Below are 57,671 nucleotides of genomic sequence, written 5' to 3'. Positions count from 1 at the left end.
ATCCGCTGCAGATCGTTAAACTGTCCGAAGCAATCAGCCGGGCCAAAAAGCCACTGATTTTGGCAGGTGCAGGCGTTGTAAGTGCGGAAGCTTCAGATGAACTGAAGTCCTTTGCGGAAAAACACAAACTCCCTGTTGTCAACACACTGCTTGGGCTGGGGGGCTTCCCGGGCACTCATGAATTGTCGCTGGGAATGGGCGGCATGCATGGTGGCTATGCAGCCAATCAAGGGATTTATGAATGTGATCTGCTTATCAACATTGGAGCACGATTTGACGATCGCCTGACAGGAAATCTGAAGCACTTCGCCCCAAATGCGAAAGTGGCGCACGTGGACATTGATCCGGCGGAAATTGGCAAAAACGTTGAAACGGAAATCCCGGTTGTTGCAGACGCGAAAGAAGCTTTAGAGGCACTGTTAAAAGCGGAATTAACCGCCAGTAAGCATGATGAGTGGCTTGATGTACTTCGTCAAAATCAGACAGATTATCCTTACTGGTACGATCGGTCGGAAGCTCATATTTCACCGCAATGGCTGACCGAGCAGATTTACGAGGTATCGGATGGTGAGGCGATTGTCACAACAGACGTCGGGCAGCACCAGATGTGGGCCGCACAGTATTATCCATTTACCAAGCCAAACAAGTGGGTCACATCAGGAGGTCTCGGAACCATGGGATTCGGATTCCCTGCAGCAGTTGGTGCCCAGCTTGGCGCACCCGATGAATTGGTTGTAGCAGTCGTTGGTGATGGCGGTTTTCAGATGACAGCGCAGGAACTGTCAGTCATCAAAGAAAGGCAACTGCCGGTCAAAGTTGTGGTCGTGAATAACCAGTCACTCGGTATGGTACGGCAGTGGCAGGAAAAGTTTTTCGATAAGCGTTATTCCGAATCCATTTTCCCGGAAAACCCGGACTTTGTTAAATTGGCGGAATGTTATGGCATCCGGGGCATGAAGGCTGAAAACGAATCGGAATTGCCGGGTGTTCTGACTGAAGCCTTTAACTATGATGGTCCTGTTGTTATTGATTGTCATGTTGTTCAGGAAGAATGTGTTTACCCTATGATCGCACCTGGAAAAGGAATAAATGAAATGATTGGGGTGACACGATGAGACGGATTATCACAGCGGATGTTCAGAATCAAAGCGGGGTTCTCAACCGAATTACCGGCATGCTGCAAAAACGGCAGTTCAATATTGAAAGCATTACAGTCGGCAAATCAGAGCGAGCAGGCGTTTCGAAAATGACATTTGTTGTCGAAATCAGCGATGACCAGAAACTTGAGCAGCTGACGAAACAACTGAACAAACAAATCGATATTTTGAAAGTGAAAGACATAACGGATAATGCGATTGTGGCACGTGAACTTGCGTTGATTAAAGTTGGCGGAAGCGGCCAGCAGCGAGCCGAAATCCAGGGAGTTATCAATCCGTTCCGGGCATCTGTCATTGATGTCAGCAGGGATAGCCTGACCATTCAAGTGACGGGCAAGCCGGATAAAATCGAAGCACTGATTGCCTTGTTACGGCCATACGGTATCAAGGAGATGGCACGAACGGGAATGACAGCATTTCTGAGAGGTTATCAGCCACAGGAAGTTACCGAGATCAATTCACACTTAGTTTAAAACAAACAATTAGGGAGGACGATGAAGATGTCAAAAGTACTTTACGAAAAGGATATTCAGAAAGAGGTATTGCAGGCGAAAAAAATAGCGGTAGTCGGTTATGGCTCACAAGGCCATGCCCACGCACTCAATTTGCGGGAAAGCGGCTATGATGTTGTCGTCGGTCTGAGACCAGGCAAATCCCAGCAAAAAGCGGAAGACGACGGATTTAATGTTTTGCCGGTTGATGAAGCCGTCAAGCAGTCAGAAGTTGTTATGGTATTACTTCCGGATGAGCATCAGCCAACGGTTTATGAAGAAAGCATTAAACCGAACCTGGAAGCAGGCAATGCGATTGCGTTCGCACACGGCTTTAACGTTCACTTTTCCCAGGTTGTCCCGCCGAGCGATGTCGATGTTTTCATGGTTGCGCCAAAAGGGCCTGGACATCTGGTGCGCCGCACATACGAAGAAGGCGGCGGTGTTCCGTCCTTATACGCGGTTTATCAGGATGTTACCGGTAATGCTAAAGAAGTGGCTCTTGCCTATTCCCAAGGCATCGGTTCAGCACGTGCCGGTGTTTTGGAAACGAGCTTCCAAGAAGAAACGGAAACCGACTTATTCGGTGAGCAGGCCGTATTATGCGGCGGACTGACCAGTCTTGTGAAAGCCGGATTCGAGACATTGACAAATGCCGGATATCAGCCGGAAGTTGCTTACTTTGAATGTTTGCATGAAATGAAACTGATCGTTGATTTGATGTATGAAGGCGGCATCGAAAATGTACGCTATTCGATTTCGGATACAGCCCAGTGGGGTGATTTCGTTTCCGGCAAACGCGTCATCAACGATGAAACAAAAGAGCGGATGCAGGAAATTTTGAATGATGTGCAATCAGGCGCATTCGCTAAAGAGTGGATTCTTGAAAATCAGGCAAACCGGCCGCAATTCAATGCGATTAATGCACGCGAAAATAATCACCAGATCGAACATGTCGGAAGGGAGCTCCGCGAGTTAATGCCTTTTGTCAAGCAGCCGCTGCAAGCTAAACAAAAAGAAAAACAAAAGGATGTGAAAGCTCATGCCACAAATTAAAATATTTGATACGACATTGCGGGATGGTGAGCAATCACCCGGTGTCAATCTGAATAAACCGGAAAAACTGGAAATCGCCAAGCAGTTGGAAAAAATGGGGGTTGACCGGATGGAGGCAGGCTTTCCTGCTTCCTCCAAAGGTGATTTTGAAGCCGTGAAAGAAATTGCCAAAATGATTAAAAACACATCGGTCACAGGGCTGGCCCGGACAGTCAAATCAGATATCGACACAGCATGGGAAGCTCTTAAGTATGCCGAGGAGCCGCGTCTTCACTTGTTTGTTGCAACCTCACCGATTCACATGACTTATAAACTGAAAAAGTCACCGGAGCAGGTGATGGAAAACGCCGTCAGCATGGTCAGCTATGCACGGGAGAAGTTTCCGCAAGTGGAATGGTCAGCAGAAGACGCATCCAGATCGGATTTGACCTTTTTGGCTCAAATAATCGAAAAAGTGATTGATGCCGGCGCAACTGTCATTAACCTTCCGGACACAGTCGGTTACACGACACCATCAGAATATGGTGCTATGTTCCGCTATATCAGGGAAAATGTTCCGAATATTGATAAAGTAGAACTGTCATGCCATTGCCATAACGATTTGGGCCTGGCTGTTGCCAACTCAATTGCAGCGGTTGAAAATGGCGTCACACAAGTGGAAGGAACCATTAACGGCATCGGGGAGCGGGCCGGAAACGCTTCTCTCGAAGAAGTGGCTGTTGCATTGCGCGTACGCGCTGACTATTATCCTTATGCCACCGGACTTAAACTTGATGAAACAAAGCGCACGAGTGATCTGATTGCCAAACTGTCCGGCATGTACGTACAGGCAAACAAGGCGATTGTTGGGCGCAATGCCTTTCAGCATGAAGCAGGCATTCACCAGGATGGTGTCTTAAAGAACAAAGAAACGTATGAAATCATGACGCCTGAAATGGTCGGGGTTAAAGCTGACACACTGTTTTTGGGAAAGCATTCCGGACGCCATGCATTCAAAGACAGAGTCAATGAGCTTGGGGTTCAACTGTCTGAAGAGAAACTGACAGAAGCATTCAACATGTTCAAGCAGCTGACCGATCGTAAACGAGAGGTCACCGACGATGATTTGTATACCATTCTGATGGAAATTCAAACTGATACCTCAGCAATCAATAAGTATCAGTTGGAAATGTTCCAGGTGCAGTATGGGACGTCTAATATCCCGACAGCGACCGTTTCCCTGACAGCACCGGATGGAAAGACTGTTCAAACAGCCCAGACGGGACAGGGGAGTGTCGAAGCGTTATACAACACAATCGATGCATTGATTAAGGAAGAACTGCAACTGACCGATTATCAGTTGAATTCTGTTGGCCGCGGCAAGGATGCACTTGCTGAGTCACATGTTCAATTGATTGTCAATGGCGATACGATGAACGGAAGAGGCACAGCGCAGGATGTTCTGCAAGCCTCAGCCAATGCATTTCTGAATGCCGTCAACCGCTATATCATCCATCAAAATTCGATGAAGGAAGAACCTGTCGTGAATAAATAGAGTCGGTTGTTTTTAATCAATTCCGGATAGAGTCATCAAAATAAAGGAGGGGAAGTGTAAGTGGATAAACACATTGTTTTGCTTCCGGGAGATGGGATTGGAAAAGAGATTACGGATTCAGCCAAACAAATTTTGGGAGCAGTCGCCAGCGAGTTCGGCCATAGTTTTACAATTCAGCAGCAGGAAATCGGTGGTGCGGCCATCGATCAATATGGCAGCCCGTTGCCGGATATAACTGTTCAAGCGTGCCAGAAGGCTGATGCCATTTTACTCGGAGCTGTCGGCGGTGAAAAATGGGACGCATTGCCTGCTGATATGCGACCGGAAAAAGGCTTGCTGGGGATCCGCAAAGAACTTGGGCTATTTGCTAACTTGCGCCCTATTAAAGGATTTCCATCATTGCTGCATGCTTCCCCACTGAAAGAGCATATCATTGATGGCAGTGATATTTTGATTATCCGGGAGCTGACCGGCGGGCTTTACTTTGGCAGGCCAAGTGAACGGCAGGATAACGGCGAGGCGGTTGTTGATACCCTTTATTATCGCCGGAGTGAAATGGAGCGGATTATTGATAAAGCATTCCAGAGTGCCCGCTTGCGGCATAATCATCTGACATCCGTCGACAAAGCCAATGTTTTGGAATCAAGTCGGATGTGGCGTGACATCGTCAATGAAAAGAGTGAGGAATATCCCGAAGTTGCAGTTGAACATGAACTGGTCGATGCGGCAGCCATGAAACTGATCACTCAGCCAAGTCAATTTGATGTCATGGTCACGGAGAATATGTTCGGTGATATTTTAAGCGACGAGGCGTCAGTTTTGACAGGATCACTGGGCATGTTGCCTTCTGCGAGTGTCCGTTCTGATGGGGTTGGCTTGTATGAACCGGTACATGGCTCAGCACCCGATATTGCCGGGCAGGGAATTGCCAACCCGTTAGGCACTATCCTATCAGTGGCATTGATGCTGCGTCACTCATTCCAGATGGAGGAAGAAGCTGCCGCTGTTGAACGAGCGGTACGCGAATGTCTGGAGCAAGGATTCCATACAGCCGATTTGAATATTACGAATGGCCAACTTGTCAGTACAGGACAAATGACTGAGGCTGTTTTGGATAATCTGACGGTTAAAGCTGTTTCTGACAGTATCTGTAGCATGTATGTCTGATAGAAGATATTCAAGTAAAATGGAGGTGACAGTATGGAAAAACCGGAAACGATTGTCGAAAAAATTTGGAAAAACCATATGGTTCATAAAGAGCCGGATAAACCGGATTTAATGTATATTGATTTGCATCTGGTGCATGAAGTGACGTCACCTCAGGCGTTTGAAGGACTTCGCTTGAATAATCGCAAGGTCAGGCGTCCGGATTTGACGTTTGCCACCATGGATCATAATGTGCCGACGAAAAATCGGGATGTCATTGAAGATCAAATTTCCAAAAAGCAAATGGAAACGTTGAGGAAGAACTGTCAAGACTTTGGTATTACACTGGCTGATATGTTTCACCCCGACCAGGGTATTGTTCACGTGATCGGCCCGCAGCTAGGGTTGACACAGCCGGGGAAAACGATCGTGTGCGGTGATAGTCATACGTCGACGCATGGGGCTTTTGGTGCGCTGGCATTTGGGATTGGAACGAGTGAAGTGGAACACGTTCTGGCCACACAGACACTATGGCAAAAACCGCCGAAAACATTGAATGTTCATGTGGAAGGCGAGCTTGGAACAGGTGTGACAGCCAAGGATTTGATTCTGGCTATCATCTCCAAATTCGGTGTACGCTTCGGATCGGGCTATGTGATGGAATATACGGGTGAAGCAATCCGGAATTTATCGATGGAAGGACGGATGACTGTCTGCAACATGTCAATCGAAGCCGGTGCACGTGCAGGATTGATCAGTCCGGATGAGACTACAATAGAATTTTTACGGGATAAACCGAATGTGCCACAAGGTGATGCGTTCGATGAAAAAGCCGATGAATGGTTGGCACTGGCAACGGACGAAGGTGCCCGGTATGATGAGACGGTTATTATTAAAGCAGAGGAAATTGAACCACAAGTATCATGGGGGACCAATCCCGGCATGTGCGTGCCGGTCAGCGGAAGCACTCCACAAGTGGACACATCCGAGAACCATGATGATATAGCGCGCGCTCTTGAATATATGGGACTTGAAGAAAATCAATCAATTGAGTCAATTAACATTGATCATGTGTTCATCGGCTCTTGCACGAACTCACGTATTACAGATTTGCGCAAAGCGGCTAAAATTGTCGAAGGGCATCAGGTTAATGGCAATGTCAGAGCTATTGTAGTTCCCGGATCGTTTGGAACAAAACTTCAAGCTGAAAAAGAAGGGCTTGATGACATTTTTAAAGCGGCCGGTTTCGAATGGCGGGAAGCCGGGTGTAGCATGTGTCTGGCAATGAATGATGATGTGGTGCCTCCTGGCGGTCGCTGTGCTTCGACGTCCAACCGGAATTTTGAAGGCAGGCAGGGTAATGGTGCCCGCACACACCTGGTCAGTCCGGAAATGGCGGCAGCGGCGGCTATTAAAGGTCATTTCGTTGATGTCCGCCAGTTTGCCGCAAATGTTTATCCGGCCTAAAAAGCGATTACCATTCCACTTCAATGACGTTTTCTTTATCCTCAGGAGGTGTTGAGTATGGAAGCGATTCGAGTCCATGAAGGTTTGGCTGTTCCGTTAGACCGGGCGAATGTCGATACGGATCAGATTATCCCAAAGCAGTTTTTGAAACGGATTGAACGGACCGGGTTTGGTCAGTTTCTTTTTTACAACTGGCGATTTGATGACGACGGGAATCAACGCAGCGATTTTGTACTGAATCAGCCGGAATATAAGGAGGGGTCGATTCTCCTGGCGGGTGAAAATTTCGGCTGCGGTTCTTCGAGAGAGCATGCTCCATGGTCGCTTCTGGACTATGGTTTTCGTGTCATTATTGCGCCGAGTTTTGCGGATATATTTTACAATAATGCATTAAAAAATGGTATTTTGCCAATTCAAATGGATGAAGAACAAGTCCATCAATGGATAAAACAGGCAGAAGCAAAGGAATTAGTATTAAATGTAAATTTGGAAGAGCAGGTCATTTACGACGAAAAGCAGCAAGTCCATTTTGATATCCCGGCATATCACAAAGAAAACCTGCTTCACGGATTAGATGACATTGCCATCACATTGCAGCACGAAGATAAAATCACGACGTTTGAAAATTTGAAGCAAGCATAAGAAACCATATAAATCAATAGTTATTATAACGAAGGAGCGTGAAGAAATTGGGAATTGCTTAACTGGTGACCTCGTTGCTGAAGCCAGAAATCGCTTGGCAACGGTCGCTCACCGGACACCTATAATGAAATCAGCGACGACAGATGCGCTAGTTGATAAGCGTGTTTATTTTAAAATGGAAAATCAGCAGAAAACGGGATCATTCAAGTTCAGAGGTGCCAGTTTTAAACTGATGCAGCTCTCAGATGAACAGCTGCAAAAAGGCGTGATTGCCGCATCTGCCGGCAACCATGCGCAAGGCGTAGCAAATGCTGCTGCGAAATTGAATGCCCGGGCGACCATTTTTATGCCGGAAAAAACGCCGATGGCCAAGGTTAATGCTACACGTGCTTATGGAGCAGAGGTTGTTCTGACTGGTGAATCGTTTCAAGAAGCGTATGATGCCTCGATGAAACGGCAAATGCAGACAGGGGCGGAGTACATCCACCCGTTTGATGACTATGATATTATGGCCGGTCAGGGCACGATCGCAATGGAAATGTTGCAGCAGGAAGATAGAATTGATACGATTCTGGTACCTGTTGGGGGCGGTGGTCTGATTAGTGGCATTGCTACTGCTGCCAAGCACGTGAATCCGCATATCAAGGTGATCGGTGTTCAATCAGCTGGTGCGTCTGCCATGTATCAAAGCTACTATCATAATCGGTTGAAGCGTCTTGATCGTGTATCAACGATTGCAGATGGAATTGCCGTTAAACAACCTGGCGAACGAACACTTGAAGTCATCAACCAGTATGTTGATGATATGGTAACTGTCACCGATGAAGAGATTGCATCTGCAATCGTTTATATGCTTGAACGCAATAAAACGTTGCTAGAAGGTGCCGGTGCTGCTGCTCTGGCTGCATTGTTTTCGCGTGACATAGATTCACGTCACTGTGGAACGATTGTCAGTGGCGGCAATATGGATATCAGCACATTGCCGATGATTCAGCAGCTTGCAAAAAAACTTCATCAATCGGCGTAGATATGATATGACACCAAAACCTGCACATGCGTGTGCAGGTTTTGGTGTGTAGTATGTTGTCTGGAAAATGGACTATAATATCAGATATAAAGCTATGACACCAACCTGCTGAATAGGATTTGTTCTCTGGTAAAGCTGGCACAGCATATTGATTATAACGGTATTAAAATATATGGAAATGTGGGAATGTCGCAGGAAAATCCTCAAACGTATAAACCTGATTCAGATGATTAGCTTATAAGGCAATTACGCTTCTATAGAAAGCAAAACAGATCAGCTTCTGCCGATCTGTTTCATATCCGGGAGATAAATATATGGAGCATATCGGGCTCGAACCGATGACCTCATCACTGCCAGCGATGCGCTCTCCCAACTGAGCTAATGCCCCGTTCGTTGAATCCAAAAATCATTATAGCATTTTTGTGCTGAATTTCAAGTGGTAAAAGACAACATTTTTTATTTTTTGTAAAAAAATGTATTGCCCGGGTAATATTATGTCGGAATAACCGGGATGTTAATGCTTTATAGCATGGCCGAGAATTTTTTAACATAAGGATGTTTCGATTGGAATTTTCGAACAACTTGTTCAAAAGTATGATAAAATAGTTTTATCCCGAATTAGTGGACAGCAAATTCCCTATTTGAATATGTCCGCTTAACACTAATAATGGAGGGTTAGATGATGGCAAATACTTATCCCGTTATGGAAGAAGCGGAAGAGTTTTATTATCCCGGAAACAGAACGGGCGTCCTTGTGATTCATGGTTTTACCGGCACAACTCAGAGCATGCATTATCTTGGTAAACAATTTGCACAAGAAGGGTTCACTGTACTAGGACCACGGTTACCCGGTCATGGAACTGATCCTGAAGACATGGAGCAATGTACATACCACGATTGGATTGAAACGGCGGAAAGCGGATTGGACAAGCTGCAGGCGACATGTGAAGAGATTTTTGTAGCCGGATTGTCGATGGGGGGTACGTTGACACTCTATCTGGCAGAAAACCATCCGGAGATAAAAGGCATTATGCCGATTAATGCTGCAACGCACATGCCTGACTTAATTGAAAACTACGAATCTCTTAAAGATAGTGGGAATAGGTTTGTGCCGGGCATCGGATCGGATATCAAACAGAAAGGTGCAGAAGAGTTGGCTTATAAGCAGACACCGGTCAAGTCGATGAAAGAATTGATTCAATTAAGTGAGTTAGTGAAACAAAGACTTCCCGGGATAACGGCGTCTGCCATGATTTTGTCTTCTGCTGAAGATCATGTTGTGCCCCCTGAAAACTCACGTGAAATTTATGAATCCGTTTCATCTGAGGACCGGGAATTTGTGGTGCTGGAAAACAGTTATCATGTCGCAACACTGGACAATGACAAAGAACTGATTGCAGAGAAGTGTGTGACATTTATCAGAGATAGAATGGATTGAATTTAAATAGAGAGGTGATGGAGGGATGCTGGAAGAATACGGCTTGAAACGTGTGACGCTTGATCTTCCATTCCGGCTTGATCATGTGAATTGCTTTTTGGCAGAGGGTGAGAATGGCTGGACTGTGATAGACGCCGGCTTACATAACGACCAGACAGTCAAGCGGTGGGAAACCGAATTATATGAAAAGAACGTTACCGATATTATTGTCACGCATTATCATCCGGACCATTTTGGTTATGCCGGCGGGCTACAGGTAGAACACAATGCGCGCGTTTACATGTCTGGAAAAGATTATAACGCTGCTTTAAACGCTTGGGATCAGCAGTTTTTGGACGACCTTTCACATAACTATTTGCTGGCAGGTATTCCGGAATTGCAGGCTGAAAAAATGCTGAATAATACGAAGGAATTTGTTCCGATTGTAACGCCATATCCGAAAGTGGATTATTTTTTAGAGGATGGCGACATCATTCCGATTGGCAAGTATGACTATGAGGTGTTTGCAACACCGGGCCATTCGGATGGACTAGTCACATTTTACAACAGAGAGACAAATATCTTGCTTTCAACAGATCATATTTTGCCTAAGATAACACCGAATATTTCATATTGGTTTCATGGTGACCCCAATCCATTGGCACGGTATTTGGAATCATTGGATCACATAAAAAGACTTGATGCGGATTTCGTAGTTCCTTCACATGGTGATCCGTTTCACGGGGCGAATGACCGAATTGCGGAAATAGAATGGCACCATGACAAGCGGTTGGAGCAGACAATGGCATCGATTGGCCAAGGTAACTCTGTCTATGACGTTTGCAAAAAGTTATTTCAAAAAGAGCTTACGGTTCATGAGATGCGCTTTGCGGTCGGTGAAACGCTTGCTCACCTTGAATATTTGCGATACAAGGGAGAGTGTAAACGAGAGCTCGGTGATGGTTGTTATTGGTATTATTTGTAAAAGTGATCAGGATTTATATTAATATGTTACGTCGGAGAGTATTCCTGGTAATCTATAATTCTGAACAGGCATAATAAGGAGGTATCCGAATGGATCTTGGTTTGAAAGATAAATCTGTTATTGTATTGGCTTCCAGCAAAGGGCTGGGAAAAGCAACCGCCAGCCAATTTGCTGCGGAAGGGGCACGGGTGTTTTTGGCCAGCCGCGATGAAGACACACTGAAAAAAACAGCAGCAGAAATACGGCAAACGACAGGTAACTCTAATGTCGCATACAGTGTTGGTGATATTAAAAACTATGATTCGATCAAACAACTTATTGCTAAAGTGGTCAGTGAACACGGAACAATTGATGTGTTAGTGAATAATGCCGGCGGTCCCCCGGCAGGCTCGTTCGACGATGTTGATGATGATGCCTGGCAGCATGCCTTTGAGCTGAATCTGCTAAGTTTCATCCGTGCGACCCGGGAAGTCCTGCCTTATATGAGAGAGCAAGGCGGGGGACACATTTTAAATTTCGCTTCTTCATCCATTAAGCAGCCAATTGATGGCCTGATTTTGTCGAACACGTTCAGAGCTGGTATTACCGGTTTTGCTAAAAGTATGTCACAGGAACTTGCGGGCGATAATATTCTAATCAACACAATCGGCCCAGGGAGGATAGGCACTGACCGTGTTGATCATCTTGACTCGGTCCAGTCCGAAAAACTTGATATTCCGGTTGAGGCGGTCAAGGAGAAGGCCAAACGCAAAATCCCGATCGGCCGTTACGGAGAACCGGAAGAATTTGCCCGGACTGCTGTGTTTCTTTGCTCACAAGCCAATACATACATTACCGGTCAATCACTTCTGGTGGATGGCGGGATGGTTAAGGCATTGTAATTTTGAATGGGGAATCATCCAGCTTGGGCGGATCCTCATTCCGTCATTTGCGTCCATTAAAGCCTTTCCAACACGTTAGCGGATCTGGATTCCGCTATTTGCCTTCTTAGCCTCAGTTGCACTCCGTTTTTGTCCAAATAGCGGAATAAGGATTCATCACAACATTAAATAGGGTGATTTGTGTCCATTTAGCGGAAGGGAGGATCCGTTCGGTTTGGGTATTTCATCTTCGGCGGATTCTCATTTCGCTTGCGCCTTTGCTCTCGAATGGATTTTTATATGGCCTATTGACATTAGTTTGTAACCGCTTTATGATAGTGTGTAACGGGTTACACAGAAATTGCTTTTATCTTTATTTGGTATGTAACCCGTTACACAACAAAAAATCATACGTTAGAAAGGGTTTAATATATGGCGACTATTCGTGATGTGGCTGAATTCGCGAAAGTTTCAACGGCAACGGTTTCCCGGGTCATTAACAGCAACGGCTATGTGAATGAAGAAACTAAATGGCGTGTCAATGAAGCGATTGAACAATTGAATTATTTTCCGAATGATGTGGCACGCAGTTTATTTAAAGGTCGTTCGAAAATGATTGCGCTGCTTGTGCCGGATATTACGAACCCTTTTTTTCCTGAGCTTGCCCGTGCTATAGAAGATGTGACAAATCAGCATGGATATACCTTTGTTCTCTGTAATACGGATAACGATATCGATAAAAAAATGGGATACTTGAGTGCATTGCAGCAAAAGTCTGTTGATGGCTTTATTATTGTTTCAAGTTCACTTACGGAAGACTATCTAAAAAATATTCAAACACCGATTGTCGCACTTGATCGAATTATCAGTCCCGAGGTTTCCTCCGTGACGGTCAATAATCGGGATGGCGCCAGAAAAGCAGTAAAATATTTGAAGTCAGTTGGTTGCAGCCGAATTGCCCATATTGCCGGACCGGAACATGTCGATAACGCTGTATACCGCATGCGAGGCTTTTTGGATGAAATAAAACATGAAAAATGGTTTGACAGCAGTTATGTGTTATCAGGGGCCTATAATTTTGAAAAAGCTCGTGAAGCCGCTGTGAATCTATTAACTAAGAATCCTAAAATTGATGGTATTTTTGCCGGCAATGATTTGATGGGAGCTGGCGTTCTGAATGCTGCAGCTTCACTGGACATAAACGTCCCGGAAGATCTTGCGGTAATTGGCTTTGATGGGATTTCCATGAGTGAAACAGTCACCCCCGCGTTGACAACGATGGCTCAGCCTATTTACGACATTGGAACAAAAGCTGCCGAAATTTTGATTGAACATATCAGCACACGGTATCAGTCTGTGATGAGAGAGGAGTTTAACGTTCGGCTAATCGAGCGGGAATCAACTTTAAGAATGGAGGACCTTATGAGCGCTAAACCGAAAGTCTGTATTATCGGGAGCATTAATATGGACTTGAATGTAACAACCAATAAAATGCCGATGCAAGGTGAGACAGTCCTCGGCGATAAGTTTTTCACTAATCCCGGCGGCAAGGGAGCGAACCAGGCAGTTGCGGCAGCCCGCATGGGAGCTGATGTGAACGTCATCGGGGCTGTCGGTGAGGATGCTTTTGGACAAAAACTGCGTCAAAATCTTGCCAATGAAGGTATTCGGACGGAATCCATTGAAACAATCGCTGATGTTTCAACCGGGACAGCAACCATTATCCTGTCCGAAAATGATAATCGTATTATTGTTGCACCTGGTGCCAATAATCATGTGACGCCCGAACTTGTGGCGAAACAACGTGAGTTAATAGAAGAAAGTGACATTATTCTGATGCAGCTCGAAGTACCGATGGAGACGATTGTGAGCACTGTGAAAATCGCTGAAGCAAGCGATGTGCAAGTTATACTTAATCCTGCGCCATTTCAACCACTGCCGGAAAGTGTCCTGAAAAAAACGGCCTACATGACACCTAATGAAATTGAACTGGCATCTATGAAAGAATATCCAATGTATGAGTCTATCCGTCAAAAAATGATTGTGACACGCGGTGGTAAAGGCGTGACGTTTGTTGAGAATGGGGCAGAAAATGTTATTGGCGGGCATTGTGTACAGGTAACCGATACAACAGGTGCCGGTGATACGTTTAACGGCGCGTTGGCTGGAGAACTTGCCGGCGGTACGAACCTGCCGGACGCGGTCACTATGGCAAATGCAGCCGCTGCTTTGTCGGTGTCAAAGCTTGGTGCACAGTCCGGGATGCCATCTAAACAGGACGTTCAGCGATTTTTGCAGGAAGGAAAATGATTGAATGAAGAAAACAGGAATCCTTAATCGTGACATCGCCTCTGTACTTGCAAGAATGGGGCATACCGATACGCTGGTAATTGCAGATTGCGGGCTTCCCATTCCGGATGGAACTATGACGATTGATTTGGCGCTGACGGTTGGCACACCGGATTTTCTCTCCGTACTTAAAGCTGTTACGAATCATATGGCGGTTGAAGAAATGATATTGGCAGAGGAAATAAAAACATCGAATCTGACTTTATATAATCAGCTGATAACTGATTATGACGGGATACCGACAACATATTTGACACATGAAAGCGTAAAACATGATATCAGTAATGCAAAGGCCGTTATCCGCACCGGAGAAGCAACACCATTTGCTAATGTCATTTTAAAATCAGGTGTTTTTTTCTAGCATAAGGGGAGGTGAAATCATGACACAAATACCATTTGCGGAAATGGAGGGTATCAGTAAATCCTTTTCAGGTAACCAGGTGCTGAAAAATGTGAATTTTTCGATCAACAAGGGCGAGGTTCACGCCCTCGTCGGGGAAAACGGTGCCGGAAAATCGACGTTAATTAAAGTCCTGACCGGAATCCATAAACGAGATGACGGCACTGTCAAAATAAATGGAAAAGAAGTCCATTTCACGCATCCCAAAGATGCTGAGCAACAGGGCATTATGGTTATTCACCAGGAATTGAATATCATTCCGCATCTGACGGTTACGGAAAATATGTTTCTCGGCAATAATATCACTTATGGCAAAACCGGTATTTTGAATACGGGAAAAATGAGAAGACAGTGCAAAATAAATCTGGAAATGCTGGGCGTATCCAATATTTCCCCCGACGATATTGCCGGAGAATTGTCCGTCGGCAAGCAACAGATGATTGAAATTGCCAGAGCGGTATCAACAAATGCTGAGTTGATTGTGATGGATGAGCCGACTGCCGCCCTGACCGACCGTGAAATCGAAAGCCTCTTTGAGGTAGTGGAATCACTGAAAAAACAAAATGTTGCGGTTATTTATATTTCACATCGGATGGAAGAAATATTTCGGATTTGTGACCGTATTACCGTATTGCGGGACGGTCAGTATATCGGAACAGAAAACGTTACGGACGTTGACTTCGATGCCATAGTCAGAATGATGGTCGGCCGTGAACTGGGCGGACGCTTTCCAGAACGCGATCACTCAGGTGGCGATGTCATTTTTGAGGTGGAGAACCTGGCCGGAAAAGGGCTGTTTGAGGATGTCAGCTTTTCAGTGAAAGAAGGTGAGATTCTCGGCGTAGCTGGGTTAATGGGAGCCGGACGTTCAGAAATTATGGAAACGATTTTCGGTTATGCCACAAAACAACACGGCAATATCCGTTTAAATGGAAAGGAATTAGCTATTAAACATCCGTCAGATGCGATTAAAGCTGGCATCGGTTTTATTACGGAAGACCGGAAATCAAAAGGATTGCTCACTGATTTTTCTATTGGCGACAACATTGCGCTGACGAATATGGGGTCGATTTCCAGCAACGGGATTATCTTGGCTAACAAAGAACATCGATTAATTGCTGAATTAATGGACCGGCTGACAGTTAAAGCAACTGGTGCAAATCAGGAAACAAAATCCTTAAGCGGCGGTAATCAGCAAAAAGTGGTGATTGCCAAATGGCTCGGGATTGAGCCGAAATTGCTTATTTTGGATGAGCCCACAAGAGGTGTTGATGTCGGCGCCAAGAAAGAAATTTATAATATCATGAATGAATTAACCAAAAATGGCGTTGCTATCGTCATGGTTTCCTCGGAATTGCCGGAAGTTTTGGGCGTAAGTGACCGGATTATGGTTATTCATGAAGGAAGAATAGCGAACATACTTGACCAGGATGAAGCCGACCAGGAAAAAATTATGACAGCAGCTGCAGGAGGTGAATAGATTGAGTTGGAAGGAAAGCTTATTTAAAGATTTTTCTAAACTGGGCCCGCTGATCGGACTTATTATTATGGTTATTTTTCTCGGTTTTATGAGTGATGCCTTTTTTACACTTGATAATATTTTTAATCTGCTCCGTCAGATTTCCGTTAACGCTCTGATTGCATTCGGGATGACGTTTGTTATTTTGACAGCGGGCATTGATTTGTCAGTCGGATCTTTGCTCGCCTTGGGAAGTGCCCTTACAGCAGGATTGTTAACAAGTGAAATGGATCCGCTGCTAGCTGTACTGCTTGGGCTGTTAATTGGGTTTGGTCTTGGTGCTATAAACGGTCTGATTATTACAAAAGGGAAAGTGGCGCCATTTATTGCAACACTTGCAACGATGACGATTTATCGTGGGGCGACACTGGTTTATACAGATGGTATGCCTATCACAGGGCTGTCTGATAGTTTCGCATTCGAGATGATTGGCGGAGGTTATGTTTTTGGTGTTCCTTTTCCAGCGATTTTGATGCTGGTTGTATTTCTGATTCTATTTTTTGTTCTCAATAAGACAGTATTCGGCCGTCAGGTTTATGCTGTTGGCGGTAATGAGGAAGTGTCGGTTTTGTCGGGAATCAAGGCAGACCGTGTCAAAATATGGGTGTATTCCCTGACCGGTATGCTATCGGTTCTGGCTGGCATGATCCTTACCAGCCGGTTAAATTCAGCACAGCCGACTGCCGGTGAAATGTTTGAACTGGATGCCATTGCGGCGGTTGTTATCGGCGGTACCAGCCTTATGGGAGGACGCGGCCGGATTACCGGAACATTGATCGGGGCTCTGATAATCGGGGTTATCGACAATGGTTTGAATCTCATGAATGTGTCATCGTTTTATCAACAGATTGTTAAAGGCGGCGTCATTCTGCTCGCGGTCTTACTAGATAGAAAATCCAATAAATAAATTCAAGGAGGAGTTTCACATGGCTAAGTGGTTGAAAAGGTTAGGGGTTTTGGCAGTATTACTTTTAGTTGTAAGTGCTTGTTCAACCGAAAGTCCCGGTTCATCTGATGAAGGCGGGGAAAGTTCTGAAGGGTCTTCAGATGATTCAGTGAAAATTGGTTTGTCCGTCTCTACATTAAATAATCCGTTCTTTGTGACATTGCGTGACGGTGCTGAAGCTGCAGCAGAAGAAGCCGGTTATGAAATTGTTGTAACCGACGCTCAGGATGATGCATCAACACAATTAAGTGATATTGAAGATTTATTGCAGCAAGATATTGATGTTTTATTGGTGAATCCTGTTGACTCCGAAGCTGTCGTCACTGCAATTGAATCTGCCAACTCTCAGGATGTTCCTGTCATTACAGTTGACCGCAGTGCGGAAGGCGGCGATGTTGTAAGTCACATCGCCTCTGATAACGTGATAGGCGGTGAGATGGCTGGTGAATTTATTGCAGAGCAACTAAATGAAAGTGGAAAGTTAGTTGAATTGCAGGGTGTTCCCGGGGCTTCTGCTACCAGAGAAAGAGGAAAAGGTTTCCATAATATTGTTGATGAAATCGACGGTCTTGAAGTTATTGCTCAGCAATCGGCGAACTTTAACCGCTCAGAGGGTTTGAACGTTATGGAAAACATTATTCAAAGTACTGACCAGATTGATGCCGTATTCGCCCACAATGACGAAATGGCACTTGGGGCAGTGGAGGCACTTCAATCCAATGGCATGCTGGAAAACGTTACAGTAGTCGGATTTGATGCAACAGATGATGCTGTTGCAGCTGTTGAAGAGGGAACATTGGATGCCACAATTGCTCAACAGCCGACATTAATCGGTGAAAAAGCCATCGATGCAGCAGGTTCGGTTGTCAGTGGTGAATCTGTCGATGAGTTTATTCCGGTTGAATTGCAGATGGTGACGGAATAGCTGCTATACGGGGAACCGGTCATTTCACTTAGGTGACGTGACCGGTTTTTTATAACGTCAGAAAGGACAGATTATGGAAGCCCCCATAAGAAACGAACATCGCTACGCCTCTCGTAGCCACCATCTATCATGAAAACTTCGGCATTCGCTATAAGACGAGGCGAATGCCGAGTTTTTCTAAGATGATAGAAAAGTATAAAATTTTCTCACTCTTCATCAATTAGCTCTTGCGTTTCAAGAACCTTTGTTCTACAATTAATAAAAACAAAGGAAACCGGCTGCTGACTGGTTTCCTTGGGTGAAAAAATGGTAAATCATAGAATGCGCCTATTGCTGGCATTTTCGCTTATGTTCATACAGGCACATCACATCAGTTTCTTTAGTCCCCGTTTCATGTCACGGTTGAAATCCTTCGTTAAATCCCTATACATGTCATCCCATTCAGGCTTGAACTGAGCATATATAGCCGGGTAACTTTTCTGTAATTTTAAAATACCTGCCGCGAAATATTCCGTTTCTTCTTCAAACTCATCTATGATATCTTTTGTGAACTGTTCCTCTATTTCCATAACAAATGGGTGACTTTTGTCATCAAAATACAAATGAACGGTATAATAAAGGACCATTGGGAAGATTGAATCGTCCTTTAGTAATCGCTGGAATTCTTTCTCCACACGGGCTAACCGTTTAATTTCTTTCAATTCATCTTTGATGTCTTCAAATTCCGGCGTGACCAGTTTTGCAAAGTCAAGGAAAACGTCTGCATGACGGTATCGCCTCTGGTCATACATTTCCTCATACTCGGCTGTGAGTACATAAAACGCTTCTTCTCGTTCTTCCTCGTCCTGCAGGTTTTTCAAATATTTGCGGAAGCGGGATTGTACTTTTGACAGTTTTGACCAGCTATCCGTTTGTAAGATGATAAAAATCCATACAATATAAGAATCCAGATCGTCAATAGACTGATCATTCTCCGTCGGCAGGTTTTGTTCAGCAGTTTGAACAGCCCGTTCATCATCTTCCGTTAACATATAGGCAACAACTAACGCCTCTGTTAGCTTTTGCACGTCATCGGAAAAACGGTCAAGTCCTTGTTCAAGGAACTCAACAGCTTCATTTAGATAGTCCTGTTCAATGAGCATTCTGCCGAATGTTGCATAAACCATTGAAGGTGTGAACATCTCTTCTTCTTCAAAAACAGACGATGCCAGAGAATCTTCCAGCATTTGATAAGCTTTATCAAGGTTATTAAGAGAAATCGAAGTGAACATTAGACCGGTCTGTGCCGCAAAGTTATCCGGATTTAGTTGTAAAACATCATCATAAATTTGTGCAGCCTTTTTATAGTTTTCCTTAAAGACATAGCTGGATGCTTGATCCAACATTTTTTCGATTTTTCCGCCATATTTTCGCGATATGTCATATTGTTTACGTTTAACGGGATCCTTAAGTGTCTCATATGCTTGCCGGATTTTTTCAAACTGTTCGGGGTCTGTTTCGGGAGGATGTTTCTTGACAGCTTCAACATATTTTTCCTTAACGCGCCGCTGACTGATGTTAGCCGTGGTCCCCAGAATTTTATAATAGCTTTGTTCATCACTGGACATGTGACTTTTCCCTCCTTAAAGCTCTAATTCAATCGCCAGGTCAATCGCATGCTCAACTGTTTCGTTTAACGTTTTAGGATCATTTGACTGTATGGCAGCTTGCAAATTTTCTATAGCATCTTTTAATGTAACATTATCGCCATTTTCATTGAGCGCCTCCTGAAAACGTTCTTTCCAATCGCCCGCTTCCTGCAGCAAATCATCATGCGATTCGTTTTCTGCCGCAACATCATTTTCATTCCATCCAAATAAGTCAAGTTGCTGATCCATTTCTTCTTCATCCGGTTCATAAGCTGCTTCGATTTTGGCAAGGCTGTCCTGAAATGCATCATCGGAGCTCCGGTCAATGGCATCCTCAATGGTTACAGTCATTTCATTTCCGGATGATGTATTCTTGGCGGTAACCTCGAGAATGCCATTCAGGTTATAACGGAATGTGACATCAACGGCTTCATTCCCTGCAGGTTTAGGCGGGAGTCCTTCGAGTAAAAATTCATTCAGAAAATAGTTATCTTTAACCCAATCATTTTCACCCTGGTAGATTTCAATATTGACAGCCGTCTGATTGTTGAATGATGTCACGTAAGTTTCGGTGCGCGTAACAGGAATCGTGGTGTTACGCGGGATAATCGTGTGAAACTTTCCTGGTTTCATGGCGCTCCGAGTCGAATCCAGCACAGCAATACCCATGGAAAAAGGTGCTACATCGGTGATAATCAGGTTACTGTTTGCAAGTGCCCCGGATTTAATACCGGCTTGCACAGAGGCCCCCAATGCGACAGCTTCGTCCGGATTCACGTCAGCGTGTGGTGCTTTTCCGAAAAAGTCCGTTACGAGCTGATGAATATGTGGGATTCTGGTGGACCCGCCAACTAAAATGACGTCATCAATAGCTTCATTTTTTAGATCTGCATCGTTAAGAACCTGTTTGAGTTTATCCTTTGTCTCGAGCAATAAAGGCTCTATCAAACTTACAAATTGATCACGTGTGAGCGTAACATCAAGGCCGATTGGCTTATTGCCGCTAACAGTGGCAACAGGGATGGAAACATCAACCGTTTCCTTGAACGATAACTGTTTTTTGACCTTTTCGGCCTCTTCTTTTAAGCGCGCTCTTGCCCGAATGTCATCCCGTGGGTCTATTTGATGTTCATCCATAATTTTCTCTGCAAACCAGTCGACAAGCCGCCAATCAAAGTCTTCACCGCCTAACTGGTGATTGCCGGCAGATGCTTTTACCTCAAGAATTCCATCCATGAGTTCAACGACAGATACGTCAAATGTACCGCCGCCAAGATCATACACGAGAATATGACTATTATTCTTCATGTGGTGCATGCCATATGCGAGTGCGGCAGCTGTAGGTTCGTTGATAATCCGCTCGACGGTAAAGCCGGCCAGTTCTCCTGCTTGTTTCGTTGCTTGGCGCTGTTGGTTGGTGAAATATGCAGGAACGGTAATGACCGCTTCTTTTTCACCTTCACCGAGTTGCTGGTCAGCTTTGTGTTTTATTTCTTTCACAATCATGGCGGAAATCTCTTCGGGTGTATAGGATTTATCTCCGAGTGAAATGGTTTTGTCTTCTCCCATATCCCGCTTTACAGCTGCTTTCGTATAATCAGGCATAGCGACCAGGGCACTTCTGGCATCTTCCCCGACAGTGACATTCCCATCCGGGTCACGCAAAACAACAGATGGGATCATCGCCCGTTCGTTTTTCATCGGAATAATCGTTGGTTTCTGTTTGTAAATATAAGCAGCGGCCGAGTTGGTCGTACCCAGGTCAATACCGATAATGGGACGAAAAGATTGATCAGATGTTTTTGTCATTGTTTATCCTCCTTTACTGTTGTTACATGTGCTTTGCGGATGATACGGCCACTTTTCCAGGCAAACCCGCGTTTATGTACCATGGTGATTTCATATGGCTGAAGCTGATGGTTTTCCATCGGGACTGATTCAACGGCTTCAGCACGTGTCGGGTCAAAGATTTCGCCTTCATGGATAATTTCATGTATGCCAATAACCTCAAGTGTCTGTATTAATGCCCCAATCCACTGTCCCAGTAGCCCGGACCATTGTGAATCATTGGATAGGCGGTTATACACAATGTCCATATCATCGATTTGGCTGATTACGTTTTCGATTACGTGTTTTTCAGAAGAATTGTCTGCCATACTGGTTCGCTGTTTATCGAGTATTGTGGTCACGCTATCAAGTTTGTCTTCTGTGGTTTTCCCTGTTTTGTATTGAAGTCTGGTTAATTTTTGCAGTTGTTGCTCAATGTTTTCAAGCTTTTTTTCCGTTACTGCTGACTGTTGTTTTATCTGGCCTACTTCCTGAAAAATAGGGTCAGGATCTTTTTGCTTTTTTTTAAAAAACCAGCCCATGAATATTGGGATTCTCCTTTTTGATATGATTTGATGTTGTATCCTCTTTCATTTTATCAAATTATCCGTTTTTCTGCTGGGATATTTTCAAATTGTCGATATTTCCCGTTATTCTCTAAAGCAAATAACGCCTTTAGTTTGTTATAGATCGTTATACTATCAAGTGCCACAGGTGATAGAATTCGTCTAATTGCGTTTGTGTATCCTTTTATAGTAAACTTGAATATGGATTTACTAGTTCATTTTAAGGAGGTTGTAACGTGGTATTACCGTATAAACACGAACCATTCACTGATTTTACTGATAAACAAAATCGTGCTGATTATGAAGCCGCTCTCAGAAAAGTGGAGAGTGAGCTTGGCCAGGATTATCCGCTGGTTATTGGCGGAGAAAAAGTGTATACCGACGATAAGCTTGTCTCAGTCAATCCGGCCAATAAAGAACAAGTAATCGGAAATGCTTCAATGGCGACTAAAGAACATGTTGAACAAGCCATGAAAGCGGCAAAAGAAGCTTTTAAAGTATGGAAAAAATGGACCCCTGAAGAGCGGGCCGAAGTACTGTTCAAAGCAGCAGCTATCGCACGCCGCCGCAAGCATGAGATTTCTGCATGGATGTCCTATGAAGCGAACAAGCCATGGGGACAATCTGACGCAGATACAGCAGAAGGCATTGACTTTATGGAATACTACGGCCGTCAAATGATCCGTCTTGGACAAGGCCGGGAAATCAACGACCGTCCAGGTGAGAATAACACGTTTTTCTACCAGCCGCTCGGTCCCGGTGTAGCGATTCCGCCATGGAACTTTGCGTTTGCCATTGTCACCGGTACTACTGTGGGCCCTATTGTAGCGGGTAATCCCGTATTGATGAAGCCATCTGAAAACACACCGGTTATTGCATATAAAATGGTTGAAATCCTGGAAGAAGCCGGCCTGCCAAAAGGTGTTGTCAACTTCCTTCCGGGGGATCCTGCAGAAATTGGTGACTATCTGGTCGATCATAAAGACACACATTTCATTAATTTCACCGGTTCAGTTGGAACGGGTAAACGCATTTACAACCGTGCGTCTGTTGTACAGGAAGGGCAAACGCACTTGAAACGTGTTGTTGCTGAAATGGGCGGTAAAGATACGATCATTGTCGACAATGAAGCAGATCTTGATCTTGCTGCCAAATCGATTGTTGACTCAGCATTCGGCTTCCAGGGACAAAAATGTTCCGCATGTTCACGCGCCATTGTACATCAGGACGTCTATGATGAAGTGCTTGAAAAAGCCGTGGAAAAAGCAAAAGCTTATACGGTCGGCAACCCCGGTGAAGAAGATGTACCAATGGGCGGCGTTGTCAACCAGAAACAATTTGATAAAATTAAAGATTATATTGAAATCGGCAAAAAAGAAGGCGAACTTGCTTACGGCGGAGAAGCTGATGATTCCAAAGGTTATCATATCCATCCGACTATCTTTAAGGACATGGATCCTGAAGGACGTATTATGCAGGAAGAAATCTTCGGCCCTGTTGTCGGCTTTTCCAAAGCAAAAGATTTCGATGAGTTATTGGATATCGCCAACAACACAGACTATGCATTGACTGGTGCGGTCATTTCTAAGAACCGTGATCATTTGAACCGTGCCCGCCATGAATTTGAAGTTGGCAATCTATACTTCAATCGCGGATGCACAGGCTCAATTGTCGGTTACCAGCCATTCGGCGGATTCAAGATGTCCGGAACAGACGCCAAAGCGGGCGGACCGGATTATCTGTTGAATTTCCTTGCGCCAAAAACGGTTACGGAATCGTGGTAATAACGACTACAATAAAAAAACAAGCGGCAGTTGTTTTAGACTGCCGCTTGTTTTTTAATATATTTTGGGAAATCGCAGAACTATTGGCATTGTTATCATAATAGACATAGTCAACTTCAGTTCGGTGAGGTCAGTTTGCAGACTAATCAGTAATCACCAGGGAAACGAGGGTCGCTAGTGGTATGGTTTTTTGCATGTTTGCCGCGGCGCGAATAAGTGTCGGAATTATCATAGCTGTCGAAAAAGGAAATAGTGTCATACTTTAGTGTTTGAAGAATTATTGATCAATAGAGATACGTATGTTATAGCATTTTGTATAAAGAAACTGGAAACTTTTAAATTCTTTATAAAAACACTTGAATGATTAAACGCTTACAATTATACTAGTATCTAGATTGGTTATTTAGTTTGTTTGCCAAACAAAATAATATTAAAGGAGGGATTTTTAAAGAATTTAAATTATTAGGTAGATGACTTCTTTATTTTCTAGTCTAATCGTTTTGAATAAGGAGAATAATATCATAAAACGTATAACGATATCCCTATTGAAGCAAGGTTCTATTTGACAGAAATCGTAAGATTAGCTATTACATTATACATGATAATGTTCACAAATTGAAAACGTTTACGTTGAGCGGTGAAACAAGCAAACAGCTTGGAATGACTATCGGTTTTATTGTGACTTTCGGAGTAAGCCCTAGTCTCCAGATGTAACAAAAGAACTTTTCTTGGAGATTCTTTCGTTGATATCTGTTTTGTCGAATACAAGGATTTCACATTATTATTTAAGGAAGCCAGCAGTACAGTGGAATAAAGGTTCTTTATTTGAAATATTAACACTTCGGTAGCGTCGATACATTTGCAACAGGCATATACTTAATGGAACATTAGCCAATAGTGCTGCAAATAACATATTTCAATTTGGCATGGCTCAGAATTTTTAGTTTATGGTGATCACTATAAGTATTCGAAAGAAGAAGTGAATAAATTGATCGCTGTGGCATGGAAAATATGAAACGATGACATAGTTAAGAATGTAATTGGTTTGTATGCCAAACCAATTTAACTTAATTGTTATTTACTAAATCGCTTTCATGCGAAATAGGAGTCGATTGGGGAGGGAGAAAGGATGCGAGATAAGACGATGGCAGGTGAACTTGATTATAATTCGGCCAGATTATGGCAAGTAGGGTTATTTACCCTAAATAATAGCGCAACCAATTTGTATTTGTTTATTATAGGGTTTGTTTCTTATTATGTCACAGGTGTCGCAGGAGTAGCTGTTGTTGCAGCCAGTTTTGTAATTGGCGGCAGCCGCGTATTTGATGCGATCACCGATCCGATTATCGGATTTGTTATTGATAAAACGGAGTCCAAGTTCGGAAAGTTCAGACCCTTGATGGTTCTGGGTAATATCATTTTGGCAGGATCTGTGTTAATTATGTATAACTTTACACATTTATTGCCTCAAAGTCTACAGCTCCCGTTTTTTATATTAATGTATGTAGTTTATATTATTGGTTACACCTTTCAAACTGCCTGTACAAAAGCTGCGCAGACTGTCCTAACCAATAACCCGAAACAGCGCCCACTGTACAGTATTTTTGATACGCTTTATAATATTGGCATCTTTACTGGCGGACAAGTTATTGTAGCTTCATACCTTGTTGAGAAACATGGTGATTTCACAATGTCGCTGTTCACTGAATTAAATACGTATGCAATTGTTTTATCAGGTATTTTTACAATTTTGGCTGTAATTGCAATCTGGGAAAAGGACCGGAAAGAATATTTTGGATTGGCCAATGCAACTGTTAATACAAGATTTCGTGATTATTGGCCAATCTTAAAAGGAAACAGGCCATTGCAGATGTTGGTAATTGCAGCATCCACAGATAAAATTGCTACGATGGTATTGAGACAGCCAGCTGTTTATATTATGTTTTTTGGTATTATGATGGGTAACTATGAACTTAGTGGTACGGTTTCGCTAATCACCATTATACCGAGTGTTATTATTACTTTTCTAGGAGTCAGAATTGCGACTAAAAATGGATTGAAAAATGCTTTAGTTAAAGCGACCTGGATAGGGGTGAGTTCGGCAGCCTTTCTGTTTGTCTATTTTCTAATAATTGATGCCAAAACGATATCCCTTGAAAATATGGGATTGACAACAGTGATCTTTTTGATTGGGTACTTTTTACTAAGAGGTATTGAACAGTTGACACCATCAATTGTGGTTCCAATGGTTGCCGATGTTGCAGATTATGAGACAAGTGAAACTGGAAGGTATGTTCCGGGAATGATCGGTACTATCTTTTCCTTTATTGATAAAGTCATGTCATCTGCTGCACCGTTAATTGTAGGGCTGGTCGTAGCAATGATTGGTTATGAAAATGAGTTTCCCCAATTAGGGGATCCGTTGACAACACCACTATTGATGGTGACATTATTCCTGATGTTCGGTATCCCGATAATTGGTTGGGTCATTTCACTCATAGCAATGAAATTTTACGAGCTTCATAGTACCAAAATGAATGAAGTTCAAGAAAATATATATAGCATGAAAAGTGTTAAAGATGAAAATTCATCCAACGATAAAGTAGGTAATGGAAATTAAATAAAAAAATTTACAGGAGATGATAACATGCTTTACCCAATAACAACTGATACTAGAGGAGTATTAGATTTAAACGGAATCTGGAATTTTAAACTGGATAATGGTAATGGATTTGATGAAGAATGGTATGCATCAAAATTGACGGATACAATGAGCATGGCTGTTCCGGCTTCATATAATGATGCTGGAGTATTATCAGAAATCCGCGATCATGTCGGGTGGGTATGGTATGAACGCGAATTTTCGTTGCCTGCCTATTTAAGGAATGAACGGATTGTGCTACGATTCGGTTCTGCCACCCATTATGCCAAGGTATATGTGAATGGTGAACTGGTAGTTGAACATAAAGGCGGTTTTACTCCGTTCGAAGCAGAAATTAACAGTAAGCTAGCCGAAGGAAAAAATAGGGTGACTGTTGCTGTTAATAACATTGTTGATGAAACGACGCTGCCTGTTGGAAACTATGTGGAGGAAGAAATTGATGGGCTTGGGAAATGCGTGAAAAACACTCCGAATTTTGACTTTTTCAATTATGCTGGATTGCATCGTCCGGTGAAAATTTATACAACACCACACCGCTATGTTTCAGATATAACGGTACTGACCGATTATGATGGTTCAACCGGAAATGTCTATTATAAGACTGATGTGGAAGGTGACGGCATGACGGTTAAAGCTACAGTTATCGATGAAGCAGGTAAACAAGTTGCTGAGGCTAAAGGGGCTGAATCGAGTGTGACCATTCCAGATGTTAAGCTTTGGCAACCTATGAATGCTTATCTGTATTCCTTGAAAGTTGAACTGTATGATGGTGATAAGTTTGTTGATGTTTATGAGCAACCATTTGGCGTACGGACTGTCTGTGTAGAAAATGGTAAGTTTTTAATCAATGGAGAACCGTTCTATTTTAAAGGGTTTGGTAAGCATGAAGACTCCCCAATTCATGGACGAGGCTTTGATGAAACACTTAATATTACTGACTTTAACCTGATGAAATGGATTGGTGCAAATTCGTTCCGTACGGCGCATTATCCATACTCAGAAGAAATTATGCGCCTTGCCGACAAAGAAGGGATCGTTGTCATTGATGAGTCACCAGCGGTGGGGGTGCATCTGAATTTTGCTGCCACTTTATTTGGACCTAGAGCATTCCGTAATACCTGGGAGCACATTCAGACGTATGAACATCATCGGGATGTTATGAAAGAACTAGTTGCACGTGATAAGAATCACCCATCTGTTGTGATGTGGTCAGTAGCTAACGAGCCAGCAGCTGAAGAAGAGGGTGCTACTAAATACTTTAAGCCGTTGGTTGAGATGACTAAAGAGTGCGATCCACAAAACCGGCCGGTTACTATTGTTACGCATATGTGGTCTACGCCTGAAAATTGCCAGGTTGGAGACTTCGTTGATGTGCTTGCTCTGAATCGCTATTATGGCTGGTATGTACATGGTGGTGATCTTGATGTTGCAAAAGTGAAACTGCGCGAAGAACTTGAAGGATGGAAAGAACGTTGTCCTGATAAACCAGTTATTATGACTGAGTATGGTGCTGATACTGTCGCTGGTCTGCATGATATAGAGCCTGTTATGTTTACAGAAGAATATCAGTCCGAATATTTAAAGGCAAATCATGAGGTGTTTGATGAATTTGAAAATTTTGTTGGAGAGCATATTTGGAATTTTGCTGATTTCAACACGAGTCAGGGTACTATGCGGGTTCAAGGAAATAAGAAAGGTCTCTTTACCCGTGATCGTAAGCCAAAATCTGCTGCACATCTAATGCGCGATCGCTGGAATGAAATATCTGATTTTAATTATAAAGGGTAAATAAAGAAAAAGTAGCAGCCTTGTAAAACAAGGCTGCTACAATGCATGTATTGAGATTATCCTATAGTCATTTTATAAACCAAGTGTTATTTTCCATACAACGATGGAAAAACTTCGGGATATTCATACCAGGATCATTTATGATGCGACAAAAATAGCTCTGATACACCAAGGAAATGTTGAATTCCAAGTGCACATGCACCAATCACACAGGCTTTTCTGCCTAATTCTGATAATACAATGTTGTCGTATTGGCTTACATTTGATGTCATGTTTTCTTTGATTTTTTGAATCGCATTTGGATACGCCTTTAAAACTCGGCTATTCAGCACAACCGTACCGGGGTTATAGAGATTAATGACATTATTTAATCCGATTGCTACATAGAAAATATATTCATGAAACAATTCATGAGTAACGGGATCTTTTTTGTTAATCAGCTGTTTTATATCCCTGTGTGTTATGTGCGGTTTATTAAGTTGTTCAGATAGCTTATTAAATAGAATCGGTTCTGACGCATAAAGTTCCCAACAGCCATTATTGCCGCATTTACATCTTGGTCCGAATGGCGAAATAATCATATGCCCCATTTCTCCAGTATAGCCGTGACACCCTTTGTCCATGTCCCAATCGATCATTCTGCCAGCACCTATTCCTGAAGATAGCATAATAGACAATAGATGTGAACTTTGGTTGTGGTTATGGGGGTGGTGAAAGACTTTCTCTGCAAACGCAGAAAGGTTTGCGTTATTTTCGATAATTAAATGGATATCAAGTTCATTTTGAAGATCTTTTTTAAGATTCACTTTGCTCCACTGGTATTTTGGAATGAAGTTAATTTCTTCATCTTTGCCAACTGTTCCGTGTATGCCGATAACACAGCTGATAAGACCATAGCGAGAAAATGCGTACTTTGTTTGATAACTTTGTATTTGTTCCTTTAATAATGATGTGGCTTCATTGTAATCTTCTGTATCAAAATTTATGGTATTGTTCTCTACAAAGTTACCGATTAAATCCGCCACGGTAAATTGAATATTTTTGTAATCAAAGTCAACGCCAAGCAGATAGCCGGCAGTTTGATTGATGGAGAGCAGGATTGGTCGCCTGCCGACCGAATTGTGTTCTGGTCGTGTCTCATAAATCAGATCTTCATCCAGCAAATCCGATACTTGAACTGAGATAGTCGCTTTGTTTAACCCTGTGATCTTTGATAAGTTTGCGCGTGAGATTTGTTGATGTTCAATGATTTTTTGCAGAATCAGACTTCTATTGATTTTTTTGATGTATGCACCGTCGCCTATAACCAATTTGTTGCCTCCCTAAAGAAATTCTCTTATCTGCAGTATCCTACAATCTTGTGTAAGGTGCAACCAGAAATGGTTTTAAATTTAGAACATCTCTATTTTTTTAAAAATCACCTTGAAATGCAAAGCGCTTACATATATGATAGAATTAGATAGTTTGTTTAGGGGACAAATTAATTTGTTAACATTATTCATGAAAGGTTTGATCCATCTATGAAACCATTAATTGATAGTAACTTTTTACTTTTTAACGAAACGGCACAGCAGCTTTACCATAATACAGCAAAGCACATGCCGATTATTGATTACCACAATCATCTAGTGCCGGAGGAAATCGCAGAGGACAAGACGTTTGAAAATATTTCAAAGGTTTGGCTTTCCGGTGACCATTACAAATGGCGGGCGATGCGTGCTAATGCCATTAGTGAAGAGTATATAACGGGAGATAAATCTGATTATGAAAAGTTTCTGGCGTGGGCTGAAACAGTTCCGAAAATGATTGGTAATCCGCTATATCATTGGACACATATGGAACTTAAACGTTATTTCGATATTGACACACTATTGAATGAAGAGACAGCTCCGATGATTTGGGAAGATGTGAATCGGCAGCTGAATACACCGGAAATGTCAGCCCGATCATTGCTGAAACAGAAAAATGTTGAATTTGTTGGGACAACGGATGATCCGACCGATAGTCTTGAAACACATGCTGCACTTCAGAAAGAAGACTTTGGTGTGCAAGTTTCCCCTTCATTCCGTCCTGACAAGGCCCTTCAATTAGAAAATAACGATTTCAATGTATGGCTGAAAAAGTTGGAACAGGCTGCCGATGTATCAATTGAACATTATGATGATTTTCTTACGGTACTGGAAAAGCGGGTCGCTTATTTTGATAAGCATGGCTGTCGTAGCTCAGATCACGGCATTAATGTTATGTTCTATGAATCTGCTTCATTTGAGGAGGTCTGTGATGTTTTTGAGAAACGCCTGCAAGATAGGGAATTAACCCAAAAAGAAATCGATAAATTTAAAACGTACACGTTGATGTCGCTTGGCGAAATGTATGCGGATAAGGAGTGGGTTATGCAGCTTCATATGGGGCCGCTAAGAAACAATAATACAAGGATGTTCAATAAGCTCGGTCCTGACAGCGGCTTTGATTCAATAGGGGATCGTGAGCTTGCTGTACCGCTTGGCCACTTCCTGGATGCCTTGGAACAGAAAGAAAAGCTTCCGAAAACAGTATTATACAGTTTGAATCAGAAAGATTACTATGTGCTTGCATCGATGGCCGGGAATTTCCAGAATGACGAAATACCGGGTAAAATTCAATTCGGAACAGCTTGGTGGTTTAATGATCAGATAGAAGGTATGGAACACCAGATGAGTGTACTGGCAAATGTTGGTCTGATCAGTAATTTTATCGGAATGCTGACTGATTCAAGAAGTTTTCTTTCATTTCCGCGTCATGAATATTTCCGGAGAATCCTGTGTAATCTGCTTGGAAAATGGGTTGAAGAAGGAAAGGCGCCAAACGATATGAAATTGCTTGATCAATATGTACAAGACATTTGCTATAACAATGCAAAACGGTATTTTAATCTATAGATGCAGGGAGGATTATAAATGGAAATGAGTTTTCGCTGGTATGGTCATGATGATCCTGTAACATTGGAGCATATTCAGCAAATTCCGGGTATGACCGGTATCGTTTCAGCAATTTATGATATTCCGGCCGGCGAAGTTTGGCCTTACGATAAAATCATGGAACTGAAACAAGCTATCGAGCATCATGGGCTGAAATTGAATGTTATTGAAAGTGTGCCGGTACACGAAGATATTAAAATGGGGCTTGAGTCCAAAAATAAGTGGATTGCCAATTATAAAGAGACATTAAGGAATCTTTCAAAAGCCGGTGTAAAGACAGTGTGTTATAATTTTATGCCGGTTTTTGACTGGACCAGATCTGAACTTGATGCGGCATTGCCGGACGGGTCCCATTCACTGACATACGATGATGAAAGAATTAAAGATATTGATCCGTTAAGTGGCGAACTGACGCTTCCCGGATGGGATCTGTCCTATCAGACTGATGATTTGCGCCGGATTATTGATCGCTATCAGTCAATAACCGAAGAAACTTTGATGAATAACCTGATTTATTTTCTGGAAGAGATTATTCCAGTGGCTGAAGAAGAAGGTATATTGATGGCTGTTCATCCGGATGATCCGCCGTGGTCAATCTTTGGGCTTCCACGAGTTGTAACGAATAAAGAGAATGTCTCATATATTCTCCGGAAAGTCGACAGCCTTAATAATGGACTTACATTCTGTACCGGTTCATTCGGGTCTGATCCAGAAAATGATCTGCCGGGGATTATTGAGGCCGCAAAAGGTCGCATCCATTTTGTACATGCCCGGAATGTTAAGTGGTTTGGAAAGCATTCGTTCCAAGAAACATCACATCTTGCAGGAGATGGTTCACTAAATTTATCTGCTGTTTTGAAAAAATTGCATGAATCCGGTTTTGCCGGACCAGTGAGACCTGATCATGGCCGTATGATCTGGGGCGAAGAAGGCAGACCGGGATACGGTTTATATGACCGTGCGCTGGGTGCAATGTATTTAAATGGTGTACTGGATACTTTAAATAATCGTTAGGAGAATTGATATGGAATTACCGTTTCAAATTGATTTAAACGATAAAGTAGCTGTTGTGACAGGAGGTAGCGGTGTACTGGGATCTGTTTTCGCGGCAGCACTGGCAAAAGCGGGTGCAAAAGTGGCCGTACTGGCACGAACCAAAGATAAAATCGACGCTGTTATCCAGGATATAAAATCAGATGGCGGCGAGGCGATTGGATACAGTGTGGATGTTCTCGATAAAAAAGCTCTGGAGGATGTTCATGCGGATGTAAAGAAAAATTTTGGACGCTGTTCCATCTTAATTAACGGGGCAGGTGGAAATAATCCCAAAGCAACGACATCCAAAGAATACTTTGATGTATCAGATGTAAATGATGCGTCATTGCAGTCATTTTTTGATTTGGAACAGGATGGGGTGAGTGACCTATTTAATTTGAATTTTCTGGGGACATTGCTCCCGACTCAGGTTTTTGCCCGGGATATGACACATCAGAATGAAAGCACAATCATCAATATTTCATCAATGAATGCCTACACACCGCTGACCAAGATTCCTGCTTACAGCGGGGCAAAAGCAGCCATCAGTAATTTCACACAGTGGTTGGCCGTTCATTTTTCCAAAGCGGGCATCCGTGTCAATGCGATGGCTCCCGGTTTTTTCTTGACTGAACAGAACAGGGATTTGATGATCAGAGAAGACGGCGAATTAAGCGAACGGGCAAATAAAATCCTTTCACAGACACCGATGGAAAGGTTCGGTGAGCCGGAAGAACTGGTCGGAACATTGCTGTGGCTTGTGGATCACAAGTCTTCAAGCTTTGTAAATGGTATCGTTGTGCCGGTTGATGGCGGATTCTCATCATATTCAGGTGTATAGGAGGGGTTTAAATGCAGGTTTATAAAATTTTAAGCACGATGATCGAGCATAAATTGGCTGTTGTCATTCGGGGAGAAAGTAGCGCCATGGCTGAGAAGACCGCTAAAGCATGTGTTGACGGCGGCGTAAAAACACTGGAAGTTACGTTCACAGTCCCCGGTGCTCGAGGCTTATTGGCATCGCTGGCTGAAACATATGAGGATGCCACAATCGGTGCCGGAACAGTCTTGGACAGTGAAACGGCACGTATTGCTATTCTTTCCGGTGCTCGTTTCATTGTTAGCCCAGGTTTTAGTGAAGAAACAGCAAAACTGTGCAATCGCTATGGCATACCATATTTGCCGGGTTGCATGACAGTAAATGAAATGCTTCATGCAGCTGAATTTGGTACTTCTGTAGTTAAGCTATTTCCGGGGAGCAATTTTGATCCTTCGTTTATCAAAAACGTCAAAGGACCGCTGCCGCATATTAACATTATGCCAACTGGCGGCATCACGCTTGGGAATGCTAATGATTGGCTGGAGGCAGGAGCAGTTATGTTGGGAGTTGGCGGCGAAATAACCAAACCAGCTAAAACAGGCAATTATGGTGAGGTTACGACATTGGCAGAGAGTTTTCAGAATCTGGCGGCAAAGGGATGATGGCATGGGAAAAGTTGTGACAATAGGTGAGCTGATGCTGCGCCTTACTCCAAAAAACAATGGACGTCTGAACCAAGCCACTGAATTTAAAGCTTATTACGGGGGAGCTGAGGCAAATGTGGCCATGTCACTGAGCAAGTTCGGACATCATGCCAGCTTTCTGTCTGCTTTCCCTTCAAATGATATTGGAGATGCTGCGGCTTCTCATCTTGCAGGCTGCGGTGTAGATACTGCTTGGATTTTTCGACAAGGCGGGCGACTCGGAACATATTATTACGAGGAAGGTTATTCGCTAAAACAGGCGAAAGTGATTTATGACAGGGATCACTCAGCTATCCATCATCTTCCGGGTATTGGACTTGACTGGAAATCCATTTATCAGGATATAGATTTGCTGCATATTACCGGTATAACACCGGCCCTTAGCAACGAACTCAAAAATTTGACGCTGGAGGCTGTAAAAGCCGCAAAAGAATCCGGTGTCAAAGTAAGCTTTGATTTTAATTTCCGCAGTAAACTTTTGAGTATTGAGGAAGCTAAAAGGACAATTCTGAATATTTTACCATATGTTGACATTTGTTTTGCCGGGTATAAAGATTTCGTTTACCTTCTTGGGGAAGAAGGACCTCAAACATTCAGTGACCAAAGATTGGCGGCTTTTTATGAAAACTATGCCGATAAATATGGTATATCTGTATTTGCATCGACAGACCGCCAGGCCATTTCGGCGACACAAAATAAGCTTCAAGGTTTTGTGTACCAAAATAGCCAGTTAGTCTCTTCGGGGAATTACTCGTTTGAAATACTAGACCGTATAGGCGGCGGAGATGCATTCGCGGCAGGTGTTCTGCATGGTATGCTGACAGAAATGGATCCCGCAGAGACTGTTGAATTCGGTACGGCTTCAGGGGTTCTCAAGCATATGGTATACGGAGATCATAATCAATTTACAGCAGTGGAAGTTGAGCAGTTTCTGCAAAACCATGGAACGGATGTTAGCAGGTAATAGCGCAAAGAAAAATAGATGAGCTAATTCTACATTGAAACTATTCATTAAAAACACGGTGCTTACTTTTGTGATCACCGTGTTTTGAGTGTTATATTATTTCATTAGGTACACGCATTTACAAGCGGGCATCTGTTGTTCACAAAGGACAAATACACTTGAATCGGATAGTTGCTAAAATTGTACTGGATGCTGAACTACCTTTCACCTAAGACAGTGACAGCAGTCTGGACACTAGAGGCCTTAAATAAAATAAGCTATGATTTTTAAACCGCCGCTCATTTTTGTGTATTTGATAAGTTTTACATCTTAGTTGATTTCGAATGTGAGTTCGTTTATACTTGGATTATGGAGTTAATGTAAAGGATGTGGTAAAATGGTGGCAAATGAAATCATGCTTGAAAAGCCGACTGATTACAATTTAAAGATCCCGGATTATGATGCCCTCTGGAAAAACATGATACCAAGGTTGATTACACATACAAAGTATATCGTTTTAAAGATCAGAGTATAACTAAACTGGAACAGGCATCCAATCCTTTCGCACATGCTGTTATTGCAGGTATTTATGCCAGCAACACCAAAAATGATTCAGTTGCACGCTATGTTTTTAAGCGAAAACTTATGATTCAATTATTACAAAAGTTCTCCAATCAACAAGAAGATACCCGCACCTATCTATCAGCTCTATTTTACTTCATTGATTATTTACTCCAAGTTCCGAAAAATTTAACCGAGCAATTGAAAAACGATATTATTCCATATATGGGAAAGGAGGTTGTCCAAAGAATGCAGACGGAGAGAACGAATTCATCGCAAACATTGGAAGAGATTTTTGCTGAATTGCGGCAAGAGGGCAGGGAAGAAGGGAAGAAGGAAGGCAGAAAAGATGCGCTAAAACAATTTGTTCGGAAATTAATACGTGAAAACTATGCCGATGAGCAGATTGCGAAGTTGACAGAGTTAGATCCTGTTCAAATCGCAAAATTGAGAAAAACCCTGAAGGATTAGTATGTAAACGATGCTGATCTTATCTATCGGTGAGGTCAGATTCGTTAGGCATCTGCGCTAGCGGTTAAACACTGGAGTATTTGAAAAAGGAGGCCTCCGGATTCGCAGGCAGGTAAAAAAAACACGGTGTCCATTTTCAGGAACACCGTGTTTTGGGGTAACATTTCGAAAGCTTAATCTCTATCCTATTGAATAAAACTTTTATTCACAAACCCTTCAAAATCAGGCTTCTCTTTCAGGAATTGGAGATCATGAGATGAATTGCCGAATTCCTGTATGACGTCTGCATCAACTTCATACGTGAAGTTGGTACGCTCCCAGGCATTTTCCATAACGCTTTTCTTCAGCTGCTGATCCGTAATATCAGCGATACCTTCGATGGTAATATCGATGGCTTCGTTAGGGTTATCGTTAATATATTGAACGGCTTTCTTATGGGCATCAACTAACTTTTGCACCTGTTCACTGTTATTCTCAATCATGACATCCGATGTGACCATGACTGCTGCAGGCAGCGTTTCTCCAAATGAAACGTCACTGGTTGGGATGACGACGTTGGCGTCCACTTTTGCTTCCATGACAGATGCCCATGGTTCTGGTGCTGTGGCGACATCCACATCACCTTTTTCAAATAAGGACTGGTATCGTGCAGGTTCACCGGTTACGTGCTTCATCGACCCACCGATTCGTTCAGAAGTGATGCCTTTTTCTTTCATATATGTTTCGAACTGAACATCGTGTGTGCATCCGACACGCGGTGAGATGAACGTTTTTCCTTCAACATCTTCCCATGATTTAATGCCGCTTCCGTCACGGGATACGATAACCGTGCCTCCAGTTGATGATGCCCCGATGATCTGTACGTCGACACCGGAGATGAAACTGTTTATGGCCGGCCCCGGTCCGACGAGTCCCCCTTGAATTTCACCGGCTGCGAGGGCTTTCATAAACGTAGAGCCGTCAGGAAATGTCTGGTATTCGACAGTGACATTTTCCCCAAGGTGATCCTGATACATTTCCTTTTGTTTTGCAACCATGGCCGGTGCGTGATTTAGGTTAGGAAAATAGCCAATTGTTACTGTTTCTCTTTCTTTATTGCCTGAAGCATCACCACTGCCCCCGCATGCTGCGAGAACCAGAAATGTGCTGATTACCAATAAACCCAGAAATTTTCTCAACTTGAAAATCCCCTTTCTGTTGTAAATGACATATTCAATCGGTTGAAAACTGCTGATTATTACGCTGCTTCTTCCATGCCCCAGCGTTTGAGCACTTTCTTTTCAATCCGCTGGAATACAAGCTGGTCGACAACCGAACCAATCACGCCAATAATAACGATGATCCCAATCACCAGACTCATGTTGTTAAAATCAGATGCATAGCTGAGCGTGTAGCCAAGCCCGGGACCTGTGCTCAGCATTTCGCCTGCCATCAACGCACGCCAGCTAAATGCCCATGCCAGACGAGCGCCGGTTACTGCGTGCGGAATGGCTGCAGGTATCACGACTTTGTAAAACAAATCCATTCCCGTTGATCCCATCGTGCGTGCCGCTTTCAGATATATGGGTGCGACATTTTTGATTCCTATGCGCATATTCATGGTCATGACGAAGATTCCGCCGATTATAACAACAAAAATGATCGATGCTTCAGTAAAGCCGAACCAGATGATGGCAAGCGGCACCCAGACAATGCTGGGAACACTTTGCAATGCTAAAATCATGGTCCCAAGTGTTTCGTCCGCTGTCCTAACTTTGGCGAGCAGAACGCCAAGAAGCGTTCCTATGACAAGTGAAGTAGCAAGCCCTATAAATAGATGGCGGAAACTGGCGATAATATCGTAAACCAACGTCATGTCAGCAAAACCGGCATAGATTGTTTTTGTAACTGTAAACGGGCTTGGAATCATAGACTCCGGCCAGATACCGAGAAGATATATGCTGTGCCAGATTAAAAGAAGGACAGCAAAAAATATAATGCGTTTAATGACTACGGGCATACTGAAGCTCCTCTTCCATGACATTTTCAATCTCAGTCTTCAAAATGGCCATGACATTCTCTTCCAGCGCAGCCATACCTTGCTTCTGTCGTGGTCGTTCAAGATCAACTTTGAAATCCGAAATGATGGTACCCGGCCGTGCGCTCATGATGATAACGCGATCTGACAATTTAATAGCTTCCCGGATACTGTGTGTGACAAATACGATTGTCTTTTGAGTGTTCATCCAAATGTTTTCGACTTCATCCTGGAGTACCTGGCGTGTTTGTTCATCCAGTGCGCCGAATGGTTCATCCATCAAAAGCAGTCCGGAATCCATCGCCAGAGCCCTGGCGATAGCGACACGCTGCTGCATCCCGCCGGAAAGCTCATGCGGATAGTTTTCGGCAAACTGGCTGAGGTGCACCATTTTCAAATAATCCGCTGCTGCTTGATCCTGTTTCTGTTTGCCCATTTTTTTGCGTAATGGGAAAGTAACATTTTCTTTGACCGGCATCCATGGGAATAATGCCGGTTCCTGAAATACCATGCTTTTATCCGGGCCCGGTTTAGTAACTTTCTCATTTTCGAGATAGACTGAACCGGAAGAAGGCTTTGATAAACCGGCAATCATGGATAACAGGGTTGATTTGCCGCAACCGGATGGTCCCAGCAATGAGATGAATTCGCCTTCATTGATTTCCATATTAATATTTTCTAACGCCTGAAGCGGCTCTTCATCTTTGCGCTGGAATGATTTCGAGATGTTATTGATGTCCAGGTACATGGGCTTCACTCCTGTTGATTTTAATCCATACTAATTTTATAGGAAATATGGGTTTTAAGCATTTTACCATGATTTGATTCATTTTCCAATAGGAAACCAAATAAAAATAAAAAATGGGCGCGGGTAGATTAGGAAGTAGTATCAGACACTCTATACCCATTAGAAAAACTCGGCATTCGCCTCGTCTTATAGCGAATGCCGAAGTTTTCTTATAAGGTCATCCATCATTTATACTTTCTGACGTTACAAAAAAAGCCTATATCTGTTAAAAGATATAGGCTGCTATTGTTTATGTTTATTTCCATGTATCCTCCAGCACTCGCACCCAATTCCCATGCGTGATTTTCTGCAGTTCGCCATCATGGAAACCATGTGCTTTAAGACGCTCGATTAGTTTTGGCAGACCTCTTACATCTTTCAATGAATCGGGTACAGTCGTTCCGTCAAAGTCGGATCCCAGGGCAACATGCTCAATACCGAATTTTTCGGCAATGTATGCCACGTGACGGACAATTTCATCCAGTGAAATATCTGTTCCGAGTCCGCCGTCTTCCCGCAGCATGTTGACCGCGTAGTTGATGCCGACAACGCCATTCGATTCAGCGATAGCGGTCAGCTGCTTATCGGTCAAATTTCGCGCGATCGGACTGAGAGCATGGGCATTGGAATGGGTTGCCACAAGCGGAGCGTCGGTGAGATCTGCAACATCCCAGAATCCTTTTTCGTTAAGGTGTGTGTTATCAAGCATAATACCGAGTTTATTGCATTCATGTACAAGCGCCTTGCCGTTATCTGTTAGTCCATCGCCGGTGTCGGGTGATGAAGGATAACGAAACGGCACGCCTTCACCGTAAACATTTGGACGGCTCCAAACGGGACCGAGCGAGCGCAGCCCTGCTTGATAGAGAACGTGGAGTGCATCAAAGTTAGTATCGATCGCCTCAGCCCCTTCTATATGAAAAATCGCAGCCAAAATGTCATTTTTCAGGCAGTATCTTAAATCATCTGCGTTTCGGACAACTTTTAGCTGACCATCAGCTTCTGATTCAAGCTTGAATAATTTCGCTGCAAGCGCGTGTGTGAATGTTAAGGCTTGTTCAAGGCTGACCTTTGGCGGAAGTGGGACATCATAACCATTTTCAGTCATGTGATCTTCAGGCTCAGCTTCATAATTCATATTTGGTGTATAAACTGCAAAAAAACCGCCGGCAAATCCACCTTTTTTAGCTCGGGGCAAATCAAGATGTCCCGCTGAACTTTCCGTGAAAAACGAGGGCGGATCATCGGACATATGCAGCCTGAGCAGTGTATCGTTATGTCCATCGAATATTGGAAAATCGGTCATATTCAGTCACTCCTTTTGTTATAACGTCAGAAAAGCTGCGGCATTCGCTATAAGACAAGGCGAATGTCGAGTTTTTCTAAGATGGTGTTAGTTGATTTTATCATATTTTTATACGCTTTAATCATTTCGGTTGTCGATCATATTCATCTGTTCGCGAAAATAATAAAAACGTGCTATATTATGAATGTAGATAACATAATATTCGGAAAAAAGGGGTGAAATGATGAATGGGCGGCAACAAGCTATTATAGAAGAATTTAATAACGTGGGTAATGAACCATTAACAAGTGCTCAATTATCTACTGCGATTAACGTGAGTCCAAAAACAATCCGAAATGATATCAAAGAAATAAATTCACTTTTACAAAGATATAACATCAAAATTTATTCAGTCCGGGGAAAAGGTTATCTTTTAAAGCCAAATGATAACACGATAATCAACAGATTTCTTCAAGAATATGAAAAAAATCAACATTCATTAATTCCGGCAGAACCTGAAAAACGGGTGAATTATTTAATGGAAAAATTGTTGTTTAATTCTGGCTATATAAAAATGGAAGATATAACCGAGGAATTATTTGTCAGCAGGTCGACATTACAAAGTGATTTGAAAATTGTTCGCGATATCCTAAGCGATTATGAGCTGATAATTAATCATAAGCCAAATTATGGTATTAAAGTGAGTGGGAAAGAAGCCATGATCCGCTTCTGTATTTCTGAGTATATTTTTAACCAAGAGCCATTGTCACTTGAAACGAATTGGATGAGGTTATTATCCGAAGCAGACTTAGAAGTTATTCGAGAGAGTATTCTCAGTAACTTGAGGAAGCACCAAATTATAATTTCGGATGTTAGTCTGCAAAATTTATTAACTCACCTTGCCATAGCATATAAGCGAATATGTGAAGATAAATCTGTACAAATCGTGAACAAAGAACTTCCTCAAGAAAGTAAGGAAAAGGAATATTTGGTTGCACAGGAAATTTTGAGGGATGTCGAGAAAGGTCTGGATATTTGCTTCCCTGAAAACGAAATAACCTATTTATCTATACATTTAAAAGGAACCAAATTAACGTCTTCAATGAACAAAAAGAGTGATGGGAAAGTTTTAGATACTGAAATAGATATTCTTTCTGAGGAAATTGTGAAGCGAATTGATAACAAATATGCTCTGAAGCTATCTGATGATAAAGAACTTCTGCTAAATTTAAGCCTGCATTTAAAACCCGCCATCAATCGATACCGTCATCAAATGAATATCCGTAATCCAATGTTGAATGAAATTAAGATGAAATATCCACTCTCATTTGAAGCAGCATTAGTTGGCGCTGATGTTTTAAGTGAACAATTAGGCATACATGTCAATGAAGATGAAATGGGTTATATAGCACTGCATATTGAAACCGCTCAAGAAAAGCTTAAAAGTTTTGGAACCCGACGGAAGCGGTGTTTAATCGTATGTTCTTCCGGGTTTGGGAGTGCACAGTTACTGTTATATAAATTGAAAAATAAATTCTATGAAAAACTCGATATAATTGGAACATCAGAGTATTATAATTTAAATAACGAGGCATTGGAAAGCATTGACTTTATCATAAGCACAATTCCAATAGATCAAAAAATGACTATACCGATAATTTACGTCAGCACCATACTTGGTGGTAATGACATTTCCAAGATTGAACACGTTCTAGGGGACTCCGGTTCCACTTTGGAAAAAAGTATATTTTCTGATTATACTTTTTTGAATCGCGATTTTGCAACTCCTGATGCGGTTATTCAGTTTTTGACTGAAGTATTGATAAAAGATGAGGAAGCAGAAAAAGGTTATACAAATTCTGTATTGGAAAGAGAGCGTTATGCCCCCACCAGTTTCGGTAATCTTGTGGCACTACCGCATCCTCTGGAGCCCGCAACCAACGCTACTTTTTTATCCATTGTCACGTTAAGAAAACCCATACAGTGGGGTGACAAGCATGTTCAGTTGGTTATTTTACTCAATGTAGATAAAACAAAAAAGGATGACTTAAAGCCGATGTTTAACGCACTTGTCAGATTAATCGATAATAAGCAGGCGGTTTTTCAACTTCTGGAATGTGAGTCGTTTACACAACTTATAGATGTCATAAAATCTGTCTAAACATACAGAGAGCAAAGGCATTTCATTTGATTCCGTCACTTTTTCGGGTCAACAGCCATTTTTTTAAGTGAATATTTTTTCCGTTGCCAGCGGTAAAATATCAACTAAACATGAATGCGCTTTCATCATAAAATTGAAACAAGATAAATGAATGTTAGTCAACAGAAGAAAGGATGGTCATAATGAGAAGCTTGAAATTAACTGTGGTTGGAGGGGGGTCTTCCTATACGCCTGAATTACTGGAAGGGATTATTAATAATCAGAATGTCTTAAACGTATCTGAAATCTGGCTGGTGGATGTTGAAGAAGGAAAAGAAAAGTTATCTATCATTGCGGATCTATCAAAGCGAATGGTCAAAAAGGCTAAATATTCCATCAAAGTCTTTGAAACGTTTGATAGGAAAGAAGCGATAAAAGATGCTGATTATATTATTACGCAAATTAGAGTTGGTCAACTGACTATGAGACGACATGATGAATATATATCGATTAAACATGGCGTAATAGGCCAGGAAACAACTGGGGCAGGAGGGTTCATGAAGGCTCTACGAACAATCCCGGTTCTGCTTGACATTTGTAGGGATATAGAGGAACTGGCGCCCAATGCATGGTTGTTAAATTTTACAAATCCGGCGGGGATTATAACAGAGGCAATTTTAAAGCACAGTCATGTTAAAGTCATTGGCCTTTGCAATAACCCCATCAATTATTATAAAAAATTTGCAAATACCTACAATGTTGGCGTGGATGATGTCAGTATTCATTTTACGGGTATTAATCACCTTATTTGGATTACCGGTCTGTACATTAAAGGGCAATCAAAAATTCACGATATTTTAATGGGTCAATCAGACAGTTACGAAGCAAAAAATATCCCTGATTTTGGTTGGGATATAGAATTTTTGCAGTCCTTGGGGGCTGTTCCGTGTGGTTACCACAAGTATTACTACCAGACAGATCGTATCCTTGATGAGCAGCTTGAAGAGTATCAACACAACGAAACACGTGCTGATAAGGTCCAAAAGATTGAAAAGGAATTATTTGAAGTTTACCAAAATCCTGAGTTACAAGAAAAACCCAAAGCGTTGGAACAGAGAGGCGGGGCTTATTATTCTGAAGCGGCGATTAATTTAATTCTTTCTATACACCGTAATTCAAGGGATGTTCACACACTTAATGTTCAAAATAATGGAACAATAAAATGTCTGCCTGATGATGTCAGTATAGAAGTAAACTGTGTTGTAGAAAGTCATCAGATAACGCCGCTCCAAGTTGGTGATGTATCACCACAAATCAGGGGGTTATTACAGAATGTGAAAGCCTATGAGGAACTTACAGTAGATGCGGCTGTTTATGGTGACAAGGGGCTCGCACACCAAGCATTGACATTGCATCCACTTGTCCCAACGGCAGAACGGGCAAAAAATATTTTAGATGAAATGTTGCAAATGAATACGAACTTTCTACCACAGTTCAACGAACATAGTCACGAGGGGGATAACTATCTATGAAAATAACATTACTATGCGCGCTAGGCATGAGTACAAGTCTTTTAGTTGAAAGAATGAAGAAAGCGGCTGATAACCAAAGGATTAACGCTGAAATCGAAGCACATTCTGTGGATGATATTGACAACCAACTGAAAAATTCTGATGTGATATTGCTGGGTCCACAGATACGTTATAAAAAAAATGAACTGTTTAAAAAGGGGGAAGCAGCCAAGGTACCAATGGCTGTTATTGATATGAAAGCGTATGGTGCTACGAATGGAGAAAAGGTGCTTGAACAAGCACTGGGATTAAATAACTAAAATGGGGGATAAATGTGAATCGTTTCAATGAATTTATGGAGCGTTATTTTATGCCTGTTGCCGGTAAGCTGTCTGAGCAGCGTCATTTGAAGGCAATCAGGGATGGTATTGTGGCGACGATGCCATTATTAATCATCGGCAGTATATTTTTAATAATATCATCTCCACCAATTGAATCCTGGTCGAAATTTATGGAACCTTATGCGCCGGCCCTCAGTATACCAGTGGATGCGACATTTGGTCTGTTAGGACTGGTTGCAGTATTTTCAATAGCTTATAGCCTTGCTAAAAGTTATGAGATGGATGAGTTGTCAGCCGGTGTGCTCAGTCTTGCTGCGTTTTTTGTTGCAACCCCTTTTACTGAGAACGGAAATATACCGTTAAATTTAATGGGCAGTGAAGGTCTGTTTATTGCCATTGTTTTGGCTATTTTTACAGTTGAAGTTTACCGTTTCTTTGAACAGAGAAATATTGTAATTCGTATGCCTGAAGGAGTGCCGCCATCAGTCTGGCGTGCGTTTACGGCTTTGATCCCTGGTGCTGTTATCATTTTTGCTGTATGGGGAATCGATCTTATTTTAAAAAATGCCTTTGATTTGTCCTTACATGGGGTTGTTGGTGCTGTATTACGTCAACCATTGGAAGCTATGGGTGGAAGTTTATGGGGTGCTATTATAGCGATCATCCTTATCCATTTGTTGTGGTCTTTTGGCATTCATGGAATTTCTGTTGTCGCGAGTGTTATGGCACCGATATGGTATAGTCTGACCGAACAGAATGTGGCTGCACAGCAAGCCGGTGAGGAACTTCCGCATATTATCGGTCAGCCTTTTATGGCAATTTGGTGGGCTGTAGGCGGATCAGGTATGGCACTTGCGTTGACGATTTTATTTGTTTGGCGGGCACGGTCAAAACATTTAAAAGGGTTAGGGCGCGGGTCCATTTGGGCCAGTTTTTTCAATATCAGTGAGCCGGTTGTATTCGGCTCGCCCATCGTGATGAATCCATTATTGGTGATACCTTTTATACTGGCTCCATTGGCAGTTGGGATAATAACGTACTTTTCTATGTCACTCGGTTTTGTAGGAAAACCTTATGTGATTGTACCATGGACCACTCCCCCGCCATTTTCAGGTGTGTTGACCACTGGTGATTGGCGTGGCGGTGTATTAATGATGGTCAATATACTCATTGCGATACTTATCTACTACCCATTTTTCCGTCTGTATGATAAAAAACTTGTGGAGGAAGAGAAAGAAAACGCATCCGCATCCGCTGCAGCTGCCGATGAGGAATAATGTTTTTAATTGAAAATATGCTTAGAATTTTTTCACATTTAGAATCAGGAGTTACAGAGGTTATGTGTCACCCTGCATTTATGGATTCCTGGTTTAATCGTATAAGCAGCTATCATTATACAAGAATGAAGGCGTAAAGTGTTAACAGACATTAGAAAAACTCGGCATTCGCCTCGTCCTATAGCGAGTGCCGAAGTTTTTCTTATAAGGTCATCCATAATTTATACTTTCTGACGTTATAAAAGTAAAAGAATGGTGGGAAAACCATTCCATACATCTAATCCATTGTGGAGGGCTAAGACATGGACATTGAAAATTTTTCAATGAATATCATTTTACATGCAGGAAATGCCAAAAATTATCTGCATGAGGCACTTCAAAATGCTAGAAATGCAGCATTTGATCAAGTTGAGGCAAAGATGAAGCAAGCCTCTGATGAATTATTGGAGGCCCATAAACTACAGACAAAATTTATTCAGGAAGATACAAAGGAGGGATTAAAAACACTGCCGGTGTTGCTGGTTCACGCTCAAGACCATTTAATGACCGTCATGTCTGAAAAAAGTCTGATTGAAGAAATGATACAAATTTATCGAAATCAGAAGGATCTGAATGAGAAAGTGAATCATTTAATCGAGGAATATAGAACTGGGAAGTCATCATGATCATACACAACGCGATAATATCTTTTGAGGAGTGTTTTTGTGAAAAGATTGAAATTAACAATGATGACAATTTTAATTTTTGTGATCGCTTTAACATTTTCGCAAATAAGCTCGAATGCTAATGACAATCAAAACAAGAAAAATAGTGATGGCAATCAAAAAGTAAGCCCTGGTATTGAAGTTCTTTTGAATAAAAAGATGAATTGGCTTAAAAATAAACGAGTTGGTTTGATAACGAATCCGACTGGTGTGACAAGTAATTTGACAAGTAGTATTGATGTGCTGTACAACAATCCAAAGGTGAATTTGACAGCATTATACGGTCCGGAACATGGTATACGGGGTAATCGTGAAGCCGGAGAGTACGTAGAATCTTATATTGATGAAAAAACAGGTTTGCCTGTTTATAGCTTGTATGGGCCAACATGGAAACCAACAGAAGAAATGCTTGATGATGTGGATGTCCTCTTATTTGATATTCAGGACATTGGTTCGAACGTTTATACGTACATCTACACACTGGGATTTGCGATGGAAGCAGCAGCGGAATACGATAAAGAGTTGATTGTATTGGATAGGCCAAATCCGATTGGCGGGACGAAGGTTGAAGGGCCAGTGCGTTCTGAAGATGCTGTCAGCTTTATGGGTAGGTTCATGCTGCCGGTTAGGCACGGCATGACAGTCGGTGAATTAGCTGTTATGTGGAACCATGAATATAGTATGGGGGTAGATTTAAAGGTAGCTCCAATGAAAGGGTGGAAACGGACCATGCATTATGAGGACACGGGGCTTCCTTGGGTTATGACATCGCCTAACATACCAACCCGAAATACTGCTTATTTATACGCTGGGACTGAACTGTTGGATGACACGACTTTGACAACTGGTCTTGGTACCACTAAACCTTTTGAATTGGTTGGTGCCCCATGGATTGACGGTGCAGCCTTGGTTGATGAAATGAATAATCGTGATATTGCTGGTGTGAGCTTCAGATCTGCATATTTCACGCCGATGTTTGGAAAGTACAGCGGTGAACTGGTTGGAGGGGTTCAGGTTCATATGAATGACCCTTCTCAAATAAATCTTGTGAGCTTGGGTCTGAATCTTGTTGATGCGATGCGCGATCAAAATCCTGAGAAATTTGATATGACCTCCAGTTATGCTAATTTGATAGGAGACACTGAAGTCCCTGATTTGATTAAGGATGATAAACCGGTAGACAAAATCATAGGATCGTGGCAGAAAGATTTGGATGCATGGGTTGAGGATGTACGCAATCAATATCTCATGTATCCGCCATATCCTAGTGGCTCATCACCTCATAAGCCGGAGGGCATATTAGGCATTTTACCGTTAGATTTAACAGCTGCTCCTGGACAAAACATTGATTTAACAGTAAATGGTTTCAATAAGCATGGTGAAAAACTGGATATTGATCCGGCTTCAATAGAGTGGGAAGTTTCTGATGATATCGGCTACGTGGAAAATGGAACGTTCTATGCTGAGAAAGAGGGACAAGGACGGATAACGGCAACATATGAAGGATACCAGGCCAGCAGAGAAGTAGAGATTTCCGCAACACACGTAGAAAATATACGTCATGCTGTCCATCCCAATTACACAAGAGTTGTATTTGATCTTAACAAAACAATCGATCATTACGATTTAACTGAACATGACAGTAAGATTAGACTTGAATTACCTTACGGGGAAATTAGCGGGGAACTGAATCGAAATGGGGATACAATTGGAGTATCAAATAGTTCAGTACTATCCTCGATTGAGTATTCACAGGAAGAAAAAATGTTTGTTGCCATCTTTAATTTGAAAAAAGAAAAAATCCAATTAGAAACACCTGAGTTTTCTTCAAGATTAGTTATTGACATTAAACATAATTAAGTGAAAAGCAGAGCTCTGACCATATTGTGTCGGGAAATTTTAACATCAATAATAATATTTGAATTGGCTCTTTTGCCTCTAGTCCGTTTAAACAGATATAATTGGGGAAGAAATTAAATAGTTAATGTATCAATATTATTATGAATTGAGAAGGGGATGAAAAATATGGCAAAAGAAACAATCAAACTGATCAGAAAGGAAAAAGTCGCAAACGATACAATGGCGTTTCACTGGGAGATGCCTGATGGATTTGCATTCAAAGCCGGACAATTCGGTGATTTCACGTTAATGAATCCGAATGAGACAGATGAGGAGGGGAACAGTAGGGAATTTTCCTTTGTATATGCTCCGTCTGAGAATGAACTGGTGACAACAACACGTCTGCGGGATTCGGCATATAAACGGGAACTGGAAAAATTGTCGGAAGGGTCCGAAGTGACATTTGACGGTCCAATTGGCAATTTCACACTTCATAAAACCGAATCAACACCAGCCGTTTTCATTATTGGCGGTATTGGTATTACACCGATACGTAGCATGATTGCTGAGGCGACAAAACAACAGACATCACATGATATGACATTGCTTTTTTCCAACAGCAAACCTGAGGATGCGCCGTTCCAGTCGGATCTCAAAAAGTTTGAGGAGCAAAATCCAAACTTCACATTTGTGCCGGTCATGACGCAAGCCGATTCGAATGAATGGCATGGAGAGACCGGTTATATTGATGAAGATATGTTGAAGCGTTATGTCTCCGATGTGACTGAACCAATTTATTACCTTTCCGGTCCGGGAGGCATGGTCAATGATATGTATGATATGCTCGTGGAAGCCGGTGCGAATGAGGATAATATCCGGGCTGAGGAGTTTTATGGCTATTAATGTTGTGTAACACTATTATGGATTAAGCGGTTTGCAGTTCAATTAAAGATTCACTCCTTCCGTTATTTGCCTATTTGGATTGTGAGTCTGAGCGGTTACGGTAGAGGGCCGTCGGAACATGTTTGAAATTCAAAATATGTTCCCGGCAAAATTCAGCTGTGAACATTGTAGGGGAGAGAGGCGTCCAGAATATTATGAAGGCATATAAGGAAAGGAATGTAAATTATCGGACTTTATATGACGAATATAGAAAGAGAAGAACCGGGCCGTACTTTGCCCGGTTCTTCTAACTTTATTTAACGTCAAGGTTCACAACGGCATCTGCAAATGCTTTGCCGTGTTCGATATCTTTGTCGTCCGGCTCAAGTTCAAATTTGAACTTTTCCTCATAAACAGTTGCTCCGCGTTCTTTTGCCTTGGATGTAAGGGTGTCGATCGCCGGTCCATATATATCATAATAGGTGTCACATGATCCGAATACACCAACGGTTTTGCCGGAAAGATCAATATCATCCATGTCGAAATAGAAATCCTCCACCTCAAACGGGATGTCGTCATCCCACGAGTATGATCCAAACAGGATGCTGTCGAACTCTTCCAGACGCGGTACATCAATTGGATCAAGGTCAAAAGATTTATGTTCCACCTCGTGTCCGCTTTCTTTCAAGTGTTCAGTCATGGATTCTGCCATTATTTCTGTGCTTCCTGTCAGACTTGCGTACAAGACTAGAACTTTAGACATAAAAATCATCTCCTTCAACATACTGGCCTTTTTCCATTATAGCGTTTAATGAAAATTGTTTTCAATTAAAACATGATATTTTTACAAAAATATGTCGTGATATCGTATCCGGAGTCATTTAATTGCTTGATGAAAATCCTTGAGGAATGTCATCTCAATTATATCATCTTTCACGTTATAGTATTGGTGACTGATTAAAACCGTATCGCCGAAAACAACCAAAAAATCCGTCTGATCTTTTCCGTACAGATAAACCATACTGGCGCTCATGGGCAGTTCGGTGGGTTCATCCCCCCGGATCCGTTTATAATTTTTGCTGCTGAAGTATTGTATGAATTTCTGTATTTTTTTCGGGTCACGGGTTGTAGCGTAATTGCTTTCGCCGGGTAAGGACAATTGCAATTTCGCTATATTATCCGGATTAACCGACAGTGCATCTGTGAATTTTTGTGAAGTCCAATCAACTTGCATTATATACGCCAACAATGCAGTCATTACTATAATCGTGATAAATGCGATTTTTTTCATAAATATAACCATTCCTTTCACTTCGCTCCAGGCACAAAACGCTTTTATTTAGTTGCAACTTCAATGGTTTATTTCAGACTTCACATCCGAAAGATTAGCCTTGCTTTCAGTATAGTACCGGGCTATTTTATTTGCTGTGATACAGGTCAACTTTTAAAATGTTACCGATAAGATATTAGCTTGGCTGGAAAGCATCAAATGAGTAATCACTAAAGAATAAAAATTTTAAATTGTTGGATAATAATTGACACTATGAAAATTCGTGAATATAATGTAAGTAAGAAAGTAAATGTCGACAATCGACAAAGAGGTGCAATTGTAGACGTATTATCATAGAAGTATAGACAATATTAAAACCTTTTTAGCTAAAATAGGTAAGCGCTTTCTAATGTTTTTGGGCGAGCAAGAGGGGGAGGGAATATCTGTGTTAACATTTCCGATTTCAGAGTTTCATGAGCGACTTAATAAAACAAAGCAGCGGATGGCTGATGCTGGAGTCGATTTGCTGATGGTAACGGATCCGGCTAACATGAATTATTTAACTGGGTATGATGCATGGTCATTTTATGTTCATCAAATGCTTATTGTTATGATTGATGATGATCAGCCGGTCTGGATTGGCCGTGCTCAGGATGCAAATGCTGCTTTGCATACCACATGGCTTGAGGAAGATCACATCATTTCTTATGGGGATCATTATGTTCACTCATCAATTCGGCACCCTATGGACTTCATTGCCGATTTGTTGAGAGAAAAGAACTATGATCATAAAACAATCGCCGTGGAGATGGATGCTTATTATTTCACGGCAAAAAGTTATATGCAATTGACAAAAGGGCTGCCGAATGCAACCTTTCAAGATGGAACGAATATGGTTAATTGGGTGCGCATTATTAAATCGGATCGGGAAATTTCATATCTTAAACATGCTGCGAGGATTTCCGAAAAGGCAATGCAGGTCGCATTTGACACAATAGAAGAAGGCGTTCGTGAATGTGATGTCGTTGCCGAAATATCACACGCACAAATAAGCGGTACAGAAGATTTTGGCGGTGACTATCCGTCAATTGTTCCATTACTTCCGACAGGTGAAAAGACGTCTGCATCACATTTGACATGGACTGATGACAGATTCCAGCAAGGTGCTCCGGTCATTATCGAATTGGCGGGCTGTTACAGGCGCTATCATTCACCGCTGGCAAGAACAGCTGTTATCGGCAAACCATCAGAGCAGATGCAAAATGTGTCTGACGTCGTTCTTGAAGGGATTAATACGACGCTTGATGCGGTGAAACCGGGAATCACCTGTGAAGAACTTGAAAGTGTTTGGCGTAGTGTGATTGAAAAAAGCGGCATAAAAAAAGAGTCGCGGATGGGATATTCAGTTGGTCTCAACTACCCGCCGGACTGGGGGGAGCATACAGCAAGCCTAAGACCCCAGGATCGTACTGTTTTGGAGCCGAATATGACGTTTCACTTAATCCCTGGAATTTGGTTGGATAATATGGGTGTTGAAATCAGTGAATCGTTCCGGGTAACTGAAACAGGTGCCGAGGTTCTTGCCGATTTTCCGCGCGAACTGATGGTAAAGCCGAATATTCGTCTGGCCTGAGAGTGTATCATGTCCAGTGCCAAATACAGCTATCACCCTATACAGCATTGCTATTAACGGCCGTACCGATTCATTGGTACGGCCGTTTAAATGATTAATTGTTGTCATCAAAAGCACCGGGATTAACCAGGTTCGGCGGTCGCTTGCCCGTCAGCCCGATTTGAAGATTTTCTCCGGCAAGTTGCGACATGCTCAATTCTGTCTCATATGTAGATGAGCCGATATGTGGGGTGGTTACCACACGTTTCATGTTTAAAAGCGGGTTATCAAGATTGATTGGTTCTTGTTCATATACGTCAAGTCCGGCAGCGGTGATCCAACCGTTCTCAAGTGCTTCAATCAGATCCTGTTCGACAATTGTTTTGCCGCGCGAACCATTAATGAAAATAGCTGACTTCTTCATCATTTGAAATTCGCGTTTGCCAATCATGCCTTCAGTTTCCGGTGTCATCGGGGTAATCATAACAACAAAATCGGACTCCTCCAGTAACTCCTCAAGTTGCCGATATCCAGCATTAAGCGTTTTTTCAGCTTCAGGTTTGCGTCTCCGGCTATGGTATAAGATTTCCATGTCAAAACCGAAATGCCCTCTCTTAGCAATGGCATTACCAATCTGTCCCATACCAATAATCCCCAGTGTTTTATGATGGATATTGGTCCCGTAGTGTTCCTCTCCAATTGCTTCTGCTTGCCATTGCCCTTTTTTGACAAAATGATCTAATTCCGGAATGCGTCTGGCGGTGGCAACCAGAATGCCAAAAACTGCATCGGCCACTGTATCGGTGAGAATACCCGGTGTATTGGTAGCCATAATGTTCCGTTCGGTCATTTCCTCAAGCGCCAGATTATCGTAACCGACCGAGACATTACTGACAATTTTCAAATGAGGTGCATGGTTCAACATGTCAACATCCACAGGTGTTTCGAGACCAATAATGCCTTCTGCCTCACTTAAATGGTTCAAGAATTCAGGATTGTTGTTTGTATCGATGTTTTTAAAAAAACGGACATCATATTTTTCTTTTAGATCATCTAAAACCGGTTGTTCCACACGGTTATAAGCAATAATTTTTTTCTTCAAATTTAATACCTCCATTTCACTCTATTCATATAGGCCTTTCTTTAAAAATAGTCGTAAATGCCATTTAAGTCAATGAATTTCAAATTAAGGAAAAATTCAGTTGACAATGATATCTGTCTATCTTAAGATGAAATCAAGATGCGTATTGTCGACAATCGACATAAAATAGTAAGACAATTTTGGAAAGGAGCAGTTGGTTTTGCAGCCTAATAATAGCGCCATTATGCAGAAGCCATTAAGTGAGCTGATTGCTGATGAGCTGAAACAGAAAATATGGAATGAAGACATTCAGTTTGGCGAGCGGCTGCTGGAAACGGAACTTGCGGAACATTATGATGTCAGCCGCAGTACCATAAGGGAAGCCTTGAAAATGTTAGAAAGTGAAGCACTCGTTGTCAGTCAAGCGAGAAAAGGGACCTATGTTGCGGATTTTACCAATAAGGATGCCGATGAGATGATTGAATTGCGCACATTGCTTGAATCACATGCGTTTATGCAAGCAATGCCGCGGCTGGAAAATGAACACATTCAGAAATTGGATGAAATTGTGAGACAGATGAAAGAAAGAGCGGATAAAAGCGACTGGAGCGGGCTGTTTGATCTTGATATGCAATTTCATAGTTACGTTGTGACGCTTTGCGGGAATACAAGAATAATAAAGATTTATGATTCACTTCAAGTGCAAATCAGGACATTTCTTATGCACCTTGACAGGTATTATTCAAGCCCACAGGCTTTTTATGAGGAACACAGACAATTGCTTGAAGCATTGGTCTCGAATGATGTGCATACAGTGAATGGAAGAGTCAGGGAGCATATTAAATATGTCGAGACAAAACTGCTTGGGCAAAATATATGATATAAAGAATGGTAAGGAGGATCACTATTATGAGCAGACAATTTGCCAATGTCAAAACCGAACTGCCGGGCCCAAAGGCGAAGGAACTGCTTGAGCGTAGGCACAATGTGGTTCCGGACGGCGTCAGCTATGGTGCTCCCACGTTTGTGGAGTCAGCAAAAGGTGCACTCCTTAACGATGTTGACGGAAATCAGTTTATTGATTTTGCAGGTGCTATTGGCGTTATTAATGCAGGGCACAGTCATGACACGGTTGTAAACGCTCTACAGGACCAGGTTGCCAAGTATATTCATACTGGATTCAACGTCATGATGTATGATCCGTATATTGAATTCGCGGAAAAACTTGCGGAACTTGCACCGGGGAGCTTTGATAAGAAAGTTATGTTTCTGAATAGCGGTGCGGAAGCAAATGAAAACGCCATCAAAATTGCCCGTAAATATACCAAACGCCAGGCTGTCGTTTCATTTACCGGCGGGTTCCACGGTCGTACATTGATGACGATGTCGATGACAGGCAAGGTGAAACCGTATAAATTTGAATATGGTCCATTTGCCCCTGAAATTTATCATGCACCATTTCCTTACAATTACCGTCGTCCAGAATCAATGGATGAAGATGACTATGCAGATTATCTCTTGAAACAAGTTGAAAATTTCTTCATTACAGAAGTGGACCCAAGTCAGGTTGCTGCGTTTATTATGGAACCGGTTCAGGGCGAAAGCGGTTTTATTATTCCGAATAAAACATTCGTTCAAGGGGTATATGAGTTGTGCAAGCAGCATGGCGTTTTGTTTATCGCAGACGAAATCCAAACGGGCTTTGGCCGTACCGGTAAATATTTTGCGATGGAACATTACGGGGTAGAACCGGACTTGGTTACAGTTTCTAAATCGATGGCTGCCGGTTTGCCTATCAGTGGTGTCATCGGTCGAAAAGACATTATGGATGACGCGGGAGCCGGTGAATTAGGCGGCACATATTGCGGGAGTCCACTGGGTTGTCGTGCCGGTTTGGCAGTACTTGAGATAATGGAAAATGAAAAGTTGAATGAACGCGCCGTGAAGATTGGTGAAAAGGTCATGGCTAAATTTAATGACATGTATGACCGTTTTGATGCCATTGGTGATTACCGGGGACTTGGCGCCATGTGTGCATTGGAGTTTGTTAAGGATCGAGTCAGTAAAGAACCGGATAAGGAAATGGCTCCTCAGGTGTTAAAGGAAGCACGTGAGCGCGGGTTGATCGCTTTGAAAGCCGGAGTCTATGATAACGTGGTTCGTCTGTTGATGCCGCTTGTAATTACAGATGAGCAGCTAGCAGAAGGCCTTGATATTCTTGAAGAGGCTATCGAAGCTGCTACAGTTGGAGCTAAAGTTTAAGAATCTTTTAATAGGGAGTGACGTCATAATGGCAGTAAAAACGAATAACTATCTAATGAGCATTAATGGTGAATGGGTTGGCAGTGAACGTGATACGCTGAATGTTGTGAATCCGGCAACCGGCAAAACGGTCGGTACAGTACCAAACGGCGGTGAAAAGGAAGCGGAGCAGGCTGTAGATGCGGCATATGAAGCATTCGAGTCGTGGTCCAACCTGACGGCTTATGATCGTGCAGGTTATCTTCAAAAATTAAATCAGCTGATGCTGGAAAATCAGGAAGAAATTGCCCAAATGATGACTATTGAAATGGGCAAGCCGATAAACGAATCAAGAGGTGAAGTGAAATATGCGGCCTCCTTTATCGAGTGGTTTGCAGAAGAGGGCAAGCGTGTCGATGGGGGGGTCATTCCGACGCACGCAACTGGCAAACGCCTGCAAGTTTGGAAAAAGCCTGTTGGTGTTGCGGCGGCAATTACACCATGGAATTTTCCTGCTGCCATGCTGACGCGTAAAATGGGGCCTGCACTTGCTTCCGGCTGTACATTTATCATGAAACCATCCAGTGAAAGTCCACTGACAGCTGTTAAACTGATGGAACTTTGTGAGCAAGCCGGTTTTCCAAAAGGTGTCGTCAATCTTGTGACAGGGTCTTCTTCTAAAATCGCCAAAGTCGTTATGGGAAACAGCAAGGTCCGTAAAGTAACATTCACCGGATCTACGGAAGTCGGCAAGACACTGATTCGTCAAAGCGCCGATCAGGTCAAAAAGCTGTCACTGGAACTGGGCGGTCATGCGCCGCTGGTCGTTCTTGATGATGCCGATGTTGACCTGGCTGTAAAAGGAACGGTAGCATCCAAGTTCAGAAATGCCGGTCAAACGTGTATTTGTGCTAACCGGATTTATGTGCAGGAAGGTGTTTATGATGAATATGTGGAGAAGCTGACAAAAGCCGTTAAGGAATTAAAAGTCGGCGACGGCACGGATGAATCTAATGATATTGGGCCATTGATTAATCAGGATGGTCTGGATAAAGTGAAACGCCACGTTGAGGATGCTGCCTCTAAGGGAGCGGCTATTACGACCGGCGGGGAAGCTATTGCGGATAATGGCGGTCTATTTTATCAGCCGACGGTTCTGAAAGATGTTAATCAATCAATGGTTGTTATGCAGGAGGAAACATTCGGTCCGGTAACACCTGTCGAGAAAATCTCATCTGACGAAGAAGCGGTCAAACTTTCAAACGATACGCCATATGGTTTAGCGGCGTATGTGTTTACAAGCAATGTTGCCCGCGGCTATCAACTGATTGAAAAGCTCGATTTTGGAATAGTCGGCTGGAACGAAGGCGGACCTTCTGCTGCGCAAGTTCCTTTTGGCGGCATGAAAGAGAGCGGTATCGGCAGAGAAGGTGGCCACGAAGGTATCGATGAATTCGTTGAATCAAAATATGTTGCGATTGGCATGGGCTAATTGAAACGGATGTGGAAATGACTGCCATCACTTCTGTCAATTGAGGTGACTGCAGAACAACATATTAGATGAGATGGAATCGGTATAATAACCGATTCCATCTCATCTGATTCAATCGCTTAATCGTTGACGCGGCAGGGGGGATTAAATTGGCTGTAACATTTAACGATATACAAACAAGAGCACAGACGATGTGTGAGCAGTTAATAGAGTGGAGGCAGCATTTCCACAAATTCCCGGAGTTAAGTTTTGAGGAAGTGGAAACATCATGCTTTATCGCTGAAACTTTGGAAAAAATCCCCGGTATGCAGGTGCAGACTGAAATAGGTTATACTACAGCTGTCATGGGGACGCTTTCATCCGGAGAAGGCTCGACAGTTGTGATACGGGCCGATATGGATGCGTTGCCGATTCAAGAAAAAAATGAATGCCCTTATAAGTCGGTCCATGATGGTGTGATGCATGCATGCGGTCATGACGCCCATTCGGCAATCGGTTTGGGCGTTGCCAGCTTAATGGGCGAACTGTTTCAAACGGGCGAATTGGAAGGAACAATTAAATTTCTGTTCCAGCCCGCTGAGGAAATGGCGGATCGTTATGGATCGACAGGCGCCCCTTATATGATTAAAGCGGGTGTTTTGGAAGATGCTGATCGTGTGCTTGCACTTCACATGAGCCCTGAAGACGATGTGGGTGACGTTAAGGTTCATGATGGTTATAGCATGGCAAATGTCGATGTCTTTGAAGCGTTGGTTACAGGCAGCGGCGGACATGGTGCCTATCCTCATCTGGGAAAAGATCCAGTCTGGATGCTCGGTCCGGTACTTCAAGTGCTTCATGGAATCGTTGCTCGCCGGGTGTCGCCGCTTGATTCGGCGGTCATTAGTGTAGGAAGCATTCAAAGTGGAGCTGCAAGCAATGTGATACCATCTGAAGTTCATGTTAAAGGAACCATCCGCAGTTATCACCCGGACGTACGGGAGCTCCTGCACAACGAAATGGAAAAAGCCTTTTCTATAGTGAAACCCTTGGATGGCGATTATCAATTAACCATAAAACCTGAAGATCCCGCTCTGCACAATGATGCAGGGGTGAATCAAGCGATCAGGTTTACAATAAAAGATCTTTATCCTGATTTTAAAATTCTGGATCAGCCATTTGGATTGGGAGGCGAAGATTTCGCCCATATGACCAGGGAGGTTACAGGATCCATGTTCTTTCTCGGGTGTGCTACAGGCGACGAGCAAACACGTGATCTGCATACACCACATTTTGATATTGATGAAAATGTTCTGCCTATCGGTGTTTCAATTTTGGCAGAAACAGCGCGTCGTTTTTTGAATGGAAAGGAAGTTAAAGAATAGACAGTGGAAATTCGCGCGAGGTCACCGTAATTTCGCGCGACAGCATCCAAAAATCGCGCGAGGTCACCGTAATTTCGCGCGACGGCATCCAAAAATCGCGCGAGGTCACCGGAAATTCGCGCGACAGCATCCAAATATCGCGCGACAACAGTGGTAACTCG

Annotated in this window: 50 protein-coding genes and 1 tRNA gene (1 of these 51 only partly in view); 38 read left to right on the top strand and 13 right to left on the bottom strand. The window is 42.6% G+C overall.

Annotated features, from left to right (window positions below; genetic code table 11):
* The 8 genes in view from ilvB to ilvA are tightly spaced (at most 60 nt apart) and all read left to right on the top strand, a layout consistent with a single transcriptional unit that may run on beyond the window.
* Positions 1 to 1,115: the 3' portion of a biosynthetic-type acetolactate synthase large subunit gene (gene ilvB, locus IEW67_RS04035; protein ID WP_373288481.1), read on the top strand. Its footprint begins 613 nt before the window's first position; 1,115 of the gene's 1,728 nt are visible here — the last part of the coding sequence; its start codon lies beyond the left edge, outside the window; it ends in the stop codon at positions 1,113 to 1,115.
* Complete coding sequence (gene ilvN / locus IEW67_RS04030; protein WP_188631767.1) at positions 1,112 to 1,630, top strand: acetolactate synthase small subunit; 519 nt, start codon at positions 1,112 to 1,114, stop codon at positions 1,628 to 1,630. Before ilvB ends, ilvN begins: the two co-directional genes overlap by 4 nt.
* 27 nt (positions 1,631 to 1,657) lie before the next feature.
* Positions 1,658 to 2,704: a ketol-acid reductoisomerase gene (gene ilvC, locus IEW67_RS04025; protein WP_188631766.1), complete on the top strand. Its 1,047-nt coding sequence runs from the start codon at positions 1,658 to 1,660 to the stop codon at positions 2,702 to 2,704.
* Positions 2,691 to 4,238 (top strand): 2-isopropylmalate synthase, encoded by a 1,548-nt coding sequence (locus IEW67_RS04020; RefSeq protein ID WP_188631765.1) that lies wholly within the window; start codon positions 2,691 to 2,693, stop codon positions 4,236 to 4,238. Before ilvC ends, IEW67_RS04020 begins: the two co-directional genes overlap by 14 nt.
* Before the next feature lie 60 nt (positions 4,239 to 4,298).
* Positions 4,299 to 5,405 (top strand): 3-isopropylmalate dehydrogenase, encoded by a 1,107-nt coding sequence (gene leuB / locus IEW67_RS04015; RefSeq protein ID WP_188631764.1) that lies wholly within the window; start codon positions 4,299 to 4,301, stop codon positions 5,403 to 5,405.
* 33 nt (positions 5,406 to 5,438) lie between these two features.
* On the top strand, positions 5,439 to 6,851 hold the full coding sequence (gene leuC / locus IEW67_RS04010) for a 3-isopropylmalate dehydratase large subunit (RefSeq protein ID WP_188631763.1): 1,413 nt from the start codon (positions 5,439 to 5,441) through the stop codon (positions 6,849 to 6,851).
* A gap of 57 nt (positions 6,852 to 6,908) precedes the next feature.
* Positions 6,909 to 7,493, top strand: a complete 585-nt coding sequence (gene leuD / locus IEW67_RS04005) for a 3-isopropylmalate dehydratase small subunit (RefSeq protein ID WP_188631762.1) — start codon at positions 6,909 to 6,911, stop codon at positions 7,491 to 7,493.
* 22 nt (positions 7,494 to 7,515) lie between these two features.
* Complete coding sequence (gene ilvA / locus IEW67_RS04000) at positions 7,516 to 8,520, top strand: threonine ammonia-lyase (protein WP_188631780.1); 1,005 nt, start codon at positions 7,516 to 7,518, stop codon at positions 8,518 to 8,520.
* Positions 8,521 to 8,835: 315 nt separating this feature from the next.
* Here the strand turns inward: ilvA and IEW67_RS03995 are convergent.
* A tRNA-Ala gene (locus IEW67_RS03995) sits at positions 8,836 to 8,908 on the bottom strand.
* A 291-nt stretch (positions 8,909 to 9,199) separates the two neighbouring features.
* On the opposite strand from IEW67_RS03995, the gene IEW67_RS03990 reads away from it, so the two are divergent.
* The 8 genes from IEW67_RS03990 to rbsB all read left to right on the top strand — a co-directional run bounded on the left by IEW67_RS03990 (position 9,200) and on the right by rbsB (position 17,921).
* The gene (locus tag IEW67_RS03990; protein WP_308430704.1) at positions 9,200 to 9,958 is read left to right on the top strand and encodes an alpha/beta hydrolase; all 759 of its coding nucleotides are present in this window, start codon (positions 9,200 to 9,202) and stop codon (positions 9,956 to 9,958) included.
* Positions 9,959 to 9,983: 25 nt separating this feature from the next.
* On the top strand, positions 9,984 to 10,922 hold the full coding sequence (locus IEW67_RS03985) for an MBL fold metallo-hydrolase (protein WP_188631761.1): 939 nt from the start codon (positions 9,984 to 9,986) through the stop codon (positions 10,920 to 10,922).
* A gap of 89 nt (positions 10,923 to 11,011) precedes the next feature.
* Positions 11,012 to 11,803 carry an SDR family oxidoreductase gene (locus IEW67_RS03980; protein WP_188631760.1) on the top strand — a complete coding sequence of 264 codons (792 nt, stop codon included), beginning with the start codon at positions 11,012 to 11,014 and terminating at the stop codon, positions 11,801 to 11,803.
* A 411-nt stretch (positions 11,804 to 12,214) separates the two neighbouring features.
* Positions 12,215 to 14,092: a ribokinase gene (gene rbsK / locus IEW67_RS18395; RefSeq protein WP_308430703.1), complete on the top strand. Its 1,878-nt coding sequence runs from the start codon at positions 12,215 to 12,217 to the stop codon at positions 14,090 to 14,092.
* A 4-nt stretch (positions 14,093 to 14,096) separates the two neighbouring features.
* Positions 14,097 to 14,492 carry a D-ribose pyranase gene (gene rbsD, locus IEW67_RS03965; RefSeq protein ID WP_188631759.1) on the top strand — a complete coding sequence of 132 codons (396 nt, stop codon included), beginning with the start codon at positions 14,097 to 14,099 and terminating at the stop codon, positions 14,490 to 14,492.
* A 19-nt stretch (positions 14,493 to 14,511) separates the two neighbouring features.
* Positions 14,512 to 16,011 carry a sugar ABC transporter ATP-binding protein gene (locus tag IEW67_RS03960; RefSeq protein ID WP_188631758.1) on the top strand — a complete coding sequence of 500 codons (1,500 nt, stop codon included), beginning with the start codon at positions 14,512 to 14,514 and terminating at the stop codon, positions 16,009 to 16,011.
* Between the two features lies 1 nt (position 16,012).
* The gene (locus tag IEW67_RS03955; protein ID WP_188631757.1) at positions 16,013 to 16,957 is read left to right on the top strand and encodes an ABC transporter permease subunit; all 945 of its coding nucleotides are present in this window, start codon (positions 16,013 to 16,015) and stop codon (positions 16,955 to 16,957) included.
* A 19-nt stretch (positions 16,958 to 16,976) separates the two neighbouring features.
* On the top strand, positions 16,977 to 17,921 hold the full coding sequence (rbsB, locus tag IEW67_RS03950; RefSeq protein WP_188631756.1) for a ribose ABC transporter substrate-binding protein RbsB: 945 nt from the start codon (positions 16,977 to 16,979) through the stop codon (positions 17,919 to 17,921).
* 365 nt (positions 17,922 to 18,286) lie between these two features.
* On the opposite strand, the gene IEW67_RS03945 is transcribed toward rbsB, so the two are convergent.
* Genes IEW67_RS03945 through IEW67_RS03935 form a run of 3 tightly spaced genes read right to left on the bottom strand, consistent with a single transcriptional unit; the run spans position 18,287 to position 21,918 of the window.
* Positions 18,287 to 19,528 (bottom strand): J domain-containing protein, encoded by a 1,242-nt coding sequence (locus tag IEW67_RS03945; RefSeq protein WP_188631755.1) that lies wholly within the window; start codon positions 19,526 to 19,528, stop codon positions 18,287 to 18,289.
* 15 nt (positions 19,529 to 19,543) lie between these two features.
* A complete protein-coding gene (locus IEW67_RS03940; protein WP_188631754.1) occupies positions 19,544 to 21,358 on the bottom strand; it encodes an Hsp70 family protein in 1,815 nt (604 codons plus the stop codon).
* Complete coding sequence (locus IEW67_RS03935) at positions 21,355 to 21,918, bottom strand: nucleotide exchange factor GrpE (RefSeq protein ID WP_188631753.1); 564 nt, start codon at positions 21,916 to 21,918, stop codon at positions 21,355 to 21,357. The genes IEW67_RS03940 and IEW67_RS03935 overlap by 4 nt, the downstream gene beginning before the upstream one ends.
* A 260-nt stretch (positions 21,919 to 22,178) precedes the next feature.
* Here IEW67_RS03935 and pruA point away from each other — a divergent pair, with 260 nt between their 5' ends.
* The 3 genes from pruA to uidA all read left to right on the top strand — a co-directional run bounded on the left by pruA (position 22,179) and on the right by uidA (position 28,176).
* A complete protein-coding gene (gene pruA / locus IEW67_RS03930) occupies positions 22,179 to 23,726 on the top strand; it encodes an L-glutamate gamma-semialdehyde dehydrogenase (RefSeq protein ID WP_188631752.1) in 1,548 nt (515 codons plus the stop codon).
* A gap of 1,129 nt (positions 23,727 to 24,855) precedes the next feature.
* A complete protein-coding gene (locus tag IEW67_RS03925; protein WP_229671665.1) occupies positions 24,856 to 26,346 on the top strand; it encodes an MFS transporter in 1,491 nt (496 codons plus the stop codon).
* Positions 26,347 to 26,373: 27 nt separating this feature from the next.
* Positions 26,374 to 28,176: a beta-glucuronidase gene (gene uidA / locus IEW67_RS03920; protein WP_188631751.1), complete on the top strand. Its 1,803-nt coding sequence runs from the start codon at positions 26,374 to 26,376 to the stop codon at positions 28,174 to 28,176.
* A gap of 134 nt (positions 28,177 to 28,310) precedes the next feature.
* On the opposite strand, the gene IEW67_RS03915 is transcribed toward uidA, so the two are convergent.
* Positions 28,311 to 29,486: an ROK family transcriptional regulator gene (locus IEW67_RS03915; RefSeq protein WP_188631750.1), complete on the bottom strand. Its 1,176-nt coding sequence runs from the start codon at positions 29,484 to 29,486 to the stop codon at positions 28,311 to 28,313.
* Positions 29,487 to 29,696: 210 nt separating this feature from the next.
* On the opposite strand from IEW67_RS03915, the gene uxaC reads away from it, so the two are divergent.
* The 7 genes from uxaC (at position 29,697) to IEW67_RS03880 (ending at position 35,667) form a co-directional block, all read left to right on the top strand.
* On the top strand, positions 29,697 to 31,094 hold the full coding sequence (gene uxaC / locus IEW67_RS03910; RefSeq protein ID WP_188631749.1) for a glucuronate isomerase: 1,398 nt from the start codon (positions 29,697 to 29,699) through the stop codon (positions 31,092 to 31,094).
* Positions 31,095 to 31,112: 18 nt separating this feature from the next.
* Positions 31,113 to 32,147 (top strand): mannonate dehydratase, encoded by a 1,035-nt coding sequence (gene uxuA, locus IEW67_RS03905; RefSeq protein WP_188631748.1) that lies wholly within the window; start codon positions 31,113 to 31,115, stop codon positions 32,145 to 32,147.
* A 10-nt stretch (positions 32,148 to 32,157) separates the two neighbouring features.
* Positions 32,158 to 33,009, top strand: a complete 852-nt coding sequence (locus IEW67_RS03900; protein ID WP_188631747.1) for an SDR family oxidoreductase — start codon at positions 32,158 to 32,160, stop codon at positions 33,007 to 33,009.
* 11 nt (positions 33,010 to 33,020) lie between these two features.
* On the top strand, positions 33,021 to 33,650 hold the full coding sequence (locus IEW67_RS03895; RefSeq protein WP_188631746.1) for a bifunctional 2-keto-4-hydroxyglutarate aldolase/2-keto-3-deoxy-6-phosphogluconate aldolase: 630 nt from the start codon (positions 33,021 to 33,023) through the stop codon (positions 33,648 to 33,650).
* 4 nt (positions 33,651 to 33,654) lie between these two features.
* On the top strand, positions 33,655 to 34,656 hold the full coding sequence (locus tag IEW67_RS03890) for a sugar kinase (protein WP_188631745.1): 1,002 nt from the start codon (positions 33,655 to 33,657) through the stop codon (positions 34,654 to 34,656).
* Between the two features lie 376 nt (positions 34,657 to 35,032).
* Complete coding sequence (locus IEW67_RS03885) at positions 35,033 to 35,170, top strand: hypothetical protein (RefSeq protein WP_188631744.1); 138 nt, start codon at positions 35,033 to 35,035, stop codon at positions 35,168 to 35,170.
* Positions 35,171 to 35,280: 110 nt separating this feature from the next.
* Positions 35,281 to 35,667: an RpnC/YadD family protein gene (locus IEW67_RS03880; RefSeq protein WP_188631743.1), complete on the top strand. Its 387-nt coding sequence runs from the start codon at positions 35,281 to 35,283 to the stop codon at positions 35,665 to 35,667.
* Between the two features lie 185 nt (positions 35,668 to 35,852).
* Here the strand turns inward: IEW67_RS03880 and IEW67_RS03875 are convergent, their stop codons facing one another.
* The 4 genes from IEW67_RS03875 to IEW67_RS03860 form a co-directional block, all read right to left on the bottom strand.
* Positions 35,853 to 36,845, bottom strand: a complete 993-nt coding sequence (locus IEW67_RS03875; protein ID WP_188631742.1) for an ABC transporter substrate-binding protein — start codon at positions 36,843 to 36,845, stop codon at positions 35,853 to 35,855.
* A 59-nt stretch (positions 36,846 to 36,904) separates the two neighbouring features.
* Positions 36,905 to 37,666 (bottom strand): ABC transporter permease, encoded by a 762-nt coding sequence (locus tag IEW67_RS03870; protein ID WP_188631741.1) that lies wholly within the window; start codon positions 37,664 to 37,666, stop codon positions 36,905 to 36,907.
* Positions 37,650 to 38,432, bottom strand: a complete 783-nt coding sequence (locus tag IEW67_RS03865; RefSeq protein WP_188631740.1) for an ABC transporter ATP-binding protein — start codon at positions 38,430 to 38,432, stop codon at positions 37,650 to 37,652. Before IEW67_RS03865 ends, IEW67_RS03870 begins: the two co-directional genes overlap by 17 nt.
* 295 nt (positions 38,433 to 38,727) lie before the next feature.
* Positions 38,728 to 39,777 carry a dipeptidase gene (locus IEW67_RS03860; RefSeq protein WP_188631739.1) on the bottom strand — a complete coding sequence of 350 codons (1,050 nt, stop codon included), beginning with the start codon at positions 39,775 to 39,777 and terminating at the stop codon, positions 38,728 to 38,730.
* Positions 39,778 to 39,997: 220 nt separating this feature from the next.
* On the opposite strand from IEW67_RS03860, the gene IEW67_RS03855 reads away from it, so the two are divergent.
* The 7 genes from IEW67_RS03855 (at position 39,998) to IEW67_RS03825 (ending at position 48,471) form a co-directional block, all read left to right on the top strand.
* Positions 39,998 to 41,917 carry a BglG family transcription antiterminator gene (locus tag IEW67_RS03855; protein ID WP_188631738.1) on the top strand — a complete coding sequence of 640 codons (1,920 nt, stop codon included), beginning with the start codon at positions 39,998 to 40,000 and terminating at the stop codon, positions 41,915 to 41,917.
* A gap of 182 nt (positions 41,918 to 42,099) precedes the next feature.
* Entirely contained in the window at positions 42,100 to 43,428 is a 1,329-nt protein-coding gene (locus IEW67_RS03850) for a 6-phospho-beta-glucosidase (RefSeq protein WP_188631737.1), read from the top strand.
* Positions 43,425 to 43,727, top strand: coding sequence for a PTS sugar transporter subunit IIB (locus IEW67_RS03845; protein ID WP_188631736.1), 303 nt, complete (start codon positions 43,425 to 43,427; stop codon positions 43,725 to 43,727). Before IEW67_RS03850 ends, IEW67_RS03845 begins: the two co-directional genes overlap by 4 nt.
* 35 nt (positions 43,728 to 43,762) lie before the next feature.
* Positions 43,763 to 45,025 (top strand): PTS cellobiose transporter subunit IIC, encoded by a 1,263-nt coding sequence (gene celB, locus IEW67_RS03840; protein WP_229671669.1) that lies wholly within the window; start codon positions 43,763 to 43,765, stop codon positions 45,023 to 45,025.
* A gap of 302 nt (positions 45,026 to 45,327) precedes the next feature.
* Positions 45,328 to 45,690, top strand: a complete 363-nt coding sequence (locus tag IEW67_RS03835; RefSeq protein WP_188631734.1) for a PTS lactose/cellobiose transporter subunit IIA — start codon at positions 45,328 to 45,330, stop codon at positions 45,688 to 45,690.
* Positions 45,691 to 45,729: 39 nt separating this feature from the next.
* Positions 45,730 to 47,589 (top strand): exo-beta-N-acetylmuramidase NamZ family protein, encoded by a 1,860-nt coding sequence (locus IEW67_RS03830; protein ID WP_229671664.1) that lies wholly within the window; start codon positions 45,730 to 45,732, stop codon positions 47,587 to 47,589.
* A gap of 165 nt (positions 47,590 to 47,754) precedes the next feature.
* Positions 47,755 to 48,471, top strand: coding sequence for an FAD-dependent oxidoreductase (locus IEW67_RS03825; RefSeq protein WP_188631733.1), 717 nt, complete (start codon positions 47,755 to 47,757; stop codon positions 48,469 to 48,471).
* A 292-nt stretch (positions 48,472 to 48,763) separates the two neighbouring features.
* Here the strand turns inward: IEW67_RS03825 and IEW67_RS03820 are convergent, their stop codons facing one another.
* Positions 48,764 to 49,213: a flavodoxin domain-containing protein gene (locus tag IEW67_RS03820; RefSeq protein WP_188631732.1), complete on the bottom strand. Its 450-nt coding sequence runs from the start codon at positions 49,211 to 49,213 to the stop codon at positions 48,764 to 48,766.
* A gap of 114 nt (positions 49,214 to 49,327) precedes the next feature.
* A complete protein-coding gene (locus IEW67_RS03815) occupies positions 49,328 to 49,741 on the bottom strand; it encodes a hypothetical protein (RefSeq protein WP_188631731.1) in 414 nt (137 codons plus the stop codon).
* Between the two features lie 424 nt (positions 49,742 to 50,165).
* Between IEW67_RS03815 and IEW67_RS03810 the strand changes: the two genes are divergently transcribed.
* On the top strand, positions 50,166 to 51,353 hold the full coding sequence (locus IEW67_RS03810; protein ID WP_188631730.1) for a M24 family metallopeptidase: 1,188 nt from the start codon (positions 50,166 to 50,168) through the stop codon (positions 51,351 to 51,353).
* Positions 51,354 to 51,447: 94 nt separating this feature from the next.
* Here the strand turns inward: IEW67_RS03810 and IEW67_RS03805 are convergent, their stop codons facing one another.
* Positions 51,448 to 52,434, bottom strand: coding sequence for a 2-hydroxyacid dehydrogenase (locus IEW67_RS03805; RefSeq protein WP_188631729.1), 987 nt, complete (start codon positions 52,432 to 52,434; stop codon positions 51,448 to 51,450).
* Positions 52,435 to 52,633: 199 nt separating this feature from the next.
* On the opposite strand from IEW67_RS03805, the gene IEW67_RS03800 reads away from it, so the two are divergent.
* The 4 genes from IEW67_RS03800 (at position 52,634) to IEW67_RS03785 (ending at position 57,510) form a co-directional block, all read left to right on the top strand.
* A complete protein-coding gene (locus IEW67_RS03800) occupies positions 52,634 to 53,293 on the top strand; it encodes a GntR family transcriptional regulator (RefSeq protein WP_188631728.1) in 660 nt (219 codons plus the stop codon).
* Positions 53,294 to 53,319: 26 nt separating this feature from the next.
* Positions 53,320 to 54,675 carry a 4-aminobutyrate--2-oxoglutarate transaminase gene (gene gabT / locus IEW67_RS03795; protein ID WP_188631775.1) on the top strand — a complete coding sequence of 452 codons (1,356 nt, stop codon included), beginning with the start codon at positions 53,320 to 53,322 and terminating at the stop codon, positions 54,673 to 54,675.
* 28 nt (positions 54,676 to 54,703) lie between these two features.
* Positions 54,704 to 56,146, top strand: a complete 1,443-nt coding sequence (locus IEW67_RS03790) for an NAD-dependent succinate-semialdehyde dehydrogenase (protein WP_188631727.1) — start codon at positions 54,704 to 54,706, stop codon at positions 56,144 to 56,146.
* Between the two features lie 149 nt (positions 56,147 to 56,295).
* Positions 56,296 to 57,510 carry a M20 metallopeptidase family protein gene (locus IEW67_RS03785; RefSeq protein ID WP_229671663.1) on the top strand — a complete coding sequence of 405 codons (1,215 nt, stop codon included), beginning with the start codon at positions 56,296 to 56,298 and terminating at the stop codon, positions 57,508 to 57,510.
* Here IEW67_RS03785 and IEW67_RS03780 read toward each other — a convergent pair.
* A complete protein-coding gene (locus IEW67_RS03780; RefSeq protein WP_188631726.1) occupies positions 57,500 to 57,658 on the bottom strand; it encodes a hypothetical protein in 159 nt (52 codons plus the stop codon). The genes IEW67_RS03785 and IEW67_RS03780 overlap by 11 nt on opposite strands.
* Positions 57,659 to 57,671: the final 13 nt, after the last annotated feature.

It is taken from the genome of Lentibacillus kapialis (assembly GCF_014646635.1).
GTDB lineage: Bacteria > Bacillota > Bacilli > Bacillales > Amphibacillaceae > Lentibacillus > Lentibacillus kapialis.
Note: the sequence above shows the minus strand (reverse complement) of the source record. Positions and strands in the feature narration are given on the sequence as shown.

Bases quoted from the DNA above. Each gene is read 5' to 3' on its own strand.
- ilvN (WP_188631767.1), top strand. From the start codon at position 1,112: ATGAGACGGATTATCACAGCGGATGTTCAGAATCAAAGCGGGGTTCTC.
- ilvC (WP_188631766.1), top strand. From the start codon at position 1,658: ATGTCAAAAGTACTTTACGAAAAGGATATTCAGAAAGAGGTATTGCAG.
- IEW67_RS04020 (WP_188631765.1), top strand. From the start codon at position 2,691: ATGCCACAAATTAAAATATTTGATACGACATTGCGGGATGGTGAGCAA.
- leuC (WP_188631763.1), top strand. From the start codon at position 5,439: ATGGAAAAACCGGAAACGATTGTCGAAAAAATTTGGAAAAACCATATG.
- leuD (WP_188631762.1), top strand. From the start codon at position 6,909: ATGGAAGCGATTCGAGTCCATGAAGGTTTGGCTGTTCCGTTAGACCGG.
- IEW67_RS03990 (WP_308430704.1), top strand. From the start codon at position 9,200: ATGATGGCAAATACTTATCCCGTTATGGAAGAAGCGGAAGAGTTTTAT.
- IEW67_RS03985 (WP_188631761.1), top strand. From the start codon at position 9,984: ATGCTGGAAGAATACGGCTTGAAACGTGTGACGCTTGATCTTCCATTC.
- IEW67_RS03980 (WP_188631760.1), top strand. From the start codon at position 11,012: ATGGATCTTGGTTTGAAAGATAAATCTGTTATTGTATTGGCTTCCAGC.
- rbsK (WP_308430703.1), top strand. From the start codon at position 12,215: ATGGCGACTATTCGTGATGTGGCTGAATTCGCGAAAGTTTCAACGGCA.
- rbsD (WP_188631759.1), top strand. From the start codon at position 14,097: ATGAAGAAAACAGGAATCCTTAATCGTGACATCGCCTCTGTACTTGCA.
- IEW67_RS03960 (WP_188631758.1), top strand. From the start codon at position 14,512: ATGACACAAATACCATTTGCGGAAATGGAGGGTATCAGTAAATCCTTT.
- rbsB (WP_188631756.1), top strand. From the start codon at position 16,977: ATGGCTAAGTGGTTGAAAAGGTTAGGGGTTTTGGCAGTATTACTTTTA.
- IEW67_RS03945 (WP_188631755.1), bottom strand. From the start codon at position 19,528: ATGTCCAGTGATGAACAAAGCTATTATAAAATTCTGGGGACCACGGCT.
- IEW67_RS03940 (WP_188631754.1), bottom strand. From the start codon at position 21,358: ATGACAAAAACATCTGATCAATCTTTTCGTCCCATTATCGGTATTGAC.
- IEW67_RS03935 (WP_188631753.1), bottom strand. From the start codon at position 21,918: ATGGGCTGGTTTTTTAAAAAAAAGCAAAAAGATCCTGACCCTATTTTT.
- IEW67_RS03925 (WP_229671665.1), top strand. From the start codon at position 24,856: ATGCGAGATAAGACGATGGCAGGTGAACTTGATTATAATTCGGCCAGA.
- uidA (WP_188631751.1), top strand. From the start codon at position 26,374: ATGCTTTACCCAATAACAACTGATACTAGAGGAGTATTAGATTTAAAC.
- uxaC (WP_188631749.1), top strand. From the start codon at position 29,697: ATGAAACCATTAATTGATAGTAACTTTTTACTTTTTAACGAAACGGCA.
- uxuA (WP_188631748.1), top strand. From the start codon at position 31,113: ATGGAAATGAGTTTTCGCTGGTATGGTCATGATGATCCTGTAACATTG.
- IEW67_RS03900 (WP_188631747.1), top strand. From the start codon at position 32,158: ATGGAATTACCGTTTCAAATTGATTTAAACGATAAAGTAGCTGTTGTG.
- IEW67_RS03895 (WP_188631746.1), top strand. From the start codon at position 33,021: ATGCAGGTTTATAAAATTTTAAGCACGATGATCGAGCATAAATTGGCT.
- IEW67_RS03890 (WP_188631745.1), top strand. From the start codon at position 33,655: ATGGGAAAAGTTGTGACAATAGGTGAGCTGATGCTGCGCCTTACTCCA.
- IEW67_RS03885 (WP_188631744.1), top strand. From the start codon at position 35,033: ATGGTGGCAAATGAAATCATGCTTGAAAAGCCGACTGATTACAATTTA.
- IEW67_RS03880 (WP_188631743.1), top strand. From the start codon at position 35,281: ATGATTCAATTATTACAAAAGTTCTCCAATCAACAAGAAGATACCCGC.
- IEW67_RS03870 (WP_188631741.1), bottom strand. From the start codon at position 37,666: ATGCCCGTAGTCATTAAACGCATTATATTTTTTGCTGTCCTTCTTTTA.
- IEW67_RS03865 (WP_188631740.1), bottom strand. From the start codon at position 38,432: ATGTACCTGGACATCAATAACATCTCGAAATCATTCCAGCGCAAAGAT.
- IEW67_RS03860 (WP_188631739.1), bottom strand. From the start codon at position 39,777: ATGACCGATTTTCCAATATTCGATGGACATAACGATACACTGCTCAGG.
- IEW67_RS03855 (WP_188631738.1), top strand. From the start codon at position 39,998: ATGATGAATGGGCGGCAACAAGCTATTATAGAAGAATTTAATAACGTG.
- IEW67_RS03850 (WP_188631737.1), top strand. From the start codon at position 42,100: ATGAGAAGCTTGAAATTAACTGTGGTTGGAGGGGGGTCTTCCTATACG.
- IEW67_RS03845 (WP_188631736.1), top strand. From the start codon at position 43,425: ATGAAAATAACATTACTATGCGCGCTAGGCATGAGTACAAGTCTTTTA.
- celB (WP_229671669.1), top strand. From the start codon at position 43,763: ATGGAGCGTTATTTTATGCCTGTTGCCGGTAAGCTGTCTGAGCAGCGT.
- IEW67_RS03835 (WP_188631734.1), top strand. From the start codon at position 45,328: ATGGACATTGAAAATTTTTCAATGAATATCATTTTACATGCAGGAAAT.
- IEW67_RS03825 (WP_188631733.1), top strand. From the start codon at position 47,755: ATGGCAAAAGAAACAATCAAACTGATCAGAAAGGAAAAAGTCGCAAAC.
- IEW67_RS03820 (WP_188631732.1), bottom strand. From the start codon at position 49,213: ATGTCTAAAGTTCTAGTCTTGTACGCAAGTCTGACAGGAAGCACAGAA.
- IEW67_RS03815 (WP_188631731.1), bottom strand. From the start codon at position 49,741: ATGAAAAAAATCGCATTTATCACGATTATAGTAATGACTGCATTGTTG.
- IEW67_RS03790 (WP_188631727.1), top strand. From the start codon at position 54,704: ATGGCAGTAAAAACGAATAACTATCTAATGAGCATTAATGGTGAATGG.